The organism is Nocardia exalbida NBRC 100660 (assembly GCF_000308575.1).
GTDB classification, from domain to species: domain Bacteria; phylum Actinomycetota; class Actinomycetes; order Mycobacteriales; family Mycobacteriaceae; genus Nocardia; species Nocardia exalbida.
In genome coordinates this window covers 1-57,671 of the sequence record NZ_BAFZ01000113.1, presented here as the reverse complement: position 1 = coordinate 57,671, position 57,671 = coordinate 1, and the positions used below count along the sequence as shown (strand labels likewise).

Here is a 57,671-nt window from a genome sequence, read left to right as displayed (position 1 = left end):
TTGGCTACGCCAATGATCTTTTCGCGCTAGTCGCACCGACTGGTGCCGACCCTGAGGTTGTGCCGTGGTTTGGGGAGGAACTCGGAGGTCCAGGCGCGGTGTCGCGTTCGCAGGCCGACGTGCCCGGCTCACCCTCAACCCCGGGTTGCGAGCGAAGCGAGACCGAGCATGTTCCGTTCGCGGCCCGGCTCGCGTCCGAGTGGCCGCCGCGTCCGCGACGCAGTCGCCAGCGGTGGTCGCTCGGACGCGAGCCATAAAGGGGCCGCGAACACCCAGCGCCGCAGGCGCTGGAAATCAAACACTGCCGGGCAGATCCAGGACCAAGCGGATTCCGCCGAGCGTGCCTTCATCGAAATATGCTCGGCCGCCGTGTAATTGGGCCTGCTGGGCCACCAGCGCCAAGCCGAGGCCCGAGCCGCCCTTGCTCGCCTGGCTGCCGCGGAAGAAGCGGTCGAAGACGGCTTCGCGCTCCTCCGGCGGGATGCCGCGGCCGTTGTCGTCGATCGAGATCACGATGTGGCCGCCCCGCCCGCGGTGCGCGGAGACCAGGGCCTCGGTGGCTCCGCCGTGTTTGACCGAGTTGGCCAGCGCGTTGTCCACCGCCAGCCGCAGTCCGGCGGGCAGGCCGCGGGTGACCAGTTCGGCGTCGGAATCGATGCGCACGGTGAGGCCGGGGAAATGCCGCATGGCGTCGTGTGCGGCCTGGTCGCACAGGTCGCCGACGTCGGTGGCGACGTGGTCGCGCTCGTTGGTCAGGTCGCCGGTGGCCAGCCGCTCCAGCGCCGCGAGCGTGGTCTCCACGCGGCCCTGGCTGCGTTGCAGGTCGTCGAGGATCTCGGCCCGCTGCGCCTCGTCCAGGTCGAGGGTGCGCAGCACCTCGAGGTCGGTGCGCATCGCGGTGAGCGGGGTGCGCAGCTCGTGGGCGGATACGGCGGCGAAATCGCGGGCGGTCTCCAGTGCCGCGGCGGTCTGGGCATGCGCCTGATCAACCCGCTGCAACATGGTGTTCACCGCGTCGGCCAGCTGCTCGGCCTCGTGCACGCCCGCGCCCTCCACCCGCGCCTGTGGATTGCGGGGATCGGGATACGCGCTGCGCGCGCCTACCTGCCGGGTGAGCCGCACGATCGGACGCACCGCCGCGCCCGCGAGCAACCAGCCCAGTCCCGCGGCGGCGGCGATGGCCAGCAGAGCGCCGCCGAGCACCCACCGTTGCTGCTCGGCGGTGGCCTCGGCGGCGCCCGCGGCGGGGATGCCGAGCGAGACCACCCGGCCCGCGGGTTGATTCTCGGTGGTGGTCAGGATCCGGTACGGGGTGCCGCTCACCGCGACGGTGCGGGAACCGGTCGGCTGCGAGGGCAGTTCGGTGGGGGTGCTCGCGACGACATCGCCGTTGTCCCGGACGGTCACGGCCATGTCGTTGTTCAGCCCGGTCAGGCTGATGAACCGGACGGCGAGCTGCGGCTCGATCAGCACGATCCGCGCCGCGACGGCGAGCTGCTGGTCGGACTGCTGCACGTTGTTGCGCTCGATGGCACGAATGCTGATCAGGCTGATCAGGGTCACGATGATGATCGCGCCCGCGGCCGCGGCGCCCGCGACCCGGGTGCGCAGCGAAAACGACCGGCGCCGACGGGTTTCCGGCGGTGCGACGGCGGGCACGGTCATTTCGGTGCTCGGAGCACGAATCCGACGCCGCGGATCGTGTGCAGCAGCCTGGGGGTGCCGTCCACCTCGAGTTTGCGGCGCAGGTAGCCGACGAAGACGTCCACCACGTTCGTGTCGGCGGCGAAGTCGTACCCCCACACCAGTTCCAGCAGACGCTCCCGGCTCAGCACCACGCCGACGTTCCTGGCCAGGGTGGACAACAGCTCGAATTCCCGCTTGGTGAGCTCGATCTCGCGGCCGTGCAGCAGCGCGCGATATCCCGCGACGTCCACCTCGAGCGGGCCGACGGTGACCGCGCCCGGTGTGGTGGGGGCGGGTGCGTCGGACCGTCTGCGCAGCAGTGCCCGGATCCGTACCACCAGTTCCCTCAGCACGAACGGTTTGACCAGGTAATCGTCGGCGCCGGACTCCAGTCCGGAGATGCGGTCGTCCACCGACGCGCGAGCGCTGAGCACGCAGATCGGCACCTCGTTGCCCATCGCGCGCAAGGCGGTGACCACCCCGGCGCCGTCGAGCACGGGCATGTTCATGTCCAGCACGATGGCGTCGGGCGCGTTCTCGTTCACGCTGCGCAGCGCTTGCGCGCCGTCCCTGGCCACGAGGACTTGGAAGCCGGACAACCGCAGCCCGCGCTCGACCGAGGCGAGCACGTCCTCGTCGTCGTCGACAACGAGGACCGTCGGATTCGGAGTCGAGGTCACGTCATCCATTCTGCTCCCCGCCTCCGGTGAAACCTCGCGTTGTGCGAGTCGGGCACGCGGGATACGGGTTCACGACCCGCCGGGGTGCCGGAGCGAACCCGGCGAGTCGTCCATCTCCGCGCGGGATCAGTAGTTGTGGCAGGTCTCGGCCACGACCCGGATCGTGTCGCGCAACTGCGTGGTTCGCGGGTCGTTCTCCGCCTGGCGCACCGCGTCCGGGTTCTCGTCGATGGCCCGCCGCAACTCGGCCCGGCGCTGCTCGACCGGCTGGTCGAACCTGCGCTGCAACTCGGCCTTCTGCCTCGGGTTCGCGTCGAGCACCGCGGCCAGCTGCGGCGCCTTGTCGTGCAGCGCCGCGTCGACCTGGGCGAACGAGCAGTCCGAGGTCAGCAGCGGCTCTGCGTATTCCATCGGGCCCGCGCCTGCGATGGCGGGGCTCAGGAACAACGTGACCGTGGCGAATCCACCTGCGGCGAGAGCGGCGACGGCGGGGCGGCCTACGGAACGTTTCATGATGTGTTGCCTCCAGATCATCGATTCGGTTTCGGGGCGGTCTCGAGGCTATTTCGAACGGTTGGCACCGATCTGAACATCCTCTGAGGAAACTCTGAGGACGTTGCACCGGCGATATGGAAACCTAGGACGGCACAACCGGATCCACGCCGGGCGCCACCACGTCATCGGTGTTCTCGCTGTTGTCCCGCGCCGGGTCCCGCCACTCGGGGCGCGCCGCGCGGATCTGCTGCTCCAGCGCCGCGAGGACGTCCGGGTCCTCGATGGTGGAGGGCACTTCGAACGTCTCACCGGAGGTGATCTGCCGGATGGTCTTACGCAGGATCTTGCCCGACCTGGTCTTGGGCAGCGCCGTCACGACGACGGCGTCGTGCAGCGTGGCGATGGCGCCGACCTGGGCGCGCACCCGCTCGATCAGCTCGTCGCGCAGGCGGTCCGGATCGATGTCGACACCGGACTTGAGCACCACGTAGGCCAGCGGCCGGTGCCCCTTGAGTTCGTCGGGCAGCCCGATCACGGCGCATTCGGCGACCGCCTCGTGCCCCGCGATGGCCGCCTCGATGCTGCCCGCCGAGAGCCGGTGCCCGGCCATGTTGATCACGTCGTCGCTGCGGCCGAGGACGTACAGGTAGCCGTCCTCGTCGAAGTAGCCGGAGTCGCCGGTGAGGTAGTGACCGGGATAGGCGGAGAGATAGGAGCGCCCGTAGCGGGCGTCGTCGCGCCAGAGGCCGGTCAGCGTGCCGGGCGGCAGCGGCAGGCCGATGACGATGTTGCCCTCGGTGTTCGGCGCCACCGCGTTGCCGGAGGAGTCGAGCACCCGTAGTCGGTAGCCGGGTACCGGTACCGAGGCCGAGCCCGGTTTGATCGGCAGGCGCTGCAGGCCGAGCGGGTTAGCGCAGATCGGCCAGCCGGTCTCGGTCTGCCACCAGTGATCCACCACGGGGCAGTCCGAGCGACCCGCGAGCAGGGTTTCCTCGGCCCAGGTGTAGGTGGCCGGATCCAGGCGTTCGCCCGCGCAGAACAGAGCGCGCAGTGAGGACAGGTCGTGGCGGTGGGCCAGCTCGGCGCGAGGGTCCGCCTTGCGGATGGCGCGCAGCGCGGTCGGGGCGGTGAACAACACCTCGACCTTGTGCTTGTCCACCACCTCCCAGTACGCGCCCGCGTCCGGCGTTCCGACCGGCTTGCCTTCGTACAGCAGCGTGGTAGCTCCGACCAGCAGCGGCGCGTAGACGATGTAGGAGTGACCGACCACCCAGCCCACGTCGGAGGCGGCCCACATCACCTGGCCCGCGTCGATGTCGTAGATGTTGCGCATCGACCAGGCGAGGGCGACCGCGTGCCCGCCGTTGTCCCGGACCACGCCCTTCGGCTTACCGGTGGTGCCGGAGGTGTAGAGGATGTAGAGCGGATCGGTGGCGGCGACCGATACCGGATCGGCCGCGGGCGCGTCGCGTACGGCGTCGTCCCAGTCGAGCCACTGCGCGGCCACGGTCTGCGCCGAACTCGGCAGGTACTCGGTGGCGGGCTGCGGCGCGGGGAAAGGGATCGTGTCGAATTGCGGCCGCTGCTTGACGATCACCGTGCGCGGCGCGGTCGTCTCGGCGAGATCCAGCGCCTGCAACACGATGGGCGGGTATTCGATCTTCTTGCCCGGTTCCAGGCCGCCGGAGGCTGTGATGATCAGCACCGGCTCCGCGTCATCGATGCGGGCGGCCAGTTCCGGGGCCGCGAAGCCGCCGAACACCACCGAGTGGACCGCGCCGATGCGAGCGCAGGCCAGCATCGCGATCACCGCCTCGGGGATCATCGGCAGGTAGATCACCACCCGATCGCCCGCCGAGACGCCCAGCCGGGCCATCGCACCGGCGAACCGCGACACCTCGTCGAGCAGCTCGGCGTAGGTGTAGACGACGGTGGCGCCGATCATGGCCGAGTCGTAGATCAGGGCGGGCTGGTCGGCGAGATCGGGGGCGCCGGGCATGGTGGGGTGCACGTGCCGGTCGAGCGCGTTGAAGGAGGTGTTCAGGCGAGCGCCGGAGAACCACCTGGCCACCGGGCGGGCGCCGGTATCGACGATCTGCGCCGGAGGTACGTCCCAGTCGATCGCCTCGGCCGCGCCGGCCCAGAACTCGGCGGGATCCACCAAGCTGGTCTGATAGGCCGGTCGATACTCGTGCCGCACGTTCAACCCCGTGACTCCCTAGCCTCGCCTCGATGCCCGCCTCGATAGATCTGGTTGATTGTGGCAGACTTCACGCGACGCCCGGGCGGGTGCCGCTACCTTTGGTTTTGCCTGGAACTGGCAGGTCAATGATCGCGATATCACGCCCAGTCACCCAAGAAGTTATTGATCCGTTAGAATCTGATGTCACTTATTTGGGCCGTCGTAGACGCAATTTCTCGGCCAGCCGCAGCTCTCGGCCAGCTCCACCTGTCGAGCCAAGCACGCGAATGTGGAGGTTCGGTTGATGGCGCGTGGTAGAGGCCAGTTTGGAAAGTGAGTGGGAGATGCGTGACGCCGCTAGGTCCGGCAGCAGCCGCTGGGCTCTGGGCAACTGGGACCTGCGCTGGAAGGTGACGGCGGTGCTCGCCGTGCCTCTGGCGGTCGCGGTCGGGCTCGGCGTGTCCAGGATCTCATCGGAGTTCGCGGACTCGAACCGGCTCGCCGACATCTCGGAGAATGTCGCCGCGATCCCCTCGGTCACCGCGCTGAGCGCGCAGACCGCCACCACCGCGGGCTCGCAGATGATCTCGCTGGGCTCGAACCAGTCCGTGGTGACCGACCAGAACCTCGCGGATCTCGACAAGGCGATCGCCAACGCCGAGAAGGCGGTCACCAAGCTCGACGGCGTGCCCGGCGCGCGCACCGCCATCGACAGCATGCTCACCCAGGCCAAGGGCGTGCGTGCCCAGGGCAAATCGGTCTCCACCGGCCCGCCGTCGGACACTCTCGCCCTGATCGACCGCGTCCGCAGCGACAGCGTCCGGATCGTCGAGACCACGGTCGGCCAGGTCAGCGACACCGCCGTCGACGCCGCCAAACTGCGGCTGGTCGACTCGCTCAACACCCGTGCCACGCTGGTCAGCGAACTCGCCGCCTTCCCCGAGGTGCTGCGCTCCCAGCAGTCCGGCGTCCAGAACTTCCTCATCGCCTCCAACACCGAGCGCGCGCTGCTCAACGTGCTCGCGCATCGCTTCTCCGACGGTGACACCTCGATCGCCGACCTGCGCGCCGGCATCGACACCAGGATCGCGCTGTTGACCAGCCCGCAGGCGCAGGCGGGCCAGCTTCCCGTCGGCGACCTGAAGAAGTCGCTGACCGACAGCCTCGCGGTCTACGAGCATGTCGTCGGCAAGGCGACCAAGGACATCGACTCCGCGATGAACTCGCTGGTGACCACCGCCCAGCGCGACGCGTGGACCTACACCGCCGTCGTCATCGCGACCATCCTCGCCGCCCTCCTGCTCGCGGTCTTCGTCGCCCGCTCGATGATCGTCCCGCTGCACCGGCTGCGGTTGGCCGCGCTGCGCGTGGCCGAGAGCGACCTGCCGCACGAGGTCGCCCAGCTCCGTAACGGCGCCTCGCCGGAAGAGGTGCCGCTGGAGCCGATGCCGGTGCGCAGCACCGAGGAGATCGGCCAGCTGGCCCGCGCGGTCGACGACATCCACGGCCAGGCGCTGCGCCTGGCGAGTGACCAGGCGAAGATGCGTTCGCAGGTCAACGACATGTTCGAGACCCTGGCGCGGCGCTCGAAGTCGCTCGTCGACCATCAGCTCACCCTCATCGAGGCGATGGAGTACGACGAGAAGGACCCGCGCCTGCTGGAAAACCTCTTCCGGCTCGACCACCTCGCCGCCCGCATGCGCCGCAACGGCGACAACCTGCTGATTCTGGCCGGTACCAGGCAGCGCCGCGCCAAGTCCGCCCCGGTCGAGATCGCCGACGTGCTGCGTGCCGCGATCTCCGAGGTCGAGGACTACGAGCGCGTGAAGCTCGGCGCCACGCCGCGCGGTTCACTGAAGGAACCCGCTGCCTCCGACCTCGCGCACCTTTTCGCCGAGCTGCTGGACAACGCGCTGCGCGCCTCGCCGCCGGAGACCGACGTCAAGTTCACTTTCGCGCAGGCGCACGATCAGGGCCTGCTCATCGAGGTGGCCGACCGCGGCATCGGTATGCCGCCCGCCGAGATGGCCGACATCAACCACCGCTTGGAGCAGACCGCCGAGCCGGGGCCGGACACGGCCCGCCACATGGGTCTGTTCGTGGTCGGCAGGCTCGCCGAGCGGCACGGTGTCACCGTGCGGCTGCGCCCGACCTTCGACACCGCGCGCGATCCCGGCGTGACGGTGACCGTGCACGTGCCGGTCGGACTGATCGTCGCGGGCAAGCCGAGCGCGGCGCAGGCCGTCACCCCGCAGCCGCAGCCCGTCACCCCGCAGCCCTCGCCGCAGGCCGCCGCGCCGCAGCGTCCGTCGTCCATGCAGATGCGGGCCGTCACCCGGACTCCTGGGGGCAATGTCATGGTCACTGTCGATCCCGGGGTGAGCGGCCCGATTCCGGTCGCCGGCGCCAAGCCCACCGGCACGCCCAGCGGTCCGATCCCCACCGGCCCCGGCGGACTGCCGCAGCGGCAGCCGGGTTCGGCGATGTCGTCGAGCGGAATGCGCTCGGAGGCGCAGCAGTCGGCGACCAGCCTGCGGCCCGCGCCCGGACAGCAGGCGCCGAGCGGTCCGCAGCGCGGCAAGCTGGCCGCGGCCAACCTGCCCAAGCGCAACCTCACCCCTGGCGGTCCGCCGCCGCGCCAGCCCGGTGGTCCTGCGGAGCAGTCCGGTTCGGGCCTGCCGCCGCGCGACCCGAACTCGGGCGAACTGCCCCTGCGTCAGCCGGGTGCCAATGGTGTGCCGCAGCCGAGCACGGGTCTGCCGCAGCGGCAGCCGGGCACCAATGGTGTGCCGCAGCGGGACGCGTCCAGCGGCCTGCCGCAGCGCGAAGCCGCTTCCGGAGGTCTGCCGCAGCGCGACCCGGCGGGCGGTCTGCCACCGCGCGAGACCGGTCTGGGTGGTCTGCCGCCGCGGGAAAGCGGTTTGGGTGGTCTGCCGCAGCGTGAGTCCGCCGGTGGCCTTCCGCAGCGTGAGCCGGGTTCGACCGGCCTACCGCAGCGGCAGCCGGGTTCGAACGGTGCGCCGCAGCGTGACTCGGCCTCCGGTGGTTTGCCGCAGCGCGAGTCGGCTTTAGGCGGCTTGCCGCAGCGTGAGCCGGGTTCGACCGGTCTGCCGTCGCGTGAGTCGGCTTTGGGTGGTTTGCCGCAGCGTGAGCCGGCTCGACCGGCCTGCCGCCGCGGCATCCGGCGCCCAACCTCCCGCAGCGCGACGCCGCGCCCGGTGGTCTGCCACAGCGCGAACCCACCGGCGGTCTTCCGCAGCGGGATTCCGGCGCCCATCGCCTTCCGCAGCGCGATTCCGTCAACGGCTTGCCGCAGCGTGAGCCGGGCTCCGGCGCGCGTGCCCGCTGTCAACGGTCTGCCGCAACGGGATTCGGCTTCCAACGGTCTGCCGCAGCGTGACGCGCCGGGTGGTCTGCCGCAGCGTGAGGCGGGTGCGGTGAACGGTCTGCCGCAGCGTCCGCCCGCACCGTCGAGCCCGCCGCAGCGCGAGAGCGGGCTGACCGGTCTGCCGCAACGGCAGCCGGGCGCTCAAGCGCCGCAGCGCCAGCCGGTGCCGCCGGGTATCGCGCTGCCGCAGCGTGGCCAGCATGCCGCGAGCGAAGAGCAGCCCGCCACCGCGCCGGGGCGCGATCCGGGCAAGCACAGCTTCCGGTCCAACCCGGCCAAGACGGCCTCGTTCTTCCAGACCAGGTTGCAGCCCGCGGACGAGTCGGGGGCGTCGATGGGCGGAACGCCGATCTTCGCCGAGATGATGTCGGCGTGGCTGTCGGATCCCAACGCGGATCGGTCCCAGGTGGCCGCCTCCTTCGAATCGCCGGGTGACGAAGGTTGGCAAGCGGCTCGGCGCGCCAGTGAGGCGCAGCCCGAGACGAAAACGGCTGCCGGCTTGCCGCAACGCAATCCGGGCGGAAGGCTTGTCCCCGGCGGCGTAAGCGGTGCGGCGGATCGGGCGCCGCGCCGTGACCCAGAAACGATCAGGTCCAGCTTGAGTCGTCACCAGCAGGGCGTCCGGGATGGCCGCGCAATGAGAGCAATGAACCTAACCGGAGATAAAGGAGACCGATGAACCCCGATCTAGGTGGTACGAATCGTCAGCTGGATTGGCTGGTTTCGAACTTTGCCAACGAGGTTCCTGGCGTAGCCCATGCCGTCCTGGTCTCGGCGGACGGCCTACTCATGGCCGCGAGTGCCCAGCTGCCCGTCGACCGCGCCGAACAGCTCTCGGCCGTCACGGCCGGTCTGGCCAGCCTGTCGGTCGGCGTCTCGAATCTGTTCGAGGGCGGCACCGTGCTGCAGTCCGTCGTGGAGATGGAGCACGGCTACCTGCTACTCATGGCTGTCGGCGACGGTTCCTATCTCGCGGTGCTGACCAACACTTCGTGTGACATCGGTCAGGTCGGTTACGAGATGGCTCTGTTGGTCGAGCGTGTTGGCCAGACTGTTCAGGCCACGCCACGCGTCACGATGGGTTCCTGATGGTGGGATGGACATAGAAGATCACCGCGTGGGGAGCGCCGAGCCGAGCCTCGTACGCCCATACTCGCTGACCGCAGGCCGTACCAGGCCCGCGGTCGAGTTGGCGTTGGAGGCTCTCGTCGCATCGCATCCGGTCGCCCTCGAGCGGCAGTTCGAACTGACCAACATCGAGACGTCAATCGTGGAGTTGTGCAGAGAATCGCCGTCCGTTGCCGAGGTAGCAGCCCGATTGGGCATCCCTATCGGGGTGGCCCGTGTGCTCGTGGCCGATTTGATCGAGGCCGGGCACGTACGCGTATCGGCGACTTTGAAAGACGATTCCAGCGACGATGAGCGTCGCGAGCTGATCGAAAGGGTTCTCAGTGGACTCCGGCGTATTTGATTCGACGGCGCAGGTCGACACCCGTACCAGCAAGCCGACATCGGCGAAGATCGTGGTCGCCGGTGGCTTCGGCGTCGGGAAGACCACGTTGGTCGGTGCTGTGTCGGAGATCGTTCCGCTGCGCACCGAGGCGTTGGTGACCAACGCCAGCGCCGGGATCGACAACCTGACCGGCATTCCGATGAAGTCGACCACCACGGTGGCGATGGACTTCGGCCGGATCAGTCTCGCCGACGATCTGGTGTTGTACCTGTTCGGCACGCCTGGCCAGTATCGGTTCTGGTTCATGTGGGACGACCTGATCCGTGGCGCCATCGGCGCCGTCGTGCTGGTCGACACCCGCAGGTTGGAGGACAGCTTCGCGGCCGTCGACTACTTCGAAGCGCGCGGCCTGCCGTTCCTGGTGGCGCTCAACGAATTCGACGACGCGCCGCGGTACCCGATCGAGGACATCCGGCAGGCGCTCGCCGTGCCCGCCGATGTGCCGATCCTGTCCATCGACGCGCGTCGTCGTGAGCCGGCCAAGCAGGCGCTGGTCGCGCTCACCGAGTACGCGCTGCGCAAGGTGATGCAGGGCTACTGAGTGCTCGCGCGGCTCGCCGGAGCACCGGGTAGGGCCGGATAGGCTCGCCCGGTGCGTACTTCGGCGCGAGAGTTACTCGAGCAGTTGCTCGACACGGACTCGTTCGTCAGCTGGGACCGGCCGCCGGTGACGGTGGCCGCTTCCCCGCAGTACCGCGATGCCTTGCGAAAGGCGGCGGTCGCGGCGGGTACCGACGAATCGGTGCTCACCGGCGAAGGGCTGCTGCGCGGTCGCCGCGTGGCCGTGATCGCCTGCGAGTTCGGGTTCCTGGCCGGCTCGATCGGCGTGGCCGCGGCGGAGCGGATCGTCTCTGCGGTCGAGCGCGCCACCGAACTGGGACTGCCGCTGGTCGCTTCGCCGACCTCCGGTGGGACCAGGATGCAGGAGGGCACCGTCGCCTTCGTGCAGATGGTGAAGATCGCCGGTGCCGTGGCGGCCCACAAGTCGGCGGGTCATCCCTATGTGGTCTACCTCCGCAACCCGACGATGGGCGGCGTTTTCGCTTCCTGGGGCTCGTTGGGCCACATCACGTTCGCCGAGCCCGGGGCGCTCATCGGGTTTCTCGGCCCTCGGGTCTATCAAGCGTTGTACGGCAGGTCTTTTCCGGAAGGCGTGCAGACCGCGGAGAACTTGTATCGCCGCGGTGTCATCGACGGCGTCCTGACGATCCCGGTCTTCCGCCGCATCGCCCATCGCGCACTGAGCGTCTTCAGTGGCATCGAGCTGCCCGATTCCGCTGCGGTGCAGTCGAACTCCGAGCGAATCGCGCCGCGGCCGCAGGGCCCGGTTACGCCGGAACGTGCTCAGGAATCTGAAAGTGTTGAAGCGGAACGACTTCGGCTGGATGAAGGGCGAAGCCGTGCTGCGGACGATCGGGTGTGGCAGTCGGTCCTGATCTCCCGCCGCCCGGAGCGGCCCGGCATCCGGGAGCTCTTACGTCATGTGACGCAACGAGTTCCGCTCAGCGGCACCGGTCAGGGCGAGTCCGATCGCACCGCCGTGCTCGCCCTCGGTCGTTTCCGGGGCAGGCCGTGTGTGGTGTTCGGGCACGACCGGCGCGGCCAGCAGGGCGAGAACACCATGGGCCCGGCCGCGCTGCGTGAGGCGCGGCGCAGTATGGCGCTTGCTCGGGAGTTGCGGCTGCCGCTGGTGCTGGTCATCGATACGGTGGGCGCGGCGCTGTCGAAGGAGGCGGAGGAGCGCGGACTGGCACCCGAGATCGCCCGCTGCATCGCCGATCTGGTGACGCTGGACACCCCGACCGTCTCGGTGCTGCTCGGCCAGGGCACCGGCGGTGGCGCGCTGGCGCTGCTGCCCGCCGACCGGGTGCTCGCCGCCACGCACGCGTGGCTCGCCCCGTTGCCGCCGGAAGGGGCGAGCGCCATCGTCTTCCGCGATACCGACCATGCTGCGGAATTGGCCGCGACACAACGGATCGGTGCCGCCGACCTACTGGACGACGGCGTGGTGGACCGGATCGTGCCGGAGTTTCCCGACGCGGCGGACGAACCGGTGGACTTCGCCCGGCGGATGGTCGCGGCGATCGCGCACGAACTGGCGACCTTGCGCGCACGGCCGGAACCGGAGTTGCTCGCGGCGCGCCAAGCGCGGTACCGGCGGCTCGGTCTGCCCGGTATGACGGGCTGACCGCAGGTTTACCAGCAAATTGCAGGCCAACACACCAGAGCGCGTGATTGACGGTTCGCCGCCACACTTCTACCGTCGGAATGTGACCTTCAAAAGCGAGACCAGCACCGTTCCCTCGATCGTGCTGAACGACGGGAACGTGATCCCGCAGCTCGGCTTCGGCGTGTTCCAGGTACCCGCCGAGGACGTCTTCTCGGTCGTCACCACCGCGCTCGAGGTTGGCTACCGCAGCATCGACACCGCCGCGATCTACGGAAACGAGGAGGGCACCGGCCGGGCGATCCGGGAATACGGCCTGCCCCGCGACGAGATCTACGTCACCACCAAGCTGTGGAACGCCGACCAGGGCTACGACTCGACGCTGCGCGCGTTCGACGCCAGCATGCAGCGGCTCGGCCTGGACTACCTCGACCTCTACCTCATCCACTGGCCGGTGGCCGTGGCCGACCGCTTCGTGGACACCTTCCGCGCCTTCCAGGCGCTGAAGTCACAGGGCCGGGTGCGGTCGATCGGCGTCTCGAACTTCACGATCGCGCACATCCAGCGGCTCATCGCCGAGACCGGTGAGATCCCGGTGGTGAACCAGATCGAGCTGCACCCCAGCTTGGCGCAGCGCGAACTGCGTGAATTCCACGCCGCCAACGCGATCGCCACCGAGGCGTGGAGCCCGCTCGGACAGGGCACACTGCTCGACGACGCCACCATCGCCCAGGTGGCCGCCGAGGTCGGTCGCACGCCTGCGCAGGTGATCATCCGCTGGCATCTGCAACTCGGCAACGTCGTCATCCCGAAGTCGGTGACGCCGTCGCGGATCGCGGAGAATTTCGACGTGTTCGGCTTCGAGCTGACCGCGGAGCAGATGGACGCGATCAACGGCCTGGACAGCGGTTCGCGCATCGGCGGGGACCCGGATACGCTCACGCTCGGACTGATCGACTGACGACCCGGGCCGCGCGCACCGTCAGCGCAGTCCGAGATGCCGGGTGAGTTCCAGCGCCGCCGTGCGCCCCGCGCGATTGGCGCCAACGGTGCTGGCCGACGGCCCGTAGCCGATCAGGTGGATGCGCGGATCGGCGGCGACCTGGGTGGCCAGCCGTCCCGACATGGTGATGCCGCCGCCGGGCCCGCGCAGTCGCAGCGGCGCCAGGTGGTCGAGGGCGCTGCGGAAGCCGGTGGCCCACAGGATCACGTCCGCCTGCTGAAAGGTTCCGTCGGCCCACCGCACGCCGCCGGGCTCGATGCGCTCGAACATCGGCAGTCGGGTGAGCGCGCCGCGAGCTCGTGCCGCTCGTAACCGGTCGTCGAGCGGCAGCCCGGTGACCGAGACCACCGATCCCGGCGGCAGCCCGCGCCGGACCCGGTCCTCGACCATCGCGACAGCGGCTCGCCCCGCCTCTTCGGTGAACGGGCCCTCGCGGAAGCGCGGCGGTGTTCTCGTGACCCAGGTCGTCGTGGTGACCTGGGAGATCTCGTCGAGTAGTTGAACGGCCGATATGCCGCCGCCGACCACCACGACGTGCTTGCCCGCGAATTCCACGGCACTGTGGTAGTCGTGGGTGTGTAGCTGGCGACCGGTGAACGTCTGCGCACCGGGATAGTGCGGAACGAACGGATTCTCCCAGGTGCCGGTGCAGTTGATCAGGCCGCGAACCCGGATGACGCCGGCCGCGTCGGTCTCCGCGCCGAGCACAGCGCCGCGATCGGCCGGGTCGCCTTCCGCAGTGCGATCACAGACCACGGTGACCGATACCCTGCGGTGAACGCGCAGGTCGAACCGCTTTTCGTACAGCTCGTAGTAGTGCGGGACAGCGGATGCCGCGGGCGCGGACGACGACCCCGGCGGCAACGTCTCGACGAAGGACATACCGGGCAGATCGTGCACCCGGTTGACCGTGTCCAAGGTGAGGGAGGGCCAGCGGAACTGCCACGCGCCGCCGGGCCCGGGGGAGCGATCGACGAGCAGGAAGTGCCGTTCGGGCCGCAGCCCGAGGCGCTGGAGGTGGTAACCGGCCGACAGTCCCGCCTGACCAGCGCCGATCACCAGGATGTCGAAGTCGGTCGGCACAGCCGGAGATCGTATCGCCCGGCGCGGAATGGGTAGCCCCCTGTGGCAGAGTGAAGAGATCAGACGGACCGTTCAGTCGGGGAGGTCGCATGCTCGGGGTCAGCCGGGACGGTGACGTGGTCACCATCGAACTTCAGCGGGAAGAGCGCCGCAACGCGCTCAACTACGAACTCGTGACGCTGCTGCGCGAGGCCGTGCTCGCCGCTGTCGCCGACCAGGCGCGAGTCATCGTGTTGACCGGGCGCGGCCCGATCTTCAGTGCGGGCGCCGATCTGTCCGGGGTGTATTCCGGAGATTTCCTGTCCGAGTGGCTGGAAACGTTGCACACCATCGAATCCGCGCCGATCCCGGTGATTTCGGCGATCAACGGCGCCGCGATCGGGGCGGGCGTGCAACTGGCGCTCGCTTCGGACCTGCGGGTGGTCTCGCCGGAGGCGTACATCGCCATTCCCGCGGCGAAACTGGGCATCAGCGTGGATCGGTGGACCGTGCGCAGGCTGGTCGCCTTGATCGGCGGCGGTCCGGCGCGCACGGTGCTGCTGGGCGCCGAACAGATATCGGCCGCGGACGCCTACGCCTTCGGGTTCGCCAACCGGATCGGTACGGCGTCCGACGCGCAGGCCTGGGGCAAGCAGATCGCGGCATTGGCTCCGTTGTCTCTGCGGCACATGAAGTTGGTGCTCAATGATGACGGAACGCGTGATCCGGAGACCGCGCAGCAGCGCGCCGCGCTGGAGGCCGCGTGGACGAGCGAGGACGCCAAGGAGGGTCGTTTGGCCAGGCAGGAAAAGCGCGCCGCGAAATTCGTGGGGCGATGATGGACATCAGACGCATCGCGGGCGCCGCGGCGGGCACGCTCGGCATCACCTGGGTCGTCCGGGCGGTGTGGGACATCCCTTCGGCGATGGGCGCTTCGATCTCGGCGATCCAGCCGTACGCGGTGGGCGCGGCGACCTATCGCGACCGCCAGTTCCACAACACCGAACCCAGTAGCCAGGTGGTCGCGGGTTCGGCTCCCTCGCTGCTGGTCTCGGCGTTGACCCAGCGCAACGCGGGCAGGCCGCGGGGCCCCATCCCGCTGCGGACGCCGCAGCAGCCTGCCGCGGCGTCCGCGCTCGCCGTCACCTGGTACGGCCACGCCACGACGTTGGTCGAGGTCGACGGGTACCGCATTCTCACCGATCCGGTGTGGAGCGAACGAGTTTCGCCGTCGGCGCTGGTCGGGCCCGCGCGGATGCATCCGGTGCCGCAGCCGCTGGCCGACCTGCCCCCGATCGACGCGGTGCTCATCTCGCACGATCATTACGACCACCTGGACAAGTGGACCGTGCGGGAGTTGGTGGCACGCCAGAGCGCGCCGTTCCTGGTGCCGATCGGTATCGGCGCCCACCTCCGGCACTGGGGTGTGCCGGAGGATCGCATCGTCGAATTGGACTGGGGCGGTTCGGTGTCGCTCACCGAACTCGGCCGGGACCGCGACGGCGTGGATCTCGTGCTCACCTGCACGGAGGCGCGGCATTTCTCCGGGCGCGGTCTGCTGCGCAACACCACGTTGTGGGCCTCGTGGTCGATCGTCGGGCCGACGCGGCGCGCCTACTTCGGGGGCGACACCGGCTACACCAAGGCGTTCGCCGAGGCGGGCGCGGCGCTCGGTCCGTTCGACCTGACGCTGCTGCCGATCGGCGCCTACGACGAGCGCTGGCCGGATGTGCACATGAATCCCGAGGAGGCGGTGCGGGCACACGCCGACCTGTGCGGCGGGAATGCCGGTCACGGATTGCTGGTGCCCATTCACTGGGCCACCTTCAATCTCGCCTTCCACGGCTGGTCCGAGCCGGTCCGGCGCATGGTGGCGGCGGCGCGGGCGGCGGGCACCGAGGTCGCGGTGCCCGTGCCCGGGCAGCGCGTGGACCCGTCGAGTGCCCCACCTGCGGATTCTTGGTGGGAGAATGTGGAGTGAACGACTTCTGCTAGTTGGCGACAGGAAGGATCACGGCGATGAGTTTCGCGGATACGGTCAAAGGCCTGGTCGACAAGGGTAAGGACGCGGCGGCCAAGAACGCCGACAAGATCAATTCAGCGGTGGACAAGGCCGGTGACTTCATCGACCAGAAGACGCACGGCAAATACACCGACAAGATCACCAAGGGCAAGGAGGCCGCCAAGAAGGTGGTCCCGCCGGACCAGTCCGGACCGCACGCCTGAGCGAGCGGCGGAGACCACGACCGGGTCTCCGCCGCTACACTTCGGATATGGTGGCCCGCCGCGAGTTCGGTGGTATCGAGGTTGACCTGAGCAACCTCGACAAGGTGTTGTACCCGGCCACCGGAACCACCAAAGGCGAAGTCATCGCCTACTATTCGGCGATCGCGCCTGCCATGCTGCCGCATGTCGCCGGGCGGGCGGTCACCCGCAAGCGCTGGCCCGACGGCGTCGACGAACCGTCCTTCTTCGAGAAGAATCTCCCGTCGCACGCCCCGTCCTGGATGCAGCGGCGCACCCTGCGGCATTCCGATCGCAAGGTCGTCTATCCCCTGATCGATTCCGAGGCCGGGCTGGCCTGGCTCGCGCAGCAGGCCGCGCTGGAAGTGCATGTGCCGCAGTGGCGTTTCGACGGCGACGACATGGGCCCGGCCACCAGGCTGGTCTTCGACCTGGACCCGGGCGAGGGCGTCGGGCTCGCCGAATGCGCCGAGGTGGCGCTCGCGGTGCGCGAGATGGTCGAGGGCATCGGTTTGCGCACGTTCCCGGTGACCAGCGGCAGCAAGGGAATTCACCTCTATGTGCCGCTGGATCGCGAACTGAGTTCGGACGGCGCCTCCACCGTGGCGAAACAGGTGGCCACCAATCTGCAACGGCTACGCCCGGACCTGGTCACGGCGACGATGGCGAAGGCGGCTCGCGGCGGCAAGGTCTTCCTCGACTGGAGCCAGAACAACGCCGCCAAGACCACCATCGCGCCCTACTCGATGCGGGGGCGGCCGGAGCCGAACGTCGCCGCCCCACGCACCTGGAAAGAGATCGAGAACCGGAAGAAGCTGCGGCATCTGCGGTTCGACGAAGTACTCGCCCGATACCGATCGGACGGCGATCTGCTCGCCGAACTGGATGCGCCGCCCGCGGGAAACGGCTCGTCCGCGGCGGGAGCGGGCCCGGACGCGTTGACGAAGTACCGATCGATGCGGGATCCGTCCCGCACGCCCGAGCCCGTTCCCGCGCAGCCACCCGCGCCGGGGGCGGACAACCGCTACGTCGTGCAGGAGCACCACGCGCGGCGCCTGCACTGGGATGTGCGGCTGGAGCGCGACGGGGTCTTGGTGTCCTGGGCGGTACCGAAGGGCCCGCCGACCTCTCCCGAGCAGAACCGCCTCGCCGTGCACACCGAGGACCATCCGATGGAGTACCTCGACTTCCACGGAGCCATCCCGAAGGGCGAGTACGGCGCGGGCGAGATGACGATCTGGGACTCCGGCACCTACGAGACCGAGAAGTGGCGCGACGACGAGGTCATCGTGCGGTTCCACGGTAAGCGGCTCACCGGCCGGTACGCGCTGATTCAGACCAACGGCAACCAGTGGCTGATGCATCTGATGCGGGAGGGGAACGGAGCCGAAGAACCGCAGGTGCGGCAGCCGCCGGGCCGGATCATTCGTCCCGCCGACGGGCCCTCGCCGCTGCCGCGCGGCCTGTCGCCGATGCTCGCGACGCACGGTGACGTCGCCGATCTCGGTGCGGACGAGTGGTGCTTCGAGACGAAGTGGGACGGCTTCCGGCTGATCGCCGAGATCGACTCCGGCGCGATCACGTTGCACAGCCGGGCGGGCAACGTCGTGACCGACCGCTATCCGCGCATCGCGGCGCTGCGGCGGGAATTGTCCGGGCACCAGGTGGTGCTGGACGGTGAGGCCGTCGTCTTCGACGATCACGGCGTCGCGAACCTCGGCCTGCTGCAAGCCGACGCGGCGCGGGCGGTGTTCGTCGCGTTCGACGTGCTGTACCTGGACGGCACGTCGCTGCTGCGCAAAAGATATTCCGATCGCCGCAGGGTGCTGGAGGCGCTCGCCGCGAACGCGCCGTCGATGGTGGTGCCGCCACGACTGGACGGCTCGGGCGCCGAGGCCTTGCGCTACAGCCAGGAGCACGGGCTGGAGGGCGTGGTCGCGAAACGCAAGGATTCGGTGTATCTGCCGGGTAAGCGCGGGCATTCCTGGGTGAAGCAGCGCAACTGGCGCACTCAGCAGGTGCTGATCGGCGGGTGGCGGCGCAGCACGGCGCGAGAGTTCAAATCGCTGCTGGTCGGTATTCCGCACGACGGCAGGCTGGTCTACGTCGGACGGGTCGGCACCGGGTTCGACGACTCGGCCATGCGGGAGCTGGCCGCGCGGCTGCGCAAGCTGGAGCGCAAGACCTCGCCGTTCGACAACGACCTCACCGCCGAGGAACGCAAGGAGGCGGTGTGGGTGACGCCGAAACTCGGTGGCACCGTGCGGTTCATGAACTGGACCGAGACGGGCCGGTTGTGGCATCCGGCTTGGCTGGGCGCTGGGTAGGGTTGTCTCGCGGTTGTTCCCAGCGCGAAACGAGGAGTGCACGGTGGACTTCAAGAACCTGGCGGGTAAGGCGATGGACCTGGCCCAGAAGAACGCGGACAAGCTGGACGCGGTCATCGACAAGGCGGGCGACCTCGTCGACGAGAAGACGGGCGACAAGTTCACGAGCCAGGTCGACGCCGCCCAGGACGCGGCCAAGAAAGCCTTGCGGGAGAAGTGAGCGTCGAACGGGACCCGGTCGTGGCCGGGTCCCGTTCCGGGTCAGTTGCCGCCCGCGAGCAGCGGGGTGATGGTGGCGATGTCGGTGACCAGCGCGTGGCCCTGGAATTCGAAATCCGCGTAGGCCCGAGCCATGGCCTCCTTGTCCCGGCCACCGACCGCGTCGCTGATCACCACCGGGACGAATCCGAGATCGGTGGAATGCGTGACCGTGGGCGCGATGCCGATCTCCAGGGCGACGCCCGCGATCGCGTAGGCGCCGATGCGCAGATCGCGCAGCGTAGCGGCCAGCGGAGTCCCTTCGAAGGCAGACATCGACGTCTTGTCGAACACCACCTCGTCCGCGCGCGGCCGCAGCTCGGGAACCAGCTCGAAGGCCGGGGTGTCGCGCTGCAGGATGAAGCGCACCTCGTCCACCGAATCCACCTGCTGCCAGTTCACTGCCATGCGCAGCGCGAATGCTCCGCTCAGCCGCTCCGGCAGGAAGAAATGGCGCAGGAAGATCACCGGGTAGCCACCCGAGCGCGCCGCGTCGACCACCCGGACCACCCGCTCGATGATCTCCGGGCCGTCCGGCAACTGGCTGAGCACGCCGACCTGCATGTCGTAGACGATCACCGCCATCCGGTCGGGCGCGCACACGTCGGCGAGTCCCTCGGGGATGTCCAGTCCGTTGCCATGCCGCATGCTCGGCTACTCCTCTTCGTTGCGCTCGCGCTGTGGGCGGGGTGACGCCGGACAGCTATTCGATTGCGCCAGGGATGTTTTGGCCAACACTGTAGCCAGCCCCGCGGACAACGGCGGCGGTGGGTGTGACCTGCGATCGCCCGTTGCCGGGCCCGTCCGCCCAGCAGTACCGTTGAGGTCTGGAGGCCAGGTGAACCGGCGCCGACCGCACCGGGACACTCACCGCCTCGCCGGGACTGGGGAGGCCCTGATGAAGGATGTGCACGCAGCGCCTGTCACCGCGCAGGCGAGCAACCGCCCGGTGCGCACCGCGATCCTGGGGATCGCGCTGTCCGCGCTGATCGCTCTCGCCGCCGTCCCGGCGGCACACGCCGAGCTACCCTCGCCGGACCATGACCCGTTCTACGCGGCCCCCGCGGACCTCGAGAACTACCCCAACGGCGCCGTGCTGGAATCCCGCCCGATCGCGTTGTTCGGGCTCCCCCTGCCTGTTTCGGCATGGCAGGTGAAGTATCGCAGCACCGACGCGAGCGACGATCCCGTGGCCGACGTGGCGACCGTGATGGTCCCGATGCTGCCGTGGTTCGGCCCGGGCGCCCGGCCCCTGCTGTCGTATCAGGTGCCGGAGGACAGTCTCGGCACGCGGTGCGCGCCGTCGTTCGCGCTGCGCGGCGGCTGGGACAGCGGTGCGGTGAACACCCTCATCGACACGCCGTTCATGGCGGAGGCACTGCGGCGCGGGTGGGCGGTGGTGGCCGGCGACTATGAGGGGCCGCGGTCCCGGTTCCTGGACGGGGTGAACTCCGGACGCGGGGTGCTGGACGGCATCCGGGCGGCCCGTGACCTTCCGCAGGCCGGGCTCGGGCCCGCGACGCCCATCGGCGCCTGGGGCTATTCGGGCGGTGCGTTCGCCACGCTGTGGGCGGCGCAGATGCAGCCGTGGTACGCGCCGGACGTCCGGTTCGCGGGCATCACCTCGGGTGGCGTTCCGGCGGACTGGCCCGCCATAGCGCGCGAGGCGGACGGCACCGTGCAGGCCGGGCTGGCGTTGCTGATCCTGTTCGCCATCGCGCGCAACGATCCCGGCAACGGCGTGCTGGCGTTGCTCAACGATCGGGGGCGCGCGGCGCTGGTCGAGAATGCCACCATGTGTGGGTCAGACCTGGTGCCGAAGTACGTCGGCGCGCGGGTCGACGACTTCGCCGTCGTCCCGGATCTGCTGTCGCATCCGGCTTTCCGCGCCGCGACCGACGCCCAGGAACTCGGCGGCAGTGCGCCGGAGACGCCGATGTACCTGTACCACAGCCGCACCGACGACGTGATCCCCGTGGCGGGCTTCACCGACCTGGTCGGCCGGTACTGCGCGCAGGGAGCGGCGATCACCTCGGTGCATTCGATGCTGCCCACCCACAACCCGGCGGCGATCGGTGAGGCGCCGGGCGCGATGAACTTTCTGGGCGATCGGTTCGCGGGTCTGCCGGTGGCCGCCGGATGCCGGGAGCGGTGAATGGACGACCAGCTGAGCGTGGGCGCTGGTCGGCGCGCACCGTATCCGTCGACCAGCGTGGGTGCGTGAGGGCGGCGTCGGTCTCGGGAGTCATCGACGGTGCGTCTTCGTCGAGGGGCGGGGAGGTATGAGGGCGGTATTCGTCTCGGGGAGCCGCCGACGGTGCGGCACCGTATCCGTCGGCGGACGCGGATAGGTAGGGCGCTTCCGGCGAACCATCAACTGTCCGCGCAGACGAAAGCGCACCGAATCGTGGTCGATTCGGTGCGCGTAGCGCCCGGGGGCACCGGTCAGTTCTGCGAACGCCCGGTGGTGTCCATCCACTTGGTGCTGCCGGGCGGGGCGGCCAGTGTGCTGATCAGATCGATACCGGCGATGATCAGGGCCGGTCCACCGACGACGATGGTGCCGATGATGCCGCCGATACCCGCGCCGGCGAGCACAGTGGCGATACCGACGGGGCCGCCGATGAGGCCCGTCAGACCGACGAGCGCTCCGATCACCGTGCCGATGAATCCGCCGACCGCGGTGGCGATGCCGAACTGCGACAGGAAGGCGTCCATCGCGCGCTGGTTCTCGAACGGTGACGCGACCGGCGTGGCCGCGGGGCGCGCCTGCGCCGCGTCCTTGACGACGGTCAGCTCCAGCACCCGGCCCGCGTCCCGCACCACATGGGACATGGGGTATTCGAGCCCGTCCTGCCGGAAGGCGAGCGGCAGCGTGACCGCGACCTCGCCTGCCGCGTCCTTGATGTCGACGGCGTCGCCGCGCACCTCGAACGTGCCCGCGGTGAGCGTCGTGACGACCTTGTTCCCGATCAGCTCGGCTTGGTAGCCGATGTCCGGAACCGCTGTCGCGCCGGGTTCCGCGTGCGCGACACCGGACCCCACCGTGAGCGCGGCGACCAGTGGCACGACAGCGGCAGTGACTTTCCGCAGAATCATTTCTCGGTTTCCAATCTTCATCAGGCTTCGAGCAATAGAGAACGCGGCGCACGCCGAATTTCCTTCCCCCATCGGCGTGTACATCCGTGATGTGATCCAAAAGACAGTTACTTCCGAGTGATAACTGTACTGTGGCCGAAGGGGTTTGGGACACGAATTCAGAGGGTAATCCTCCGTCTTTCTCCCCGTCGCGGTGTTATAGCTTTCCGCTATTTATTGATCGAGCAATACGGGCGTTCGAGTGGGTCCGGTCGGGCTTCATTCACGCGTTGGGGTGCGATCTTCGAATCGAAGCATTGCATCCGAAGCATGCGTACACGGTTGTGCGCCAGGTGTAATCTTCAGCGCGGCAGTGTCTTTCGTGGGGCTCGGGACGCGTGCGGGAGAGGGGCGCGGCGTGGCCGTGATCCGGGCGGCAGAGTCGTGGCGTTGGCAGGTGGTCGGGTCTAGCTGGACTGGGTCGACGGCTACCGTTCCCGCCGAAGCGCGGGACGTGAACTGCCGACAGTGCTTTCCGCGTCATCGATCGGTCTTATCTCGAGTGGTACCAGGCGGTCTGCAAATATTCAGCGATTCCGGGGGCGGAATTCCGCCCCGCGGCCCATTAGGGGCCGCGACCGACCGAGACCCGGTTCTTCACCCGTTCACTTCTCTCGCGCGTATCAGAGCAGCGAGTGCAGCGCGACGGAGCCGAGGCAGACGCCGAAGACCAGCACGAGAGCGAGAGCGTCGCGCAGGCCGGGAGCGTTGGGATGGGCGGTGAGTTGCCCGGTGCCACCGCGTGCGGTGATCGCCTCACCCAGTTCACCGGCCCGGCGGGTGGCCACCGCCATGGCCGCGGTGAGGATGTCGATGAGCGGGTTGTCGACCGCGCGGGCGAGCATGCGGTCCTTGGGGCGGAGGCGACGGGCGGCGCGCAGCACCCGGATCTCCTCCATGAGCAACGGCAGACCGCGCAGGGTGAGCGCGACGACGACAGCCCATTCGTCCACCGGCATCCTGACCCTGCGCAACGGCGCGCCCAGTTTGGCGAGGGCGGGCGCGACGTCACCCATCGGTGTGGTCCACGCGATCAGGAACGAAGCGGTCACCAGGATCAGGGTGAAGATCGCGATCTGCGCGTAGCGCAGCACCGCCGCACCGCCGACGGGGACGGTGAGCAGGCCGCCGACGGCGAACAGCGCCCAGAACCACCAAGGCGGGCGCGGCAGCGTGCCGAGCGGCAGCCGGGCGACGACGCCGACGATCACCAGGAACCCCGTCATCACGGCGAGCACCGGCCAGGACGGCAGGAACATCAGCACCAGGCTGATCAGGAAAACCCCGATGATCTTGGTGCCCGCCCACAGCCGGTGCACCGGACTGGCGACCGGCACTTGACGCAGCAGAACCGTGCTCATCATCGACCTCCGTGCTCGAACCGCCAGGCCGATTCACCGGGCGCGTGCAGCGCTCCGGAGTCGGCTCGCGCGGCCGCCTCACTCGGCACCGGCGTGGCCGCCCACGCGGCTTCCGCGCTCAGGATGCGTCCCGATCGCAGGTGCACCGTGCGGTCGCACACCGCCGCCATGTCGGCCACGTCGTGCGAGATGACGATCAGCGTCAAACCGGCATCCCGGAGCCGGGCGAGCAGTTCCACGATGTCGGCTCGGCCCTCGGGGTCGAGTCCGGCCAGCGGTTCGTCGAGCACGACCACTTGGGGATGGCTGGCCACGATCGCGGCGAGCACCACCCGTTTGGCCTGTCCGCCGCTGAGTTCCTCGATCGATCGTGCGGCCAGCGACCGGTCCAGCCCGACCGCGTCCAGCGCGCGCCCGACCGCACCGGAGCCGGTGGCGCGTCCGCCCCAGTCCGCGATCTCCGCGCCGACGGTCTGCTTCTGCAATTGCAGGCGGGAATGCTGGAACGCGAGCCCGACCGCGCCGATCTGCTTGCCGACCGGCTTCCCGCGCAGTTCGCACCGGCCGGAACTCGGTTCGATCAGGCCGGCCATGATCCAGGCCAGGGTGGACTTGCCCGAGCCGTTCCCGCCGACGACGAGCAGCGCTTCGCCCTGCCGGACGGACAGGTCGACGCCGTGCAGCGCGGGCGCTTCCCACGGCGTCGCGCGGTTGTAGGTGTGCCGGACATCGCGCAGTTCGAGGACCGGTTCACCCATCGGCCTGCGGCGCGCGGCGCGTGCCGGACGGGGCCACGCGGGCAGGTGCGCGACCGTCCGTCCACCCGACAGGTGCACGACCCGGTCCGCGGCAGCGGCATCGGCTTCGTGATGGGTTACCAGGACCACCGCCATCGGGTGGCGTTTCGGCAGGCCCGCGAGCAGTTCCACCAGTTCCCCGCGCCCGTCCGGGTCGATCATGGAGGTCGCCTCGTCGGCGATCAGCAGTGCGGGCCGCCGGGCGAGTGCCGCCGCGACCGCCAGCCGCTGCTGCTGACCGCCGGAGAGCGTCGCGGTCTCCTTGCCGCCCATCCCGGCCAGACCGACCTCGCTCAGCAGTCCTTCCACGTCCACCTCGGCGGCCAGGTCCGCGGACAATCCCCACACCACGTCGTCGGCGACGAGCACGCCGAGGGTCTGACTCTCCGGCCGCTGCAACACCAGCGCCGTGCCGCCCAGCCGCCCCAGTCCGGCCGAGCCGGGCCGCCGCGCCGACCCCGAGGTGGGCGGCAGACCGGCCAGCAACCGGGTCAGCGTGGACTTGCCCGAGCCGTTGTGCCCCACCACGGCGACGAATTCCCCGACCTCGACGGTGAGGTCGACGTCGCTCAGGGCGTCGCGACCGGCGCCGGGGTAGCGGAACCCGGCGTGTTGCAGCGTGACCGGCAGCGGCGCGACGGGCCGGTCGTCGAGCGGTGCGTCGAGCCGGTCCCGGCCGGGCAGCCAGTCGAGCCGGTCCAGCACCGAGCCCAGGACATACCAGGAGCACACCCCGGTGGCCATCATGCCGAGCGCGACGCCGCCGCCCAGCCACACCCACCACGAGCGCAGCACGGCGTCGGCCAGATCCGCCACGACCCGCCCGAGCGGAGTCACGCCCACCCGGGCGGCGAGATCCTGCAGGCCGCGCGCGCCGTTGCGGATGTTGTCGAAGACCAGCTCGCGCGCGCTCGACAGTACGAGCAGCGAACCGACAGCCAGCGCGGCCCACACCAGCCCGGTGAGCAGCGAGAGTCCCAGCACCGCGACGAGCCCGCCACCGCGCCGCTTCACGGTGCCGATGATGCCGCCCATGGTGGCCGAGGCGATCAGCACCGTCGCCGACGCCATACCGGCCGCCACGAAGGTGACCAGCGTGGCGGCGATGGTCGCGGTGATCAGGGCGCGCGGCCGGAAGCGATGCGCGATCAGCCCGATGGGGACCGCCGCGACCAACTGCAGCGCACCGGCGAACGGGATCACCGACCCGATGGTCACCAGTCCGACGGTGGCTCCACCGAGCACGGCGCCGGTGGCCAGCTCGATCGGACGCAGCGGCCCGCGCTGCTCCGATGCGCCCGGACGGGCCAGTTCATTCACAGCACAAGTCTGCCAGCCCGGCGGGCGGTGCCGGGTCGAGTCGATTCCGAGCGGGGCCGACAGCCGTGCGATCGGTCACGAGACCGGGTCGAGGGTGTAGTGCCGGGGATCGAAGCGCCGGGTGCGGCGGCGGTAGCTGGTCTGCGAGCCGGGCCAGTTGTTGGTGATGCGGCCCGCGGAATTGCGGTACCAGCTCGCGCAGAAGTTCCACGGGGTGCGGGCCAGGCGTTGCTGGAGCGCGGCGTTGTAGTCCTCCTCCAGGTCCGCCCGGACGTCGACACAGTGGCCGGGGTGGTCGGCGAGCCACCGCACCGCCTGTCGGATGTAGCGGGTCTGCGACTCGATCATGTAGATGATCGAGCCGACGCCGAGGTTGGTGTTCGGCCCGTAGACCAGGAAGAGGTTCGGGAAGTCGGGCACCGCGATGCCGTAGTACGCGTGCGCCCCCTCGGCCCAGGCGTCGGCCAGCCTGCGGCCCCGGCGGCCGTAGACCTCCATCGGCCACAGGAACTCCGTGCCCTTGAAGCCGGTGCCGTAGACGATCACGTCCACCTCGTGCGTCGCACCGTCGGCGGTGCGTACGCCCTGCGGAGTGATCTCGCTGATCGCGGTGGTCTCCACCCGCACGTTCGGCTGGGTGAGCGCCGGGTAATAGTCGTTGGAGAACAGGGCGCGTTTGCACCCGATCGGGTAGTCCGGGGTGAGTTTCGCGCGCAGCTGCGGATCCTCGACCTGCTCGGCCAGGTGCCGGGAGGCGATGCGGGCCACCCACCGGGCGATGGCGGGGATCTCGACCAGCCCGAGCGAGACGAACTCCGCGATCGACCACCACCCGAATCGTTCGGCCAGCAGCGCGCCGGGCATCCGCGCGAACAGGTTGTGCTGGATCGGCGAGTAGTCGGTGTCGAACTTGGGGATCACCCAGGCCGGTGTGCGCTGGAAAAGCGTGAGATGGGCGACCTCGGGCTGGATCTCGGGAATGTACTGGACAGCGCTCGCTCCGGTGCCGACGCAGGCGACGCGTTTGCCGCGGAGGTCGACCTCGTGGTCCCACTCGGCCGAATGGAACGACGGGCCCGCGAAGGTGTCGATGCCGGGTATGGCGGGCAGGGACGGACGCGACAGCTGACCCACCGCCGAGATCAGCACGTCCACGACGCGGCTGTCCCCGTCGGCGGTGCGGACGGTCCACCGGCCGGTGGCGTCGTCGAATTCGGCGTCGGTGACGCTGGTGCCGAAGCGGATCGCCGACAGCACGCCGTGCCGCTCGGCGACGCCGCGCAGGTAGGCATGGATGGCGGCGCGCCCCGAGTACCGCTGCGGCCAGTCCGGCTTGGGTTCGAACGAATACGAGTACAGCGGCGAGGGGACGTCGCAGGCCGCACCGGGGTAGGTGTTCTCCCGCCACACCCCGCCGAGGTCGGCGGCGCGTTCCAGCACGGTGATGTCGTCGAAGCCGTTGCGGCGCAACTCGATGGCCATGCCGATGCCGCCGAAGCCCGCGCCGATGATGAGGATCGACGGCCGGCCGCGCGTTGTCATGTGACACTCCTCACTCCGACCGTAGTTGTCTCCACTGTAGGAGCCGCCGTGCCGTCGCATAGAGAAATTCGGCCATAATGTCCGCGTGGAGCGGGTGCAGGATCCGGATATCCGCGATTGGAACTTTCCGCGCGGCGTGGCCAGCGTGGCACTGATGGTCGGCTACGCGGCCGAACACGACGTGCCCGCGGCGCGCATGCTGCACGGCACCGCGCTGACCGAGCAGCAACTGCGCGATCCGGACGCGCAGATCGATGCGCACACCGAACTGGCGGTCATCCGCAACCTCGTTCGCGAACTCGCCGGCCGTCCCGCGCTGGGCGTCGAGGTGGGCCGCCGCTACCGGATCACCACCTTCGGCATCTTCGGCTTCGCCTGCGTCAGCAGCCCGACGCTGGGGGAGGCGATCAGCTTCGCGCTGCGCTACCTGGACCTCAGCTTCACCTTCTGCCTACCGGTGGCCGAGTGGGGCGACAACGAGTTCGTCGCGGTGGTGCACGACGAGTCGGTGCCGACGGATGTGCGCCAGTTCCTCGTCGAACGCGACGTCACCGCGATGCATCAGGTGATGAGCGATCTGCTCGGCACGCGCCTGCCGCTGACCAGGGCCGAATTCCGTTTTCCCGCACCGGGCTACGCCGATCGGATCGCGGAGGTCACCCTGGTGGCCCCGCGGTTCGACATGCCGCGCAACCTGTTCGCCATCGAACCCATGCTGCTGGAGCAGCCGTTGCCGCAGGCCAACGAGCACACGTGGGCGATGTGCCTGGCGCAGTGCCGGGAGTTGGTGCACCGCCGCAGGGCCCGCACCGGCATCGCGGCCGAGGTGCGCGAGCGCTTGGTCCCGCGCGGCGGCGCGGACGGGTTCGCCGCGCCGCCCGGCATCGACGCCGTGGCGAACGATCTCAACATGAGCACGCGCACGCTGCGCAGGCATCTCGACGCGGCGGGCACCAGCTATCGGGCGCTGCTGGACGAGGTGCGGCGTGCCCTGGCCGAGGAAATGCTCACCGCCACACCACTGTCGGTGAGCGATGTCGCGATCCGCCTCGGTTACGCCGAAGCCTCGACGTTCATCTTCGCCTTCAAGCGGTGGACCGGTAACACCCCGGCCGCCTATCGCCGCGAACGCGTCGTCCGGCGCTAAGCCCCTTCGCCGCGGCCGCTGCGGCTGCCCGTGTAGGCCAGTTCGCGGATCTTGCCGATGGCTTTGGGGAACAACTCCACCTCGGCAGGGTGGTTGAGCATCGGATCGAAGTAATCCGTGCGATGCTCGGCGGATTCGGCGGGCCGCAGCGTGATTTCGGCGACCCGCCAGGTGGGTCCGCCGAGACGGCCCGCGCTGAGGGTGAAGCTCACCAGATCCTCGTTCAGATGGGCTTGCATCGCCTCGAGCGACGCCGAAGCGGGCTGCACACCGTCTGGCTCGGCGAAGAACCAGGTCGGCGCGGAGTTGCTGATCCGGTAGGGCATCAGGCAGCCGTAGCGCGCGCTGGCCCAGCCGCGCGCGGGGGTGATCACCAGCCGGCCCAGCGCTCCCTGCCCCGTAGTGGCCAGCGCGAAGTCCCAGGGCTCGTCGTCCCGGTCGAGTACTCGGAACGCCAGGCCGAGCACGTCGGGCAGGCCGTTCGGTAGTCCGACGCCCTTGGACAGCCGCGCGATCACCGCGCGTTCGCCGGCGCCGAACAGCGGCTCGAACTCGGGTTCGGCGTGCAGGCGACCGGCCAGGTGCAATCCGTTCGGGTGGAACACCCGCGCATGCCGGATCCGCGCTCCGGTCGCGAACGCGCTCTTCACCACTGCGGCTGGCAGGTCGACCATGGTGCATCCTCCCGGGTAGGCGTCTCGTGCCTCCCGATTGCCCCGGCTGGTGCCGGGTAAACCGCGCTCAAGCCGGTTGCACGCCGATCCGGCCGCCCATCGGAACGGTCCGGAAATGGGTGGTGAGCCGGTGATCGTCGCCGATGACGTGCAGCGAGACCGTCGGGTCCGGCGCGTAGTCCATGACGTGGTCGGGCAGGTCGAGTTCCCACTCGCCGCTGAGCACCGACGCGGTGCTCGGGCCGACCAGCAGCGGGCGTCCGCCGAACGTGGTCGTCGCCGCGGAATGCGCGTGCCCGGTGAGCACGGCGACGATCCGGTCGTCACCGGCCACCAGGTCGGCGAGCCGCTGGGGATCGGCGAGGGAGATCCCGTCGACGATCGGGCTGTACAGGTGCGCGGGCGGGTGGTGCAGGGCGAGCAGGATCGGTTTGGCCGGGGGCGCGGCGTCGAGTACGCCGCTCAGCCAACGGTAGGTCTCCTCGGCGAGTCGTCCGCCGGGCTCCCCGGGAATGCTCGAATCCAAGAGCGCGAGGGTGAGATCACCGATTCGGTGCGAGCGGTTGATGGGGGCGTCGGAGGCGGGCTCGCCGAGTAAGGCGGTACGGAAGCCCGCGCGGTCGTCGTGGTTGCCGGGGATGGCGTACACCGGGATCTCGGTGTCGAACGCGAGCTTGGCTTCCGCGTACTGTTCGGCTTTGCCGGAATCGGTGATGTCGCCGGTCACGAGGATGGCGTCGGGCCTGTGGCGCAACCCGGCGAAGAACTCCATCACCCGCTGGACACGCTGGGCGTTGCGGGTGCCGAGATCGAAATGGGTGTCGCTGACCTGAGCCACCAGGATCATCGGCATTCGCTTTCGCTAGGGGTTCGCTGCATTGCGTCAGAGTGTGCGCGCGCTGCGGCTGCCGCACGTCATCAGGCTAGTTGACCTGCGCATTACGAGTCGTCATGACGCTCGCCACCATGCGAACGGTGCTCGGCGATATGTGTCACGGGACACAATGCGCGGTTCGCGGTCAGGGTTTGGACTGCTCGGATACCGCGGCGGAGAGGGTGCGCAGGGCGCGCACGAACACTCGGCGGTCCGGGGCGGGGAGTCGCTCCAGCAGTTTCTCCTCGCCGGTTTGGATGTCGCGCTGGACGCGGTCGCGGAGGGCGCGGCCCTCGTCGGTCAGCGACACCAGGTTGACCCGCCGGTCGGACGGGTCCGGTTCGCGCGTGATCAGGCCCCGGCGCTGCAACTCGTCCAGCACGCCGATGATGCGGGTCTTGTCCGCGCCGATCGCCTTGGCCAGCGCCGCTTGGGTGTAGACCGGTTCCGCATCCAGGCCGAGCAGGACGGAGTAACCCCACATGGATAGTTCGTGGCGCTCCAGGATGGGCGTTTCCGCGGCGATGAGCGCCCGCACGAGCGGCACGATCATCGCGGCCAGATCGGGACGAGCGTTGGACATGGACCGACGATACTGCTTGGCATATCGTAAGCTTGAGCATACGATATGCGCATGCTTACTGATGCCACGAAAGAATTGCGCGACCAGCACGCTCGGTCGGTTCGAGCGAGCGTGGAGGCCGTAGCCCGCGTACGTCCCGATCAACTGGATTCCGGAACACCCTGCGCCGGTTGGCGCCTTCGTGACCTGCTGGAACACATGATCGCGCAGAATCACGGCTTCGCCGCCGCCGCGCGGGGCAGCGGTGATCCCGATGTCTGGGCCGTTCGCGCGTCCGACGATCCGGTCGCCGACTATCGCGCCTCGGCCGACGACGTGCTCGCGGGCTTCGCCGCGGAGGATGTCTTCGAGCGCGCACTGCTGCTGCCGGAAGTCCTGCCCGATCGCGGCATCCCGGCCCACTTGGCGATCGGCTTCCACCTCGTGGACAGCGTCGTCCACGCCTGGGATGTGGCGCGGTCGATCGGCGAAACCGTCATCCTCGATCCCGATGTGGCCGAAGCGGCGCTGCGCATCGCCCTCGCCGTCCCCGACGGGCCCGAACGCACCGCCCCCGGCGCGGCCTTCGCCCCGGCACTGTCCGTTCCGGGGGAAACCCCGGCCCTCGACCAGATCCTCCTGCTCCTCGGCCGCTCCCCGAACTGGCCGAACTGACCTGCTGACGCGGATTTCCACTCGCGGCCGCGCGCCGACTCGACCGAATTCACCTGCTGATGCGGATCTTCGCTCCTCGGCCCCGCGTCGAACTGACCTACCGACGTGGACCTCCACGCGGCTTGCCCTTACCGGCTGTGTGGGATCCGGGCGTTGCCTGGGGATGACTGTGGACCGATCGCTAGCCGCCGTTCATCGCTCTGGGGTGAGCAGCGGGACGGTTGGTTTGCCCGAACCACCCCTCCCTGGGGGCAGCCGCCCGGCCAGGTCGCGGCCGTACCAGCCGGAGACCAGGCACGGAGAAGGCAGGCACAAGGAAGCGGTTCGGCGGTCGACGCTCAGGCGAGGAGCCCGTGGTCGATGCGGAGGGGAAGGGGGCGCTAGCCGAGCGTCCGCAGCGCGTGGGCAGCGCGTTCGAGGGCGGCCGGTTCGGCGGGTGTGTCCAGCGGGCGCCAGAAATCGGGGTCCGGCTCGGCGGTCAACGTCAGTTCCGGCGGGGTGCGCCACGAGGCGGCGAGGCCGAGACGCCAAGAGTGCAGGTAGGTCCGGGCATGGGCGCCGGAGCGGTCGAACAACGGGTCGCCGACTATCGGGTGTCCGGTCCAGGCCAGGTGGACGCGGATCTGGTGGCGGCGGCCGGTGACCGGGCGCAGCGCGAGAACGGTGTGCGCCGGGCCGCGCAGCACCGTCGCGAACCGGGTGATCGAGGGGTAGTTCTTGGCGGGCAGCAGGTCGGCGTCGTCGACGAACCAGCGGCCCGCCTCGTGGTGGATGCTTTCGCGGGGCGCCGCGATCCGCACCCGGTTCTTGCGGCCCACACTGAGCGGCAGCTCGAATACGCCGGTATCGGGCAGGCCGGTGGCGGCCACGACGGCCAGGTACGCCTTCTCTGCGGTCTGCTTGTTGAACTGCCTGGTCAGTTCGCCGTGCGCGCGCAGTTCCTTCGCGAACAGGATCAGGCCGGAGGTCACCTTGTCGATCCGGTGCACCGGATACAGCGTTTCCCCCGCTTCGGCGGCCAGTTCGACGAGGTCGGTGTCGTGGCGCTCGCCGGTGACGGAGATCCCGGCAGGTTTGTGCAGGGCCAGGATCGCCGCGTCCTCCTCGACGAGGCAGCGGGCGCGCAGCTGTGACCAGTCCTTGTCCACCGGACGAGCCTAGGGTGGCCGCTCGCGGCAGGCGGCACGTGGTCTCGGCTACCTGCCGTTCTTGCCGTTGCGGCGCAGCAGGTGCGGGCGCAGGCGGTTGAAGCCGCGCACCCGGACGCTGCGCAGGTGCTTGATGGCGAATGCCGGGTCGCCCTCCAGCGCGGCGGCGGCGTGGTCATCGATCAGGACGGTGCCCGGCCGGGCGACGCCGGTGAGCCTGGAGGCGATGTTCACGACCGAGCCGTACAGGTCCCCGAAACGTTGCAGGACCGGGCCGTAGGCGACAGCCACCCGCAGGTCCGGGGTGCCGCCGACCATCATGGTGGACTCCTGGATGGCCAGGGCGATGCGGGCGGCCTCGGTGGCGGTTTCCGTGGCGAACATGACTTCGTCGCCCACGTTCTTGATCACCCATCCGCCGTTCTCGGTGATGGCGGCGGTGGTGGTGGATTCGAACGCCTCCAGCAGCGTGGACAGCTCGTCGGGATGCAGATGCCTGGTCAGCCTGGTGTAGCCGACCATGTCGGCGAAACCGACGGCCAGTTCCCGCACCGACTCGCCGGCGCTGGTCCCCGGGTCGAGCGAGCGCGACAGCGCCGCGGCGAGATGGCGCCGCCAGGCGTAGACGTTCAACTGCTCCAGCGTGGCGATGGCGCCCTCGGTGGCGGTGCGCACCGCCTGCTCGGGGTCGGTACCGGGCTCGGCTCGGGCGATCCGCTCCTCGATCTCCGCGAGCACCAGGTCGACCTGCCATTCCGCCAGGCGTGCCATGCCCTGGCCGAGCGTGCGCACGGTCGCCGACTGTTGCTTGGTGTCGGCCGAGGACAACACGTTCAGCTGCTCGAAGTCGCGCACCGCCGCGACGTCGGCGTCGGCGTAGTCGACCGCTTCGTCGCCGATGCTCGACGGAAAACCGAGCGCGATCCACAATCGCTTGGTGAGCGCCGTCGTCGTCCCCGACTGCTCGGCGACCTCGGTGCGGTTGTACCGGCGCGCTCCGTCGAGCAGGTAGGACTCGACGACCGATCGCACCAACTCGGACCTCTCGGTGGGCACCATGACCGGTACCTTACGGGGCGAATCCGGTGAGCCGGCTTTCCTTGGGGCAGTTCACATACTCACCGCGCCGTCTTCGGTCCCGCGCTGCGGGCAGGCACATCTCGGTGACACCCGGATCTGCCGCCGAGCGTGGTGCGGTCGGTCCGCGTGTGCGCGCATGCGAAGGCGCGCCGGTTTGCGAACGACTTCGCTCAGCGCCTGATTCCGGACGTGGAGGGCGTGCGCCCGCGGAAGGTACGGCGCAGATCGTCGACCCATCGGTCCGGTATCTCCCACGGGATGAAGTGACCACCTCGATCGTGAACGGTGAGGTTGACGTGGTTGTACCAATCGCCCCGGTCGCTGTCGACGAAGGCCTGCACACGGCGGTCGGTGGTGACGCCGGGCGGGTTCTCGTAGCCGACGAAGGTGATGCCGGTGGGGGCCTCGATCGGGGGCTGCCGGTCGTGCGACGGCGTCCACGGATAGCGGTTGTTGTTGGCGTAGGTGCGGATCGACGTGCCGATGGAATTGGTGACCCAGAAGATCATCGCGTGGGTGAGCAGGTCGTCCTTGTCGAAGACGGACTCGATGTCGCCGCCGTTGTCGCTCCAGCTCACCCAGCGTTGCAGGATCCAGGCGAGCAGCCCGGCGGGTGAGTCGGACAACCCGTAGGCGAGGGTGCTCGGTTCGAGCACATGCGCGGCCAGATGGACGGCGAAACGTCGTTCCAGTTCGATGATCCGGTCGTGCACGGCCGCGGGTATGCCCTCCGGGATGGGTCTGCCGCCACTGACGTCCCAGCCCCGGTCGCCGTCGAACAAGGTGAGTTTCTGGCCGGAGCCGATGTGGATGCCGTACAGCTCGTCGGCGTACTTGTGCCCGAGCTGCCCGGTGACCAGGGCGCCGACGTCGCAGCCCGCCGCGGCATATTTCGTATGGCCGAGCGTCTCGGTCATGAGGACGTGCCAGAGGTCGGCGACCTTCCAGAAGTTCATGTCCGGGTTGTGCGGCAGCGGTGCGGAGAAGCCGAATCCGGGAAACGACGGGACGATCACATCGAAGGCGTCGGCCGGGTCGCCGCCGAATGCCGCGGGGTCGGCCAGCGGATCGACCACCTTCGCCCAATGCCAGAAGGTCCAGGGCCACCCATGGGTGAGGATCAGCGGCGTCGGGTCGGGCCCCACGCCCGGCTTCCGCATGAAATGCACCGGTACCCCGTCGACCTCGACGAAGTAGTGCGCATAGGCATTGATCGCGGCCTCGGCGGCACGCCAGTCGTAACCGGTGCGCCAGTACTCGACCAGCTCCTGTAGATAGCCTCGCGACACACCGTAGGACCAGTCCTCGTTGCCCGCGTCGACCGGCCAGCGCGTCAGTTCCAGCCGTTGCCGAAGGTCGGCGAGCACGTCGTCGGATACCTGAATGGGCGTGGGGAGCAGCGGGAACGGCCGCGTCTCGACACCACGCGGGGAAGGCTCGTGACTCACCGGACCAGTATGCTCCGGGCGTTTCCCGCGTCCGGAGCCACTGCGCGGCAACCGAACGGTGCGATCGACCACGGAGGCGCGCGATCACAGGTGCGCAGTCGGCGGTCCGCCCGACATGGTGCCGGTGGTCGAGACCCACACCGCTGCTCGATGTTCCCCATCGAGCGACTCGGCGGCGCGCAGGTAACCATTCGGCCCCGGCATGGCCCCGGCACATCGTCACCGCGGACCGAGACATCGCAGCCCCCTGGCGTGGCCGGTACGCCGCCGGTTCCCGCAGTGGCCCGGGCTTTGGCCGGGCGATGGCTTCTGGACGTTCGATCGGCAGCGTCGGTCCGGTGGGCGGGCTGCTCATGGCTTGGGGGTGGGGGTCCAGTAGCCGGTGCGACGCTTGTCGGCGGCTGCGCGGATGGCCGCGCGGAAGCGTTCGGCCAGGCGGGTGGGAGCCGAAAGGTCGTCCCAGCGCCAGCGGACCACCACCCAGCCGAGGGCACGGAGCCGGGCTTCGCGCTCCTGCTCCGCTGTGCTGATCTGTGTGGCGGGCACCGGGCCCCTTGGTGTGGCTCGACGGTCGATCGTTCCGTCGAACTCGCCGATCACGCCGAGATCCGGGAACAGGAAATCCACGCGGCCGACGCAGATCTCGTCGTCGGAGAAGACCCGGGCCTGCACCTGGGGAGCGGGGAGACCGGCTTGGTGCAGCAGGATCCGGCTGCGGGATTCGCCGACGTCCTCGCTGCGGCCGTCCAGGAAATCGAGGACGAGGGCGGCTCGGCGGCAGCCGGGCCGGTGCCGGGCGCGGCGGAGGTGTTCGCGCAATTCCGTCGTGGTCGTCAGCCCTCGGCGCAGCGCGGAATCCCCGACCGCGACCGACTGTTCGAACCCTTCCGAGCGAGCGATATCGAGGACCGTCCGCGCCGGTGTGGTCACTCGTATGTCGTCGACCAGGGTGATCTCATCGGGTTCGATCTGCGCCGAATGGACCACGACCCGTCTGCTCAGCCGGCCGCCGTTGATCCGATTCCTGGTCAGGTGGACGCGGTCGAGCGAAATGCCCCAGATCGCCAGGCCGTGCAGAACCGCCGCCGAACAGTGGCTCGTGACGGCGGAGTCGGACGTGGACTCCGCGGTCGCCAGCGTCATCAGCAGATGCCTGCCGGTTTCGCCGAGACCGGAGCCCGGCGAGTTCAGATAGTGCCCGGCGCGCAGGCGCTGCCATTGCCCGGTTCGGCACAGCCGGTGCAGCGCCTTGTCGGACAGCCCGGAGGCCAGTGCTTGCCGACGTGAGATCAGTTGCGGTGCTTCCATACCGACGATCGTGATCCTCCGGCGCCCCCGGAGGACCCGCCGCGGCAGTGGATGTGGATAACACACCGGCTGTGGACAACTCCGGGGTCACCCCATCTGGGTCATCCCGGCCGCGACCACCTGCGCCACGTTCAGCACTTCCTCGGCGGTGGGCAGTGGCAGACCGTCGAGCGCGTGCAGCCGGTCGGTGCTGGCGATGGCGAACATCGCCGAGACCCAGGCCGCCGCGCACGCGCGCAGGGTGCCCGGCCGCACCGGGGCGGGGGCGCTCGCCTGCAGCACCTTGGTGGTGACCTCCAGCAGTTGAACGCGCAGGCGGCGCAGTTGCCGCCGCACGTCGGGATGGGTGTCGGCTTCCCGCCACAGGATCACCCGCAGCACCGACGAGTGGTGGTCGCGCAGGTTCAGGGCGGCATCGAGGTTGACCAGGCTGGTCGCCGGATCTCCCGGGGCCACCACCGTGCCGATGTCATCGATCGGCTGGGCGGGCACCCGTTCGGACATCAAGGCGGACAGGATCGAGTCCTTGGTCGGGAAGTAGTAGAAGACGAGTCCTTTGGGGACGCCTGCCGCGGCGGCGATGGCCGCCGTCGCGGTGGCGTCGTATCCCTGTGCCGCGAAGAGTTTCTCCGCGGCGTCGAGGATGAGTTGCCGCGCGTCGCCGTCGGCTTTCGCGCTGCGGCGACGCCCGGCCCGCCGGGTTCCTGGCATCTGCGTCAGTGATGCGGGGCCATGTCGTGCAGACGTCCCGACACCGTCGGCAGCGCCGCTACCGCGACCACCGCCGTCACCACGCCGACTACCCATGCGGTCCAGGATGCGCTGCGGTACTCCGTGAAGTCCATGACCCACGGGGAGAGGAACAGCAGTGCGCCGCACAGGCCCATCACGTAATCCGCCGCCGCCATGTCGGGGCGGGCCATCTGTGCCAGACCGGTGAGAGCGATGAGCACGCCGAGCACGATCAGCGACCACATGGCGTTGTCGTTGGTGTCCACCCAGAGGGGGGACAGCGCGGCGAAGGCTCCGAGCACGACAGCCAGGAAATCTTGCGCGCGGCTCTCGGTGAACATGGGTACCTCCTGAGGCTGTGAGTGTGTGCTTTCCCCGGTATAACTCTGATTGACCGCCCGATCAATAGCGGAACGAACACGATTGCGCGGCTGTTGCACCGGCCATTGACGCGTGATGGTCGTCACAGGGCAATGCACCAAGCAGAGGTTAGGGTGGGCTTCGTCGCACCGCCGGTTCCGTGGGATCGGCTGCCGGGTTCCAAGGAAGGGATGGCCGCATGACCGCGCCGATCGTGATCGTCGGAGCAGGCCTCGCCGGCCTGCGCACCGCGGAAGAACTGCGCCGCGCGGGCTACGCCGGTGAACTCGTGCTCATCGGTGACGAGCCGCGGTTGCCCTACGACCGGCCGCCGCTGTCCAAGCAGTTCGTGCGCGGCGAGACCGACGACACCACATTGCGTCCGAGCGAGTTCTTCGCCGAGAAGCAGATCGATCTGCGTGCGGGCACCGAAGCGGTCGGCGTCGACACCGGCGCGCGACGCGTCCGCCTCGCCGACGGGACGACGCTGGACTACGACCAGCTGATCATCGCCACCGGCCTGCGCCCGCGCCGCCTTCCCGGCCTGCCCGATCTCGCCGGCGTGCACGTGCTGCGCGGTCATTCCGACGCCGTCGCCCTGCGCGCCGACCTCAGCGAAGCCCGGACGGCGCTCGTCGTCGGCGCCGGTTTCATCGGCTGCGAACTCGCGGCGAGTTTCCGTGCCCAAGGGGTGGATGTAGTGCTGGTCGAACCGCAGGCGACGCCGCTGGCCTCGGTGCTCGGCAGCGAAGTAGGCGAATTGGTGGCGCGGATGCACCGCGCGGAAGGGGTCGATCTGCGCTGCGGCATCGGCGTGGACACGCTGCTCGGCGACGACGCGGGGCGGGTGCGCGGCGCCCGGTTGTCCGACGGTGGTGAGATCGCCGCCGACCTCGTCGTGATCGGGGTCGGCTCGCGGCCGGTGACCGAGTGGCTGAGCGATTCGGGGATCGCGCTGGCGGAGCCGTCGGCCGGTGGCGGCGTGCTCGCCGACGAGGTGGGGCGCACCTCGGCCGAAGGCGTGTGGGCGGTGGGCGACGTGGCGGCCTGGCTGCACGACACCGGCTCGCGCAAACGCGTCGAACACTGGACCAACGCGGGCGAGCAGGCCAAATTGGTCGCCTGCGCGCTGCTGGGGGCGCAACCGCCCACGGCCGCCCGCGTCCCGTATTTCTGGAGCGACCAGTACGACGTCAAGATCCAAGCCCTCGGCACCCCCGGCGCGGCCGACGAGGTGCACATCGCCTCCGACGACGGCCGCAAGTTCCTCGCCTACTACTCCCAGGGCGGCAACCTCACCGGCGTCGTCGGCGCGGGCATGACCGCCCAGGTGATGAAGGCGCGCGCCAAGATCGCCGCGGGCGCTCCGGTGACCGAACTGCTCGCGCCGAGCTGACCTCGCATCGGCTGCCCGGTGAGACGGGGCTTTCCGGCGAAACGCGGCTGCCACCCTCGGCTCGGCGGTCGGCATACCTCCGGTCGAACGCGGCGCGGCTTGCTACCGGGCTCAGTAGGGCATTGCCGTCCGAGGAGCGGCCTTCGCGGCAGGCACGAACGAACTCCTACGCGGTCGGCGGATGGGTCGCGTCTGTCGTGGGGATGTTCGCCGGGCCACGAACGGCATGCGGCGCTGTCATGAGGCTGTAATACGGTGGTGCCGTGATCGTCGCGCTCATCGACTCGGGTCTGGGGTTGCTGCCCACCTCCGCTTGGTTGCGCAAGTTGCGGCCGGATGTGGATCTGCTGCTGCAGCTGGACCCGGACGGCGCGCCGTGGGGGCCGAAGCCGGAGGACTGGGTGGTCGAGCGAGTGGTGAACGCCGCGCGGACCTCGCTTCGTTCCGGGGCCGAGGTGATCGTCCTGCCGTGCAACACCGCCAGCGTCACGGCGCTGGAGCACGTGCGCGCCGACGTCGGGCCCGACGTGCCGGTGATCGGCACCGTGCCCGCGATCAAGCCCGCGGCGGCCGTGTGCCGATCGGTGGCGGTCTGGGCCACCGCGGCGACGACGGCCAGCCGGTATCAGGCCGATCTGATCGCGAAATTCGGCGGGGAGGCCGACGTGGTGGGCGTGGCATGCCACGGGTTGGCGGACGCGATCGACCGCGGTGATCTCGCCGCCGCGCACGACGCGATCGCGGGCGCCGCCGCGCGGACTCCGCCGGACGTGGAAGGCGTGGTGCTCGGGTGCACGCACTACCCCCTGGTGACCGACGCGATCGTCGCCGCGCTGCCGAACGGGGTCCGTCTGTTCGACAGTGCGCAAGCCGTTGCGGCGCAGACGATCCGGCGTATCGAGGCGCTGGGCCGCCCGAGCACCGGCAACGGCGAGGTCCGGGTGCTGAACAGCGGACGCCCCGGTGCGCTGCCCGCCAGCGCGGCCGCCTTCGAGTCGGGGCGTGTACTGGGCGCGCAGGGTTGAACCGCGACTCGGTGACCGCGGCGGACGTGCGGACGGCTTTGCGGGAACTGGCGAATCCGGCCGACGCGGCGCACTTGCAGCGGTTCTTCAAATCCGGGCCCGGTGAGTACGGCGAGGGTGACGTGTTCCTCGGCGTGCGGGTCCCGGTGAGCCGTGGTGTCGCGAAACGCTTCGCGGCGCTTCCGTTGGACGAGATCGACAAGCTGCTCGACAGCGAGGTGCACGAGGACCGGTTCGTCGCGCTGGTCATCCTGAACGCGCGCTTCGCCGCGGCGTCCCGGCCGCGCTCCTTCGACGACGCCGCGCGCGCCGCCATGGTGGAGCTGTATCTGGCGGCCGTGCGGCGCGGCCGGGTGAACAACTGGGATCTCGTGGACGTGTCCGCGGAGAACATCGTCGGCCCGTGGCTGCTGGACAAACCGCGTGACCTGCTGTTCCAGCTGGCGCGGTCCGAGTCGCTCTGGGAGCGGCGGGTGGCGCTGCTGTCCACCTTCGCCTTCATCAAGGCGGGTGACGCCTCGACCACCTTCGCGCTGAGCGAGCTGCTGCTCGGCGATCGGCGCGATCTGATCCAGAAGGCGGTGGGCTGGATGCTGCGCGAAGTCGGCAAGCGCGTGGACCGCAGCCTGCTGACCGGATTCCTCGACCGGCACGCCCCGGCCATGGGACGCACCGCGCTGAGCTACGCGACCGAACATCTACCGCCCGAAGTGCGCGCCGAATACCGCGCGCGATAGGCGGCGCAATCGATCGGCTAATGGCGCTATTTCGGGCGAACGCAAAATTGCGTTCGAAATGGCGGATGGTTCAGAACTGGATCTTCAGGTGGTCGGTCACCGGATGCGCCTGGCAGCCGAGAATGTAGCCGTTCTCGATATCCTCCGGGTCGAGGATTTCGGCGTTGTCCATTTCGACCTTGCCCTCCAGCACCGTGCACGCGCACGAACCGCATTCGCCTTCCTGGCAGGAATAGGGCACGTCCAATCCCTTGGCCAGCATGATGTCCACCAGCGTCTGCTTGCGCGGCCATTTCAGCTGGTGGACTTCGCCGTCCAACTCGACCTCGACCGTCGCCGCGTCGGCCGCCTCCTCGTCGGAGACCTCGACCGGCGCCTGGTCGGCGAACGGGTCGCCCGCCAGCGAGTTGAACACCTCGGCGTGCGTGCGAGCGCGCGGCACGCCCAGTTGCGCGAGCGCGTCGTGTACCCGGTCCATGAACGGCTTCGGGCCGCACATGAACGCGTCGTAGCCGCGATAGGGGGCGACCAGGGTGGCCAGCGCGTCGGCCGTCGGCAAGCCCTGGAGATACTCCAGCCAGTGGATCACGGTGAGCCGCTGCGGGTGCTTGTCCGCCAGATCGCGCAGCTCACCGGCGAAGATCACCGACTCGTGGTCGCGGTTGGCGTAGACCAGCACGATGCGGCCGGTGCCGCGGGCCAGCGCCGACTTCAGGATGGACATCACCGGCGTGATGCCGCTGCCGGCGCCGAACAGCAGCAGATCGTCGTCCAGGTCCTTCGGGGTGAAGACGCCCGAGGGCGGCAGCACCTCGATCCGGTCGCCCTCTTTCACGTTGTCGCACACCCAGTTCGACCCGTAGCCGCCCTCGGTCCGCTTGACGGTCACCTTGGGGCGGTCGTCGGTGTGCGGGGAGCTGGCCAGCGAGTAGCACCGCGCCACCGAGCCGGTCCGGTCGCTGGGGATGCGCAGGGTGAGGAACTGCCCCGGCTGGTAGCGGAACTTCTCGGCCAGCTCGGCGGGAACGTCGAAGACCAGCGAGCGGGTGTCGGCCGTCTCGGTGATGACCGCGGACACCCGCAGCACGACCGAGCGCGAGCCGTGTGGAACCTCGACAGTCGTCATGTCGTCCTCTCGAACCTGGCACGGGCTTCCCGCGACGCAAAAACTAGAACGTGTTTCAGTTTCATCGTACGTCGGGCGTCGCCTGGCGGACAAGCTGGGCCTCCAGCCCGGCGATCAGCACCTCCATGCCGAAGTCGTAGGAGTAGCGTCCGCGCAGGTCGCCGATGTGCCGCGTGGCCCGCTCGACCACGGGAGGCAGGGTGACGTCGGCGGGGGCGGAGCGGTCGCGCGGGTTCACCCGGCTGCGGCCGAACAGGTAGGTGTGGATGGTCGCGTAGGCGGCCAGGATGTTGCGGTCGCCGAAGCCCGCGTCGTCCAGGATGTCCATGATCGCGGCGATCAGGTCCAGCTGTTTGCCGAGCATCTGCTCGATGAGGATGTCGCCGAGACCGGGATGCTTGCGCAGCTTCTCGTCGATCTGGTCGACCAGGTCGCGCAGCCGGTGCTGCCACGACCCGGACTCGGCCGGTGGCGTGCGCAGTCCGGTCAGCGCCGCGCTGGCGACGAGGTCCAGCAGCTCGCGTTTGTCGGCGACGTAGTAGTAGGGCGCCATCGGGGAGACGCCGAGTTCGCGGGATAGTCGCCGCATCGACAATTTCTCCACGCCATCCTCGCGCACCACCCGCAGCGCGGCCTCGACGATCTCGGACTCCGACAGCGTTCGACTCGTGGTGCTCGCGGGCCCTCCGTGGTTACGCAAGCTTCCGCCTCCAGGCCCGATGCTCACACCACTGTGTGCCGCCGCCCCCGTTCGCCTGCATTCGTCCGACTCCCATGCCACCTCTACCGCCGCGGGCTTGTGTTGCCCGTCACACTCTGTTCCGCTGCTTGCCATCCGCAGTCTAGAGCGCCGGGTATCGCTCCCGTCGCCGCCTGCTGCACCCGGCGGGCGGCGAACGGGCCGGTCGCGCGGGTCGAGCGGCGGCCGGAATCCCGGGCTTCGCGGATTCGGTGACTGAAACCTGTTGTTTTGTCAGTTGATGACGTTATTGTGTGAGCACGAACTGCACCGAGCAATTCGCACACGGATCGTCCTCGCGGAGGTAGCCATGCCGGAATACGGGTCCAACGGACACGCCGACACCGACAACACCGGACGGATGGAGACCGCCGCCGCGCGGTCTGCCGAAGAGGCGCCGCTGGTCGAGGAGAGCCTCATCGAAGAGGTATCCATCGACGGCATGTGCGGCGTCTACTGACGGGCGGCGGACCACGATGCTCGATCTCGATACCCGCTGGCAGCTGCACCCGCGTGTGGCGCTGCGCCCGGAGCCGTTCGGCGCGCTGCTCTACCACTTCGGCACGCGCAAGCTGTCCTTCCTGAAAAGTCCGCGGATCGTCGAGATCGTCCGCTCGCTGCCGGAGCACGCGTCGGCCCGCACCGCCTTGCACGCCGCAGGCGTGCCGGAGGCGGGTGCGGGCGTCTACGTCGACGCGCTGACCCAGCTCGCCGATTCGGACATGATCATCGGTGCGCCGGAAGGCGCGCCGATGCCGGCGGCGATCGCGAACGCGGCTCCCGTCGCGGGGGCTGTCGCGTCCGGCGGGGTGGTGCGCCTGGTCGATCGCTTCGAGTCCGGCTTGGCCGCGCCGATCTGCCTGACCTGGGAGCTCACCTACGCCTGCAACCTCTCCTGCGTGCACTGCCTGTCCTCCTCGGGCCGCCGGGACCCGCGCGAACTGAGCACCGAGCAGTGCAAGGCGCTGATCGACGAGTTCGAGCGCATGCAGGTGTTCTACGTGAACATCGGCGGCGGCGAGCCCACGGTGCGCCCGGACTTCTGGGAACTGGTCGACTACGCGACCGCGCACCACGTGGGCGTGAAGTTCTCCACCAACGGGGTGCGGATCACGCCCGAGGTCGCGGCCCGGCTGGCGGCCAGCGACTACGTCGACGTGCAGGTGTCGCTGGACGGCGCCGACGCCGCGGTCAACGACGCCGTGCGCGGCCCCGGCTCCTACGCCATGGCCATTCGCGCGCTGGAGAACCTCGCCGCGGCGGGTTTCCGGGACGCGAAACTGTCGGTGGTGGCGACCAGGCACAACATCGGGCAGCTCGACGAGTTCCGCGCCATCGCCGAAAGGTACGGCGCCACCTTGCGGCTGACCAGGCTGCGGCCCTCGGGGCGGGGTGCGGACGTATGGGACGAGCTGCACCCGACGCCCGATCAGCAGCGGGTGCTCTACGACTGGCTGCTGCGCAACGGGGAAGGTGTGCTCACCGGCGACTCGTTCTTCCATCTCTCCGCGTTCGGTCAGACGCTGCCGGGCTTGAACATGTGCGGCGCGGGCCGGGTGGTCTGCCTGGTCGATCCGATCGGTGACGTCTATGCCTGCCCGTTCGCCATCCACGATCGATTCCGTGCCGGAAATGTCGTGGCCGACGGCGGTTTCGGCGCCGTGTGGCGGTCCTCGGACCTGTTCGGGGAGCTGCGCGAGCCCAGCGGCGGCGGCGCGTGCGCGTCGTGCAGCCACTACGACGCCTGCCGAGGCGGCTGCATGGCGGCGAAGTTCTTCACCGGGTTGCCCGCCGACGGTCCGGATCCGGAATGCGTCCAGGGCTACGGCGAGGCGGCGCTGGCCGACACCGCGCGGATGATCCCGCGTTCGTCGGTCGACCATTCCCGCCGGGTCGCCCCCCGCGCGAGCGGGCGCAAGAGTACACCGGTCCCGTTGACGTTGAGCGCGACTCGCCCGGCCGGCTTCGCGCCGGAACGCCGCCCGTCGCGGGCTTGCGACGAGAGTCCGCTGGCCTGAGGCAATGAAGTTTGCCAAAAGTGTGCCACCAGTGCGGCCATGGCTATCGTCCGGTCCACGACCGGGCGATAGCCGTCGTGTTGCCGGATGCTGGGAAACAGCTGTCGGCGAACTCTCGGCATCGGGTGCCGCGCAGGCCGCTTCCGGTGGCGGGCCGGTTTCGCCCGGAAATCTGCCGTTTTTTCCGGACTGTTGATGTCTGGCCGCGAAACTCCGCCTAGCATGCCAGGAATGCGCCATGATCGCCTGCCCGATGGATTCGGGGTGCGGATCGATCCCCGGGTACGCGCATACTCCGGCGGGCGGGTTCTGATCGGCGGTTCGCCGGCCAGGTTGCTGCGACTTGCCCCGGAGGCCGCCGAGATGATCGGCGACGGGTACCTCGAGGTGACCGGCCCGAAGTCCGCTGTCGTTGCCAGACGGCTGCTCGACTCCGGAGTGGCCAATCCCCGCCCCCGGCTGCTGCCGTCGCCGGAGGACGTCACCGTCATCGTGCCGCTGCACAACAACGCCGAGGGTCTGGCTCGCCTGCTCGCCGCGTTGCGCGGGCACAACGTCATCGTGGTCGACGACGGGTCCGACCAGCCGGTCCGGATCCCGCGCAACCGAGGTACCCGCTGCCGGGTGACCGTGCTGCGGCACGACCGCAAGCAGGGGCCCGCGGCGGCGCGCAACGCCGGCTTGCGCGCGGCGACAACCGACTTCGTCGCGTTCCTGGACTCCGACGTGGTGCCGCGCAGCGGATGGCTGGAGGTGATGCTCGGCCACTTCAGCGACCCGGGGGTGGCGCTGGTCGCGCCGCGGATCGTCGCGCTGGACCCGGAGTCCAACGCGCTGGCGCGCTACGAGCACACCCGCTCCTCGCTCGACCTGGGCAGGCGCGAGGCGGCCGTGCACTCGGGCGGGCTGGTGTCCTACGTGCCGAGCGCGGCGCTGCTGGCGCGGCGCAGGGCGCTGCTGGAACAGGGCGGTTTCGACGAGTCCATGCACGTCGCCGAGGACGTCGACCTGTGCTGGCGGCTGGAGCGGGCGGGCTGGCGGCTGCGCTACGAGCCCGCGGCGCACGTGGCGCACGACCACCGGGTCCGCTTCCGCGCCTGGTTCGGCCGGAAGCTGTTCTACGGCACCGGCGCCGCACCGCTGGGCGATCGGCACGCGGGCACGGTGTCACCGCTGTCGGTGCCGTCCTGGACGTTGCTGGCCGCGTTCCTGTTCGCCACGCTGACCAAGTGGGGGCTGCTCGGCGGCATCGGCACCCTGATCACCGCGCTGGCCCGATTGCGCCGCGTCTTCGCCGAACTGGACAACCCCACCCGGATCGCCGCGATCTATCTGGCGCGCGGCTTCTTCGCCGGGCTCTGGCGGATGGCCTCGGCGATGTGCAGGCACTACTGGCCGATCACGCTGGTGGCGATGGTCCTGTCGCGGCGCGTCCGGCGCATCGCGATCACCATGGCCCTCGCCGACGGCCTGGCCGACTGGTTCACCCACCGGGACGCGGGCGGCCTCGATCCCGTGCGCTACGTGGCCTACAAGCGTCTCGACGACATCGCCTACGGCACCGGCCTGTGGCTCGGCGCGTTCCGCGCGCGCAGCGTGGAAGCGCTGAAACCCACCACGCCCTCGCGCTGATCGACTCGTACGACCCGCGACGACCCTGGATCTTGGCTACCGAACGGGAGTCCGAATGGCCGACACACTCATCGTCGGGGGCGGTACCGCCGGGTGTGTCCTCGCGGCGCGGTTGAGCGCCGATCCGGCGCACGTGGTGCGGCTGCTCGAGGCCGGTGCGCTGTGGACGGGCCTCGACGCGATGCCCGCCGAGTTGCTGGACGCGGCGGCGTTGCCGATCGGTCCGGAGGTGGGGTGGCTGTGGCGCTACGAGGTCGTTCTCGCCGCGGACCCGCCCGTGCCGGGAACCATCGTGCGCGGCAAGGTGATCGGCGGGTCGGGCGCGGTCAACGGCGGCTACTTCGTCCGCGCCACGGCGGCGGACTTCGAGGACTGGAACCGGGTGCTCGGCGGCTCGGACACCTGGTCGTCGGACGCGGTGCTGCCGTTCTACTGCCGGACCGAGCGCGACCTGGACTTCGGCGATCGACCTTGGCACGGTGATCAGGGCCCGATTCCGGTGGTGCGCACCGCGGATCCCGCCCCGGTCAGTGCGGTGTTCACGGACGCCTGCCTCGCCGCCGGGTTCGCCGAGGTGCCCGATCTCAATGCCCCCGACAGCGGCGATGGTGTCGGCGTCGTGCCGTGCAATTGCGACAACGGCATGCGGATCGGCCCGGCCATCGGCTATCTGCTGCCCGCTCTGGACCGCCCGAACTTGACGGTGCGCGGAGAAACGTTGGTCACGCGCATCCGTTTCGACGGGACGCGGGCGGTCGGCGTCGAGTGGCTCCGCGACGGCGAGAGCGGCGTCGAACGAGCCGACCGCATCGTGCTCTGCGCGGGGGCGATCGAGTCGGCGGCGCTGCTGCTGCGTTCGGGCATCGGCGACCCGCGGCAGCTTCGACCGCTCGGCATCCCGGTCGTACACGCCGCCCCGGTCGGCGCCTGGCTCGGCGACCATCCGGAAGTGGGGATCTCCTACCTGCTCGACCTGGCCGAACCGCCGGCCGTCCCGCTGGAGACCGTGCTCGAGGTCGGCGATGTCGAAATCCGCCCCTACGCCGTGTCCTTCACCCCCGGGGTGCGCAGGCTCGGCGTCACGCTGATGCGCCCGCGGTCCTCCGGGACGCTCCGCTTGCGATCGGCCGAACCGGGCGTCGCGCCGCTCATCGATTACCGATACCTCGCCGCGGAGACGGATCGTGCCCGGCTGCGCGAAGCGGTGGCGACCGCGGGCGAACTGCTGCGCCGGATGAACGCGCGGCCGGTCGATCCGATTCCGCGGACCGGGGATCTCGACGCTTGGTTACGCGCGAATCTCGCCACTTCGCAACATTTGTCCGGCACCTGCCGAATGGGCCGGGAAAACGACGCGGCGGCCGTGGTGGACGAGCTGTGCCGAGTGCACGGAGTAACCGGGTTGTCGATAGTGGATCTGTCCGTCGTGCCGGTGCCATTGGGTCGTGGGCCGCAGGCCACGACCATGATGATCGCGGAAAAGGCGGCCGCGCATCTGCTCTCATAAGTGAAAGACGGTTAGGTCACAATTTGCCGGGGTCGGCATCGGGTGTGACCTGGCGGACAAACCCGAACATCGGTCGGTGCCGCCCGGTATGCGCCGGTACAGTTTGGGGCGGAAAGAAAGGCAAATGGTCAGCAACATCGCAGGTGGGCGACCCCCACGGCCGGGCGTCGAACCGGGCGCCCAACTCGGTGCGCTCGAAGTCTACGCCGCGCAGGCGCACGGATATCTCAGCGCGGGCGGCGATCAACTTGCCCGGCTCGCCGGTTTGTTGCGCCCCGCCGTGCTGGAGTCCTGGTTGCGCAGCGTGCGCGGCGGGATCGATCCGATGGACGCGGTCGACGGTCGCGGCCTGCGCGGGGCCGATTTGCAGCGCTATCTCCAGGCCCATCCGATCGCCGCCCTGATGCCGCTGATCGACAAATTGCTCGTACAGGACACGGCCAGAACGGGTTTGATCGTCGTGGTCGCCGATCAGTTCGGCCGGGTGCTCTCGGTGCACGGCGGCGCCGAGCAGGTCGCGGCCGCCGCGGAGATCGGCCTGCGCGCAGGCGACGATCTGAGCGAGCGCCGGATCGGCACGAACGCGGTCGGCCTGGTGGTGCGCACCGGGCGCGCCACCTGGATCCACGGTCCGGAACATTTCCTGCACCGGATGCACCAGCTCACCGGCGCGGCGGCGCCGGTGCACGATCCGGACGGAAGGCTGGTCGGCGTGCTGATGATCGCCGGCGGCGTCCGCGTGGCCAAACCGGAGATCCTCGCGCTGGTCAAGGCCACCGCCACCGCCGCGGAAATGGACTTGCTGCTCACCGCGATGCGGTCCGGGGAGCGCGGAACGGGTCGCGGCAGACGCGACCCGGCGACGCCGCACCCGGCGGGCCGCCTCGCGCTCGACGTGCTCGGCCTCGGGCAGCCGCAATTGAGCGTCGCGGATGATCGGGTGCCTTTGTCGCAGCGGCATGCCGAGATCCTGTTGCTGCTGGCCGAGCATCCGGAGGGGCTCGGCGCCGATCATCTCGCGCTGCTGCTCGACGACACCGATCTGGACAACGGCACCATTCGCGCGGCCGTGTCCCGATTGCGGGCGGTGGTCGGCCCGACCGTGTTCGGCTCCCGGCCTTACCGTCTCCGCGTTCCGGTCGCAACCGATGTGGAGGCGCTGCGCGCCGCGCTCGACTCCGGTGATGTCGATTCCGCATTACGGCTCTATGCCGGGCCGGTGCTGCCGCGTTCGACCGCGCCGGGAATCATCGATATTCGCGACGAACTGCGGGTGCGATTGCGCACCGCGGTACTGGGATCGGGAGACGCCGCGGCGCTGCGCCGGTGGACCGCTTGCCCGGAGGGGCGCGACGACGCCGCGGCATGGGCGGCCTACCGGGCGACGGTGGATCGTGACTCGCCGCTGTATGCGCAGATCGAGGCCAAGATCCGGGTGCTGGACCGCCGCCTCGGCGCCGATGCAACGCGAATGCAACGTTTCGGCTCATAATCTGCACAGCCATCGGTGTGTGAACGCTTCGCCGTGGTCGAACACGATCGCGCGCCCAGGTCTGTCCTGGACTTCCGCCGCTGGTAGCCGCATTGGACGCCTGTCCAGAAGTTTTTAGTGCAAATAGTTCCTTTTTATTACAGAAGCGCCTAATGTTCGCACTGCACGGATGACGACCGTGTGACGTAGCTGACATAACCGTGGCGTCCGCTCCACGGGCATGACGTTGGAGGATCGATCGAACGCTAGGCGAGAACGTCGGCGGACGCGACGCTCGCCGAAGCGGTGACCACCCGGTCGCCGATCTCGCGTAAATCTGCCGAATTCCGCGCGATGCCCTTCGCATCGCTCGCGCTTCTCATCGAATCGCACGTGGTGTTCACGCCATGCGCCCGGACTGGGCAGCCGGGTGTAGCGGCTTGTTCGTGCTGCCCAAAAGCGTTCGGACAGCGGTTCTTTCGCCGAGTAGGAGGCTCTGGTGCACGATACGGAGTTGGGTGGGTACAGCGGGTTGCCGCAGCGTTCCGTCGAGCCGAAGCCGTCCCAGGCCGCACCCGAGCCGTTCGCTCTGGCGCCCGCCCAGCTCGGCGTCTGGTACGCGCAACTGCTCGAGCCGGACGTGCCGATCAACGTCGCCCAGTACGTGGACGTGCGCGGCGAGCTGGATGCCGCTCTGTTACAGGAGGTCTCGGACGAGGCGGCGCGCGAGTACGAGTCGGTGCTGGTGCGGCTCGGCGAATCCGGCGGCGTCCCGCACCAGTACGTCGACTTCGGGCTCTCGGTCGACATCCCGTTGATCGACCTGCGCGACCAGGCCGACCCGGTGGCCGCGGCGCACGACTGGATGCGCGCGGACGCGAGCGCGCCGGTCGACCTGCGCGCCGACCGGCTGTTCGCGGGCGCCGTGCTGCGCGTCGCCGAGCGCCGGTACTTCTGGTACCTGCGGGTCCATCACATCGTGCTGGACGGCTACGGCGCGCTGACCAACACCATGCGGGTGGCCGAGCTGTACACCGCCCGGCTGCTCGGCGCCGAACCCGAGGCCGTGCGGCCCGGGACGCTCGCCTCGCTGACCCAGGCCGAACTCGCCTACCGGGAAAGCCCCCGTTTCGAGTCCGATCGCGCGCACTGGGCGGGGCGGGTGGCCGGGCTGGACGGCGCGACCGGCCTCGCCGGTCGCCGCGCGCCGCGCTGCGCGACCAACCGGATCGCCGGGCGAGCGCTCGCCCCCGAGCTGGTCGAGCGGATCGGCTCCCTTGCCGTGAGCCAGGATTCGACGATCGCGGTGGTGCTGCTCGCGGCGTTCGCCGCCTACCTCGGGCGGCTGACCGACCGGGACGAGGCGGTGCTGAGCCTGCCGGTGACCGCGCGCACCGACGCGGCGCTGCGCCGCTCGGCGGGCATGCTGTCGAACATCGTGCCGCTGCGGTTGCCCGTCGGCGGGAGCTGGGGCGAATTGCTGCGCGCCACCCGCGTCGAGGTCGCGGGCGCGCTGCGCCACCAGCGCTACCGGCACGAGGACATCCAGCGCGACGCCGAGCACGTCGCCGGTCTGGCGCACCGCGGGTTGTTCGGGCCGCTGGCCAACATCATGCTGTTCCGCACCGATCTCACCCTCGGCGCGACCGTGGGGCGCTACCACGTGCTGTCCACCGGCCCGGTGGAAGACCTCGGCCTCAACGTCTACTACGGCGACCGCGACCGGGTGCACGTCGACTTCGAGGCCAACCCGCATCTCTACACCGCCGACGACACCGCACGGCAGCACGCCCGGTTCCTCCGCTACCTGGAGCGCCTGGTCGCCACCGAGCCGGATACCGCGCTCGCCGCCGTCGACGTCGCGACCGAGCTGGAGCTCGAGGTCAGCACCCGGATCTGGAACGAGACGGGTTTCGACGTGGAAGCGCGGCTGCCGGGCCGCTCGGCGGGGTCGGCTCCCATGGCGACGCTGGTGTCGATGTTCGAGGCGCAGGCGGCCCGCACGCCGAGCGCGGTGGCGCTGCGGGCCGCCGGTGCGCCCGACCTGACCTACCGTGACCTCGCGGAGCGCAGCCACCGGCTCGCGCGCGCCCTGATCGCGCTGGGTGTGGGACCCGAGACGGTGGTGGCGCTGCACCTGCCGCGCTCGCCGGAACTGGTGATCGCGATGTACGCGGTGCTCGCGGCGGGCGGCGCCTACCTGCCGCTGGACCCGGATCACCCGCCGGAGCGCACCGCGCACATCCTGGCCACGGCCCGTCCGGCCTGCGTGCTGACCGCGGGGGACGCTCATCCGCCCGTACCGACCGGCCTGCCGGTGCTGCGGGTGGACCGGGTCGATGAAGCCCTCGCCGCCGCGCCGGTGTGGGATCGGGAACGCGTCGCGGCCCTGCGACCCGAGCATCCGGCGTATGTGATCTTCACCTCGGGATCGACCGGTCTGCCCAAGGGCGTCGCGATCACCCACCGGGCGATCGTGAACCGGTTGGTGTGGATGCAGCAGACCTATCGACTATCCGGGAAAGACGTTGTCTTGCAGAAGACTCCGGCGACGTTCGACGTGTCGGTGTGGGAATTCTTCTGGCCGTTGCAGATCGGCGCGACGCTGGTGCTCGCCCAGCCGGACGGGCACCGCGATCCCGCTTATCTGCGCCGGGCGATCGACGAATTCGGCATCACCACAGCGCATTTCGTGCCGTCCATGCTCGCGGCCTTCCTCGCGGACCGGCATGACGCGTACCGTACGTCGCTGCGCACGGTGTTCGCCTCCGGGGAGGCGCTGCCCGCCGCGCTCGCCCAGCGGCTGCGCGCCCTGACCGGCGCGCGCCTGCACAATCTGTATGGTCCCACGGAAGCGGCGGTAGACGTCACCTTCCATGAAGTCGCCGACACCGATACCCTCTCGGTGCCGATCGGCGCGCCGGTGTTCAACACCAGGCTCTACGTCCTCGATTCGCGGCTGCGGCCGGTACCGGTCGGGGCGCCGGGTGAGCTGTATCTGTCGGGGGTACAGCTCGCCCGGGGCTACGTCGCGCGACCGGAGCTGACCGCGGCGCGGTTCGTGGCCGACCCGTTCGGCGGCCCGCCCGCGCGGCCGGGCGGGCGGATGTATCGCACCGGTGACCTGGTGCGGTGGACTCCCCACGGCGAACTGGAGTATCTCGGACGCACCGACTTCCAGGTGAAGCTGCGCGGCCTGCGCATCGAGCTCGGCGAGATCGAGGCCGTGCTCGGCCGGGTGGACGCGGTGGACCGCGCGGTGGTCGTATTGCGCGACGACGCGGGCGTCGGCCGGCAGTTGGTGGCCTACGTCGTGGAAGCGGAGCCGGGCGCGGTGCGCATGGACCGGCTGCGCGTCGCTGCGGCCGAGGCGCTGCCCGGATATATGGTGCCCGCCGCCTTCGTGCTGCTCGACACACTGCCGGTGAACGCCTCGGGGAAGTTGGATCGCCGCGCGCTACCCGCTCCGAGCAGGGCTTCGACCGGCTACACCGCGCCCGTCACCGCCGTGGAGCTCGCGGTCGCGCGGGTGTTCGCCGAAGTGCTCGGTAACAAGCTGGTCGGTCGCGACGACGACTTCTTCGCACTCGGCGGAAACAGTCTGGTGGCCACGCAGGTCGCCGCCCGGCTGTCCGCCGACCTGAACTGCCCGCTCGGAGTCCGCGACGTGTTCGCCGCCTGCACGGTGGCCGAACTCGCCGCACTCGTCGAGCGGGCCGGTGGATCCGGCGGCGCGTCCTTGGTCGCGCAGCTGCGGGCACGGCCACGGCCGCCGCTGGTTCCGCTTTCTCCGGCGCAGCGGCGCATCTGGTTCCTCAACCGGTTCGAGCGATCCGGCGCGAGCTACAACATGCCGTTCGTGGTGCGCTTGCGCGGCGCGGTGGACGTCACCGCCCTGCGGCAGGCGCTCGAGGACGTGGTCATCCGGCACGAGGTGCTGCGCACGATCTTCCCCGCGCTGCTGCCCGGCGACAGCGGCGGCCCGGCCGCACGGCAGATCGTGCTGTCGGTGGCGGAGGTGGCGGGCGCGCCGGAGGCGATCGGCGCCGCCGAGCTCGACGGGCGCCTGAGCGCGTTCGCCACGCGGGGCTTCGACCTGGAACGCGAGATTCCGCTCCGTGCCCGGATCTTCGCTGTGGACGACGGCGGTTACGCGCTCGCGCTGGTCCTGCACCACATCGCCGCCGACGGTCTGTCGCTGCGCGTGCTCGCCCGCGACGTGATGACCGCGTACGCGGCGCGCCGCGGCGGCCTCGCGCCCGCCTGGGCCCCGCTACCGGTCCAGTACGCCGACTACAGCCTCTGGCAGCACGAACTGCTCGGCTCCCCGGACGATCCGTTCGCGGCCACCCAGCTGTCGTTCTGGACCGGGACGTTGACGGGCGCACCCGACCAGCTCGACCTGCCCGCCGATCGCCCCCGCCCGGCGGTCGCCACCGGCCGGGGCGCGGTGTTCGGCTTCGAGCTACCCGGCGAACTGGCCGCTCGGATGAGCGAACTCGCTCGTGCACAAGGTATTTCGAACTTCATGCTGACGCACGCCGCGCTGGCCGCGCTGCTGTCGCGACTGTCCGGCAGCGGCGACATCGTGATCGGCACCCCGGTCGCCGGTCGTGGCGAGCGCGCCCTCGACGACCTGATCGGCATGTTCGTCAACACCCTGGCACTGCGCACCCGGGTCGATGCCGCCGAGCCGTTCTCCGCCCTGCTGGCGCGGGTCGGGGAACAGGACCTCGCCGCCTTCGGGCATGCCGAACTGCCGTTCGAGCAGGTGGTCGCCGCGCTGGATCCGCCGCGCTCACAGGCGCGCCACCCGCTGTTCCAAGTGCTGCTCGCCTTCGACAATGCCGAGCCAATCGCCTTCGAACTGCCCGAACTGTCGGTCGCCACCAGTACCCTGGACACCGGAGTGACCAAGCTGGATCTCCAGCTCACGGTCACCGAGAACTCCGCCGGCGCCGGACTCGGGGAAGGTTCGGCACCGGCGGGGGTTCCCGCGGAATTCGGTTACGCCACGGATCTGTTCGATGAAGCCACCATCGCCGGCTACGCCCGCGCGCTGATCCGCTTCCTGTGGGCGGCCACCGCCGATCCCGGGATCGCGGTAGGCGATCTGCCCCTTCTCGATCACGCGGAGCAAGCGCGCGCCCTCGCGGCGGGGCAGGCGGAGGCGGGCGCCCGAGATCCGGCGGCGACCTTGCTCACCGCCTTCGAGGCGCAGGTGCGGCGCACCCCGGACGCGGTCGCGGTACTGGACGATGAACGGCGGCTGACCTACGCGGAGTTCGCGGGCGCGGTCAACCGATTGGCGCGCAGGCTGATCGTCGCGGGCGTCGGCCCGGAGCGGACGGTCGTCCTGGGCATGCGGCGTTCGGCCGACCTCGTGGTGGCCGCATACGCGGTGCTGACCGCGGGCGGCGGGTACGTGCCGGTGGACCCCGACCAGCCCGCGGCCCGGATCGCGCAGGTGATCGCGGAGGCTCGCCCGGTCTGCGTGCTTGCGCGTTCCCAGGACGACCTAGCGGAACTCGCCGATCGGTGCGCGCTCGCGGAGCGTCCGGCGACACCGATCATCACCGCCGACTCCCCGGATCTCGCGGACTACTCCGACGCCCCGGTCACCGACGCACACCGCCTGGCCCCCTTGCACGCGTCCGGCGTCGCGTACGTCATCTTCACCTCGGGGTCCACCGGCCGTCCCAAAGGCGTCGCGGTGCAACACGACTCGGCGGTGAATCAGATCGAGTGGATCGCGGGCGAATACCGGATCGACGCCGACGACGTGGTGCTGTTCAAGACCCCGGCCACCTTCGACGTCTCGGTGTGGGAGCTGTTCGCCCCGCTCACCCGTGGCGCGCTGATGGTCGTCGCCGCCCACGACGGGCACCGCGACCCCCGGTCCCTCGCCGCGACCATCGCCGCGCACCGGGTCACGATGACCTCGTTCGTCCCGTCCATGCTCACGGTGTTCGCCGCCGCCGCGGCGCCGGAGGCGATCGCGTCCCTGCGCACCGTGCTGGTGGCGGGCGAGGCGATGACCGGTGAGGCCGCCGCCGCGTTCGCGGCGGTGAGCCCCGCGCGGCTGCACAACCTCTACGGGCCCACCGAATTCACCGTGCACGCCACGCACGCCCCCGTCGCCCCGGCCGCGAGCGGTCCCGCGCCGATCGGGCGTCCGGTGCCGGGCAGCCGGGCCATGGTCCTCGACGCGCGGCTGCGACCGGTTCCGGATGCCGTGGTCGGCGAGCTGTACCTGTCCGGCGCGCAGCTGGCGCGCGGCTACCACGGCCGCGCCGACCTGAGCGCGGAGCGTTTCGTCGCCGACCCGTACGGGCCGGCGGGCAGCCGGATGTACCGGACCGGCGATCTGGTGCGTCGCCGCCGCGACGGAGCGCTGGAGTATCTGGGCCGCGGTGACTTCCAGGTGAAGCTGCGCGGCCAGCGGATCGAACTCGGCGAGATCGAGGCCGCCCTGCTCGCCATGGACGACGTGCGCGCCGCGGCGGTGCGGATTGTCGCGCAGCCGTCCGGCGAGACGCTGGCCGCCTACGTGGTCGGCGCCGTCGCGCCCGAACAACTCGTCACGGAGTTGGCGCAACGACTTCGCCGGGTGCTGCCCTCGTACATGGTGCCCACCGCGTACGTCCCGCTGGACGCCATGCCCCTGACCGCCTCCGGCAAGCTCGACCGCCGGGCGCTGCCGGATCCCGCGCCGGTCACCGAGGCCTTCCGCGCGCCCCGCACGCCGCAGGAGCGGACCGTCGCCGCGGTGTTCGCGCAGGTGCTGAGCGTCGATCCGGTCGGCGCGGACGACGACTTCTTCGCACTGGGCGGGAATTCGCTGGTCGCCACGCAGATCGCGGCCCGTCTGGCGGACGCGCTGGACACCGAGGTGCCGGTGCGGGCGCTGTTCGAGTATCCGACCGTCGCGGCGCTGGCCGCGCACCTGTCCGGCGGCCGCCGGGTGCGTAACCGCAGGCCGCTGGTCGCCGGGCCGCGCCCCACGCTGGTCCCGCTGTCCTACGCGCAGCAGCGCATGTGGTTCCTGAACCAGTTCGACGCGGCGTCGGTGGCCGACAATCTGGTCGCCGCCATCCGGCTGCGCGGCGCGCTCGAGCAGACGGCGCTGGCCGAAGCGGTCGCCGACGTGCTCGCCAGGCACGAGTCGCTGCGCACCGTTTTCCCCGCGGCGGAGGGTATCCCGTATCAACTGGTGCTGCCGGTCGACGAGGCGCGGGTCGAGCTGGTCGTGGAAACGATCGGCGCGCAGGCGCTGATGCGGCGGGTTCGCGAAGTGGTGGCCATGCCCTTCCGGGTGGATCGCGAGCCTCCGGTGCGCCTGGTACTGCTGCGCCTCGGCGACGACGAGCACGTGCTCGTCGTCGCGCTGCACCACATCGGCGCCGACGGCTGGTCGCTCGCACCGCTCACCCGTGATCTCGTGCGCGCCTACCATGCGCGCCGCGCGGGCGTCGCACCCGACTGGACGCCACTGCCCGTCCATTACGCCGACTACGCGCTGTGGCAGCGGGCGAGCCTCGGCTCCGAGGACGACCCGGATTCGGTACTGGCCGAACAGATCCGGTTCTGGCAGGGGGAACTGGCCGGCCTGCCGGACGTGTCGGCGCTGCCGACCGACCGACCGCGCCCGGCCGCCGCGTCGGGTCGCGGCGCGCGCCACGCCTTCACCATCGATGCCGCGACCAAGCGCCGGTTGCGCGAGATCGCGGACGGGGCGAACGCCTCGCTGTTCATGGTGCTGCACGCCGCGTTCGCCATGCTGCTGGCCACACTGTCCGGGCAGCGGGACATCGTGATCGGCACCCCGGTGGCCGGTCGCGGCGACCGCGCGCTCGACGACCTGGTCGGCATGTTCGTCAACACGGTCGTGCTGCGCGCCGATGTCCGGGCCGATCTGACGTTCACCGACTTGGTCGCGGCGGTGCGCGATCGCGACCTGGCCGCCTTCGCCCACGCCGACGCGCCGTTCGAGCGCTTGGTCGAGGTGCTCGCGCCGGAGCGGTCGGCGGCCAGGCATCCGCTGTTCCAGGTGATGCTCGACTTGCAGAACACCGCGCGGACCGAACTCGAGCTGCCCGGCCTGACCGCGACCGGACTCGATATCGACACGGGGACCGCCAAATTCGATCTGCACCTGTCCGTGGCGGAAGCGGCGGACGGTTCCGGGCTCGCCGCGGTGTTCGAATACGCGACCGATCTGTTCGACCCCGCCACCGTCGAGGCGTTCGCGTCGCGCTTGCACCGTGTGCTCGACGCGGTGGTCGCCGATCCGCGGGTGTGCCTCGGCACGATCGATGTGCTGAGTCCCGGCGAACGCGCCCTCGTCCTGGACGCGTGGAACGCCACCGGGCACCCGGTGGACCCGGCCGCGACGCTGGTGTCGCTGTTCGAGGCGCAGGCGGCCCGGACGCCCGAGGCGATCGCGCTGAGGTTCGAGGGTGAATCGCTCAGCTACGCCGAGTTCGCGCGCCGGGTGCACCGGATGGCCAGGCTGCTGGTGTCGGTCGGCGTGCGTCCGGAGAAGTCCGTAGCGGTGGGCATGCGTCGGTCGGCCGATCTCGTGGTGGCGCTGTACGCGGTGCTCGCGGCGGGCGGAGCCTATGTCCCGATCGATCCGGAGCATCCGGCCGAGCGGGTCGCCGACGTCTTGCGGACGGTGCGTCCGGTCTGCGTGCTGACCCGCTCCGAGGACGGGCTCGAGCTGCCCGATCCGGCCACCGATGGGCTGTGGGCGGTGCTGGATATCGACCTGTTCGACACCGAGGACTACGCCGAGGAACCGCTGACCGATGCGGACCTGCTCGGGACGGTCACCGCGTCGAATACGG

At 69.9% G+C, this 57,671-nt stretch carries 44 protein-coding genes; 23 read left to right on the top strand and 21 right to left on the bottom strand.

What is annotated here, in order from left to right; all coding sequences use genetic code 11:
• Positions 1-294 precede the first annotated feature (294 nt).
• The 4 genes from ON29_RS25605 to ON29_RS25590 form a co-directional block, all read right to left on the bottom strand.
• On the bottom strand, positions 295-1,665 hold the full coding sequence (locus ON29_RS25605; protein ID WP_083864067.1) for a sensor histidine kinase: 1,371 nt from the start codon (positions 1,663-1,665) through the stop codon (positions 295-297).
• Entirely contained in the window at positions 1,662-2,366 is a 705-nt protein-coding gene (locus ON29_RS25600; RefSeq protein ID WP_373283920.1) for a response regulator transcription factor, read from the bottom strand. The genes ON29_RS25605 and ON29_RS25600 overlap by 4 nt, the downstream gene beginning before the upstream one ends.
• Positions 2,367-2,492: 126 nt before the next feature.
• Positions 2,493-2,879: a hemophore-related protein gene (locus ON29_RS25595; protein WP_040870241.1), complete on the bottom strand. Its 387-nt coding sequence runs from the start codon at positions 2,877-2,879 to the stop codon at positions 2,493-2,495.
• Positions 2,880-3,003: 124 nt separating this feature from the next.
• Entirely contained in the window at positions 3,004-5,067 is a 2,064-nt protein-coding gene (locus ON29_RS25590) for an AMP-binding protein (RefSeq protein ID WP_040870212.1), read from the bottom strand.
• A 320-nt stretch (positions 5,068-5,387) separates the two neighbouring features.
• On the opposite strand from ON29_RS25590, the gene ON29_RS34015 reads away from it, so the two are divergent.
• From ON29_RS34015 to ON29_RS25560, 6 genes are all read left to right on the top strand, one after another.
• Positions 5,388-9,110, top strand: a complete 3,723-nt coding sequence (locus tag ON29_RS34015) for a sensor histidine kinase (RefSeq protein ID WP_217999292.1) — start codon at positions 5,388-5,390, stop codon at positions 9,108-9,110.
• Positions 9,107-9,520, top strand: coding sequence for a roadblock/LC7 domain-containing protein (locus ON29_RS25580; RefSeq protein WP_011207200.1), 414 nt, complete (start codon positions 9,107-9,109; stop codon positions 9,518-9,520). Before ON29_RS34015 ends, ON29_RS25580 begins: the two co-directional genes overlap by 4 nt.
• 7 nt (positions 9,521-9,527) lie before the next feature.
• Complete coding sequence (locus ON29_RS25575; protein ID WP_014981573.1) at positions 9,528-9,902, top strand: DUF742 domain-containing protein; 375 nt, start codon at positions 9,528-9,530, stop codon at positions 9,900-9,902.
• A complete protein-coding gene (locus ON29_RS25570; protein ID WP_174186021.1) occupies positions 9,883-10,485 on the top strand; it encodes a GTP-binding protein in 603 nt (200 codons plus the stop codon). The genes ON29_RS25575 and ON29_RS25570 overlap by 20 nt, the downstream gene beginning before the upstream one ends.
• 51 nt (positions 10,486-10,536) lie before the next feature.
• Positions 10,537-12,132: an acetyl-coenzyme A carboxylase carboxyl transferase subunits beta/alpha gene (locus tag ON29_RS25565; RefSeq protein ID WP_040870211.1), complete on the top strand. Its 1,596-nt coding sequence runs from the start codon at positions 10,537-10,539 to the stop codon at positions 12,130-12,132.
• An 82-nt stretch (positions 12,133-12,214) separates the two neighbouring features.
• Positions 12,215-13,072: an aldo/keto reductase gene (locus tag ON29_RS25560; protein ID WP_040870210.1), complete on the top strand. Its 858-nt coding sequence runs from the start codon at positions 12,215-12,217 to the stop codon at positions 13,070-13,072.
• A gap of 21 nt (positions 13,073-13,093) precedes the next feature.
• Here the strand turns inward: ON29_RS25560 and ON29_RS25555 are convergent, their stop codons facing one another.
• Entirely contained in the window at positions 13,094-14,197 is a 1,104-nt protein-coding gene (locus ON29_RS25555) for an NAD(P)-binding domain-containing protein (RefSeq protein ID WP_040870208.1), read from the bottom strand.
• An 89-nt stretch (positions 14,198-14,286) separates the two neighbouring features.
• Between ON29_RS25555 and ON29_RS25550 the strand changes: the two genes are divergently transcribed.
• From ON29_RS25550 to ON29_RS35045, 5 genes are read left to right on the top strand one after another with little or no spacing between them, the layout of a single operon-like run.
• On the top strand, positions 14,287-15,015 hold the full coding sequence (locus ON29_RS25550; RefSeq protein WP_040870206.1) for an enoyl-CoA hydratase: 729 nt from the start codon (positions 14,287-14,289) through the stop codon (positions 15,013-15,015).
• Positions 15,015-16,157 (top strand): MBL fold metallo-hydrolase, encoded by a 1,143-nt coding sequence (locus ON29_RS25545; protein WP_051175582.1) that lies wholly within the window; start codon positions 15,015-15,017, stop codon positions 16,155-16,157. Before ON29_RS25550 ends, ON29_RS25545 begins: the two co-directional genes overlap by 1 nt.
• Before the next feature lie 38 nt (positions 16,158-16,195).
• Complete coding sequence (locus ON29_RS25540; RefSeq protein WP_040870205.1) at positions 16,196-16,402, top strand: antitoxin; 207 nt, start codon at positions 16,196-16,198, stop codon at positions 16,400-16,402.
• Positions 16,403-16,449: 47 nt separating this feature from the next.
• On the top strand, positions 16,450-18,747 hold the full coding sequence (locus ON29_RS25535) for an ATP-dependent DNA ligase (RefSeq protein ID WP_040870204.1): 2,298 nt from the start codon (positions 16,450-16,452) through the stop codon (positions 18,745-18,747).
• Positions 18,748-18,790: 43 nt separating this feature from the next.
• Positions 18,791-18,967 carry an antitoxin gene (locus ON29_RS35045; protein ID WP_245549109.1) on the top strand — a complete coding sequence of 59 codons (177 nt, stop codon included), beginning with the start codon at positions 18,791-18,793 and terminating at the stop codon, positions 18,965-18,967.
• 41 nt (positions 18,968-19,008) lie between these two features.
• On the opposite strand, the gene ON29_RS25530 is transcribed toward ON29_RS35045, so the two are convergent.
• The gene (locus ON29_RS25530; RefSeq protein WP_040870203.1) at positions 19,009-19,653 is read right to left on the bottom strand and encodes a cysteine hydrolase family protein; all 645 of its coding nucleotides are present in this window, start codon (positions 19,651-19,653) and stop codon (positions 19,009-19,011) included.
• Positions 19,654-19,903: 250 nt separating this feature from the next.
• On the opposite strand from ON29_RS25530, the gene ON29_RS25525 reads away from it, so the two are divergent.
• Entirely contained in the window at positions 19,904-21,160 is a 1,257-nt protein-coding gene (locus tag ON29_RS25525) for a lipase family protein (protein WP_051175581.1), read from the top strand.
• 290 nt (positions 21,161-21,450) lie between these two features.
• Here ON29_RS25525 and ON29_RS25520 read toward each other — a convergent pair whose 3' ends face one another.
• The 4 genes from ON29_RS25520 to ON29_RS25505 form a co-directional block, all read right to left on the bottom strand.
• Positions 21,451-22,104: a DUF8020 domain-containing protein gene (locus ON29_RS25520; RefSeq protein WP_040870201.1), complete on the bottom strand. Its 654-nt coding sequence runs from the start codon at positions 22,102-22,104 to the stop codon at positions 21,451-21,453.
• Positions 22,105-22,766: 662 nt separating this feature from the next.
• Positions 22,767-23,504 carry an energy-coupling factor transporter transmembrane component T family protein gene (locus tag ON29_RS25515; protein WP_040870199.1) on the bottom strand — a complete coding sequence of 246 codons (738 nt, stop codon included), beginning with the start codon at positions 23,502-23,504 and terminating at the stop codon, positions 22,767-22,769.
• Positions 23,504-25,621 carry an ABC transporter ATP-binding protein gene (locus tag ON29_RS25510; RefSeq protein WP_063825373.1) on the bottom strand — a complete coding sequence of 706 codons (2,118 nt, stop codon included), beginning with the start codon at positions 25,619-25,621 and terminating at the stop codon, positions 23,504-23,506. Before ON29_RS25510 ends, ON29_RS25515 begins: the two co-directional genes overlap by 1 nt.
• Positions 25,622-25,696: 75 nt before the next feature.
• A complete protein-coding gene (locus ON29_RS25505) occupies positions 25,697-27,163 on the bottom strand; it encodes a flavin-containing monooxygenase (RefSeq protein ID WP_040870198.1) in 1,467 nt (488 codons plus the stop codon).
• A gap of 85 nt (positions 27,164-27,248) precedes the next feature.
• Here ON29_RS25505 and ON29_RS25500 point away from each other — a divergent pair, with 85 nt between their 5' ends.
• Positions 27,249-28,310, top strand: coding sequence for an AraC family transcriptional regulator (locus ON29_RS25500; RefSeq protein WP_040870196.1), 1,062 nt, complete (start codon positions 27,249-27,251; stop codon positions 28,308-28,310).
• On the opposite strand, the gene ON29_RS25495 is transcribed toward ON29_RS25500, so the two are convergent.
• The 3 genes from ON29_RS25495 to ON29_RS25485 all read right to left on the bottom strand — a co-directional run bounded on the left by ON29_RS25495 (position 28,307) and on the right by ON29_RS25485 (position 30,441).
• On the bottom strand, positions 28,307-28,984 hold the full coding sequence (locus ON29_RS25495; RefSeq protein WP_040870194.1) for a hypothetical protein: 678 nt from the start codon (positions 28,982-28,984) through the stop codon (positions 28,307-28,309). The two genes, ON29_RS25500 and ON29_RS25495, sit on opposite strands and share 4 nt — an antisense overlap.
• 67 nt (positions 28,985-29,051) lie before the next feature.
• Positions 29,052-29,837 (bottom strand): metallophosphoesterase, encoded by a 786-nt coding sequence (locus tag ON29_RS25490; RefSeq protein ID WP_245549108.1) that lies wholly within the window; start codon positions 29,835-29,837, stop codon positions 29,052-29,054.
• Positions 29,838-30,003: 166 nt separating this feature from the next.
• Positions 30,004-30,441, bottom strand: coding sequence for a MarR family winged helix-turn-helix transcriptional regulator (locus ON29_RS25485; RefSeq protein WP_040870193.1), 438 nt, complete (start codon positions 30,439-30,441; stop codon positions 30,004-30,006).
• 51 nt (positions 30,442-30,492) lie between these two features.
• On the opposite strand from ON29_RS25485, the gene ON29_RS25480 reads away from it, so the two are divergent.
• Positions 30,493-31,095: a TIGR03086 family metal-binding protein gene (locus ON29_RS25480; RefSeq protein ID WP_051175584.1), complete on the top strand. Its 603-nt coding sequence runs from the start codon at positions 30,493-30,495 to the stop codon at positions 31,093-31,095.
• Between the two features lie 380 nt (positions 31,096-31,475).
• Here ON29_RS25480 and ON29_RS25475 read toward each other — a convergent pair whose 3' ends face one another.
• The 6 genes from ON29_RS25475 to ON29_RS25450 form a co-directional block, all read right to left on the bottom strand.
• Positions 31,476-32,243 (bottom strand): RluA family pseudouridine synthase, encoded by a 768-nt coding sequence (locus tag ON29_RS25475; protein WP_040870191.1) that lies wholly within the window; start codon positions 32,241-32,243, stop codon positions 31,476-31,478.
• Positions 32,244-32,291: 48 nt separating this feature from the next.
• Positions 32,292-33,302 (bottom strand): adenylate/guanylate cyclase domain-containing protein, encoded by a 1,011-nt coding sequence (locus tag ON29_RS25470; protein ID WP_040870190.1) that lies wholly within the window; start codon positions 33,300-33,302, stop codon positions 32,292-32,294.
• Positions 33,303-33,493: 191 nt separating this feature from the next.
• Positions 33,494-34,771: an epoxide hydrolase family protein gene (locus ON29_RS25465; RefSeq protein WP_051175580.1), complete on the bottom strand. Its 1,278-nt coding sequence runs from the start codon at positions 34,769-34,771 to the stop codon at positions 33,494-33,496.
• Between the two features lie 351 nt (positions 34,772-35,122).
• A complete protein-coding gene (locus ON29_RS25460) occupies positions 35,123-36,079 on the bottom strand; it encodes a type IV toxin-antitoxin system AbiEi family antitoxin domain-containing protein (protein WP_040870188.1) in 957 nt (318 codons plus the stop codon).
• A gap of 87 nt (positions 36,080-36,166) precedes the next feature.
• Positions 36,167-36,790 carry a TetR/AcrR family transcriptional regulator gene (locus ON29_RS25455; protein WP_040870187.1) on the bottom strand — a complete coding sequence of 208 codons (624 nt, stop codon included), beginning with the start codon at positions 36,788-36,790 and terminating at the stop codon, positions 36,167-36,169.
• Between the two features lie 5 nt (positions 36,791-36,795).
• Positions 36,796-37,152, bottom strand: a complete 357-nt coding sequence (locus tag ON29_RS25450) for an SPW repeat domain-containing protein (RefSeq protein WP_040870186.1) — start codon at positions 37,150-37,152, stop codon at positions 36,796-36,798.
• A 218-nt stretch (positions 37,153-37,370) separates the two neighbouring features.
• Between ON29_RS25450 and ON29_RS25445 the strand changes: the two genes are divergently transcribed.
• From ON29_RS25445 to ON29_RS25435, 3 genes are all read left to right on the top strand, one after another.
• On the top strand, positions 37,371-38,567 hold the full coding sequence (locus ON29_RS25445) for an NAD(P)/FAD-dependent oxidoreductase (protein ID WP_083864065.1): 1,197 nt from the start codon (positions 37,371-37,373) through the stop codon (positions 38,565-38,567).
• 263 nt (positions 38,568-38,830) lie between these two features.
• Positions 38,831-39,592 carry a glutamate racemase gene (locus ON29_RS25440; protein WP_040870185.1) on the top strand — a complete coding sequence of 254 codons (762 nt, stop codon included), beginning with the start codon at positions 38,831-38,833 and terminating at the stop codon, positions 39,590-39,592.
• Positions 39,593-39,603: 11 nt separating this feature from the next.
• Entirely contained in the window at positions 39,604-40,329 is a 726-nt protein-coding gene (locus tag ON29_RS25435; protein WP_245549107.1) for a DNA alkylation repair protein, read from the top strand.
• A gap of 70 nt (positions 40,330-40,399) precedes the next feature.
• Here ON29_RS25435 and ON29_RS25430 read toward each other — a convergent pair whose 3' ends face one another.
• Both ON29_RS25430 and mftR2 read right to left on the bottom strand, forming a co-directional pair.
• The gene (locus ON29_RS25430; RefSeq protein WP_040870182.1) at positions 40,400-41,455 is read right to left on the bottom strand and encodes a ferredoxin--NADP reductase; all 1,056 of its coding nucleotides are present in this window, start codon (positions 41,453-41,455) and stop codon (positions 40,400-40,402) included.
• A gap of 61 nt (positions 41,456-41,516) precedes the next feature.
• Positions 41,517-42,155: a mycofactocin system transcriptional regulator MftR2 gene (mftR2, locus tag ON29_RS25425; RefSeq protein WP_051175579.1), complete on the bottom strand. Its 639-nt coding sequence runs from the start codon at positions 42,153-42,155 to the stop codon at positions 41,517-41,519.
• A gap of 400 nt (positions 42,156-42,555) precedes the next feature.
• On the opposite strand from mftR2, the gene mftA reads away from it, so the two are divergent.
• The 6 genes from mftA to ON29_RS25395 form a co-directional block, all read left to right on the top strand.
• Positions 42,556-42,654: a mycofactocin precursor MftA gene (mftA, locus tag ON29_RS36110; RefSeq protein ID WP_157107015.1), complete on the top strand. Its 99-nt coding sequence runs from the start codon at positions 42,556-42,558 to the stop codon at positions 42,652-42,654.
• Between the two features lie 16 nt (positions 42,655-42,670).
• Positions 42,671-44,212, top strand: coding sequence for a mycofactocin radical SAM maturase (mftC, locus tag ON29_RS25415; RefSeq protein ID WP_083864063.1), 1,542 nt, complete (start codon positions 42,671-42,673; stop codon positions 44,210-44,212).
• A 231-nt stretch (positions 44,213-44,443) separates the two neighbouring features.
• Positions 44,444-45,844, top strand: a complete 1,401-nt coding sequence (gene mftF / locus ON29_RS25410) for a mycofactocin biosynthesis glycosyltransferase MftF (RefSeq protein ID WP_040870178.1) — start codon at positions 44,444-44,446, stop codon at positions 45,842-45,844.
• Between the two features lie 55 nt (positions 45,845-45,899).
• A complete protein-coding gene (mftG, locus tag ON29_RS25405; RefSeq protein WP_040870175.1) occupies positions 45,900-47,351 on the top strand; it encodes a mycofactocin dehydrogenase MftG in 1,452 nt (483 codons plus the stop codon).
• Positions 47,352-47,475: 124 nt separating this feature from the next.
• On the top strand, positions 47,476-48,843 hold the full coding sequence (locus tag ON29_RS25400) for a GAF domain-containing protein (RefSeq protein ID WP_040870174.1): 1,368 nt from the start codon (positions 47,476-47,478) through the stop codon (positions 48,841-48,843).
• A 478-nt stretch (positions 48,844-49,321) separates the two neighbouring features.
• On the top strand, positions 49,322-57,671 hold an 8,350-nt coding region (locus tag ON29_RS25395; RefSeq protein ID WP_157172901.1), incomplete at its 3' end, for a non-ribosomal peptide synthetase.

What these genes read in the sequence shown, in the direction of transcription:
- mftG (WP_040870175.1), top strand. Translation starts at nt 45,900, where the DNA reads ATGGCCGACACACTCATCGTCGGGGGCGGTACCGCCGGGTGTGTCCTC.
- ON29_RS25505 (WP_040870198.1), bottom strand. Translation starts at nt 27,163, where the DNA reads ATGACAACGCGCGGCCGGCCGTCGATCCTCATCATCGGCGCGGGCTTC.
- ON29_RS25530 (WP_040870203.1), bottom strand. Translation starts at nt 19,653, where the DNA reads ATGCGGCATGGCAACGGACTGGACATCCCCGAGGGACTCGCCGACGTG.
- ON29_RS25575 (WP_014981573.1), top strand. Translation starts at nt 9,528, where the DNA reads ATGGACATAGAAGATCACCGCGTGGGGAGCGCCGAGCCGAGCCTCGTA.
- ON29_RS25540 (WP_040870205.1), top strand. Translation starts at nt 16,196, where the DNA reads ATGAGTTTCGCGGATACGGTCAAAGGCCTGGTCGACAAGGGTAAGGAC.
- ON29_RS25520 (WP_040870201.1), bottom strand. Translation starts at nt 22,104, where the DNA reads ATGATTCTGCGGAAAGTCACTGCCGCTGTCGTGCCACTGGTCGCCGCG.
- ON29_RS25470 (WP_040870190.1), bottom strand. Translation starts at nt 33,302, where the DNA reads ATGGTGCCCACCGAGAGGTCCGAGTTGGTGCGATCGGTCGTCGAGTCC.
- ON29_RS25550 (WP_040870206.1), top strand. Translation starts at nt 14,287, where the DNA reads ATGCTCGGGGTCAGCCGGGACGGTGACGTGGTCACCATCGAACTTCAG.
- ON29_RS25485 (WP_040870193.1), bottom strand. Translation starts at nt 30,441, where the DNA reads ATGTCCAACGCTCGTCCCGATCTGGCCGCGATGATCGTGCCGCTCGTG.
- ON29_RS25595 (WP_040870241.1), bottom strand. Translation starts at nt 2,879, where the DNA reads ATGAAACGTTCCGTAGGCCGCCCCGCCGTCGCCGCTCTCGCCGCAGGT.
- ON29_RS25455 (WP_040870187.1), bottom strand. Translation starts at nt 36,790, where the DNA reads ATGCCAGGAACCCGGCGGGCCGGGCGTCGCCGCAGCGCGAAAGCCGAC.
- mftA (WP_157107015.1), top strand. Translation starts at nt 42,556, where the DNA reads ATGGAGACCGCCGCCGCGCGGTCTGCCGAAGAGGCGCCGCTGGTCGAG.
- ON29_RS25460 (WP_040870188.1), bottom strand. Translation starts at nt 36,079, where the DNA reads ATGGAAGCACCGCAACTGATCTCACGTCGGCAAGCACTGGCCTCCGGG.
- ON29_RS25605 (WP_083864067.1), bottom strand. Translation starts at nt 1,665, where the DNA reads ATGACCGTGCCCGCCGTCGCACCGCCGGAAACCCGTCGGCGCCGGTCG.
- ON29_RS25535 (WP_040870204.1), top strand. Translation starts at nt 16,450, where the DNA reads ATGGTGGCCCGCCGCGAGTTCGGTGGTATCGAGGTTGACCTGAGCAAC.
- ON29_RS34015 (WP_217999292.1), top strand. Translation starts at nt 5,388, where the DNA reads ATGCGTGACGCCGCTAGGTCCGGCAGCAGCCGCTGGGCTCTGGGCAAC.
- ON29_RS25400 (WP_040870174.1), top strand. Translation starts at nt 47,476, where the DNA reads ATGGTCAGCAACATCGCAGGTGGGCGACCCCCACGGCCGGGCGTCGAA.
- ON29_RS25480 (WP_051175584.1), top strand. Translation starts at nt 30,493, where the DNA reads ATGCTTACTGATGCCACGAAAGAATTGCGCGACCAGCACGCTCGGTCG.
- ON29_RS25515 (WP_040870199.1), bottom strand. Translation starts at nt 23,504, where the DNA reads ATGAGCACGGTTCTGCTGCGTCAAGTGCCGGTCGCCAGTCCGGTGCAC.
- mftC (WP_083864063.1), top strand. Translation starts at nt 42,671, where the DNA reads ATGCTCGATCTCGATACCCGCTGGCAGCTGCACCCGCGTGTGGCGCTG.
- ON29_RS25450 (WP_040870186.1), bottom strand. Translation starts at nt 37,152, where the DNA reads ATGTTCACCGAGAGCCGCGCGCAAGATTTCCTGGCTGTCGTGCTCGGA.
- ON29_RS25580 (WP_011207200.1), top strand. Translation starts at nt 9,107, where the DNA reads ATGAACCCCGATCTAGGTGGTACGAATCGTCAGCTGGATTGGCTGGTT.
- mftF (WP_040870178.1), top strand. Translation starts at nt 44,444, where the DNA reads ATGCGCCATGATCGCCTGCCCGATGGATTCGGGGTGCGGATCGATCCC.
- ON29_RS25545 (WP_051175582.1), top strand. Translation starts at nt 15,015, where the DNA reads ATGGACATCAGACGCATCGCGGGCGCCGCGGCGGGCACGCTCGGCATC.
- ON29_RS25495 (WP_040870194.1), bottom strand. Translation starts at nt 28,984, where the DNA reads ATGGTCGACCTGCCAGCCGCAGTGGTGAAGAGCGCGTTCGCGACCGGA.
- ON29_RS25490 (WP_245549108.1), bottom strand. Translation starts at nt 29,837, where the DNA reads ATGCCGATGATCCTGGTGGCTCAGGTCAGCGACACCCATTTCGATCTC.
- ON29_RS25445 (WP_083864065.1), top strand. Translation starts at nt 37,371, where the DNA reads ATGACCGCGCCGATCGTGATCGTCGGAGCAGGCCTCGCCGGCCTGCGC.
- ON29_RS25430 (WP_040870182.1), bottom strand. Translation starts at nt 41,455, where the DNA reads ATGACGACTGTCGAGGTTCCACACGGCTCGCGCTCGGTCGTGCTGCGG.
- ON29_RS25525 (WP_051175581.1), top strand. Translation starts at nt 19,904, where the DNA reads ATGAAGGATGTGCACGCAGCGCCTGTCACCGCGCAGGCGAGCAACCGC.